This window comes from Rathayibacter sp. AY1A2, assembly GCF_002930935.1.
In the GTDB taxonomy this organism is placed as follows: Bacteria; Actinomycetota; Actinomycetes; order Actinomycetales; family Microbacteriaceae; genus Rathayibacter.
This window is the reverse complement of sequence record NZ_PSTP01000008.1, coordinates 1-55,626: the sequence shown is the minus strand read 5'-3', so window position 1 is coordinate 55,626 and position 55,626 is coordinate 1. Positions and strand designations below refer to the sequence as shown.

Sequence of the window (55,626 nt, the reverse complement as noted above, 5' to 3'; positions counted from 1 at the left end):
GCTCCTGCTGGCTCCCGCGGTGGCCGCCGGTCACTGGACCACGCGCATCCCGACCCGGATGCTGCTCGCGTCGATCCTCGGCGCGGCCTCCGTGCTCGTCGGCCTGCTCGTCTCCTGGCACGCGGCCACGGCGGCGGGCGCCTCGGTCGCCGGCACGGCCATCGCGGTCGCCGCGGTGTCCTGGGCGGTCCGCTCGGCCGCGTCGGCCCTCGCGTCCCGGTCGGGCCCTCAGCCGGTCGCCGCATGAGGCCCTGCCGGCACCGCTCCTCCCCCGCTCACCCTCGAAAGGACTCCGTGCACTCCCGAACCACCGCCTCCACCGTCCTCCTGGGCGCTCTCGCGCTGGGCCTGGCCGCCTGCTCGACCGATGCCTCCGCGCCGGCCGCGGACGACACGGGTTCCGGCCACGGCGCCGTCGCGAATGCCGCCGAGCTCGCCGAGCCGCGCCTGGGGCTGACGTCGATCGACCCGTCGGGCGCCGTGTCGCACCTCGACCTCCTCGACGAGACGGTCACCGGCCTCGGCACCATCGGCGCACCCAGCGCGATGACGACCGACGGCCGCTACCTCTTCGCCCAGACCGATGCGGGCGTCGAGATCGTCGACAGCGGCGTGTGGACCTGGGACCACGTCGACCACTTCCACTACTACCGCGCGGACCCCCGCCTGATCGGCACGGTCGAGGGCTCCGGGACGGCCGTCGTCGCCACGACGAACCTCTCGACCACCGGCGGAACCGGACTCTTCTTCCCCGACACCGGCGAGGCGGTCCTCCTCGACACCGAGGCGCTGTCGAAGGGCGCGATCGTCGAGCGGTTCCGGAAGGACGTCGAGCCCGGACCCGGGATGGTCGTGCCCGTCGGCTCGTCCGCACTGGTGACCGAGGGGTCCGGATCCGGAGCGGCCGTCGCCGGCTACGACTCGGACGGCGAGCCGACGGGCCTCCGCGAGGCCTGCCCCGACCCCGCCGGGACGATCACCACCCGCGTCGGCGCCGTCATCGGCTGCTCCGACGGCGCACTCCTGGCGTCGATCGAGGACGAGGAGCTCATCGTCGAGCGGATCCCCTACCCCGCCGGCACCACCGCGCCACCCGCCGCCTCCTTCGACAACCGTGAGGGCCGCCCCACGGTCGCCGGCCTCGCCGGGGACGCGGGCATCTGGCTCCTCGACACCCGGGAGCGCTCCTGGAGCCTCCTCCCCTCTCCCGCCCCGCTGGCGCAGGTCACCGCGGTGGACGACGCGGACGAGACCGTCCTCGCCCTCGCCGCCGACGGCCGCGTGCTGGTGCTCGACGGCTCCGACGGCGCGGTCCTCGCCGAGACCGCGCCCCTCGTCGCGGACACGACCGCGGACGGCTCGCGGCCCGTCCTGATCGCCGACCAGCAGCGGGCCTACCTCAGCGCGCCCGCCGAGCGGAAGCTGCACGAGATCGACTACGCGGACGGCGCGCGCCTCGCCCGCACCTTCGAGACCGCCACCGAGCCGGCCTTCATGGCGGAGACGGGCCGATGAGGCGCGGCTGGGCCCTCGCCTCCGCCGCGGCGGTCCTGTTCCTGTCGGGCTGCACGTCCGCGGAGGAGGACGAGAGGCCCCTCGTCATCGTCTCCACCAACATCCTCGGCGACGTCGTGGGCGAGCTCGTCGGCGACGAGGCGCAGGTCGTCACGCTGATGAAGCCCGACGCCGACCCGCACTCCTTCGAGATCTCGGCGCAGGAGGCGGCGCGCCTGCGCTCCGCCGACCTCGTCGTCTCGAACGGGCTCGGACTCGAGGAGGGCCTGCAGCAGCACCTCGACGAGGCCTCCGGTGAGGACGTCCCCGCGTTCGTCGCCGGCGACGCCGTCGACGTCCTCGACTACAGCGAGGGCGACGCGGAGGGGAGCCCGGACTCGCACTTCTGGACGGACCCCGGCCGGATGATCGACGTCGTCGACTCCCTCGGGCCCGTGCTCGCCGCGCTCGACGGCGTCGATCCGGCAGCCGTCCGGGACCGGACGGCCGGCTACCGCGCCGAGCTCGAGCGGCTCGACTCCGAGATGGCCGCGGCGTTCGCCGCGATCCCCGCCGAGCGCCGCGCCCTCGTCACCAACCACCACGTCTTCGGGTACCTCGCCGACCGCTTCGACTTCGACGTCGTCGGCGCCGTCATCCCCGGAGGCACGACCCTCGCGGCGCCGTCCGCCTCCGACCTCGCCGATCTCGTCGACGCGGTCGAGCAGACCGGCGTCCCCACGATCTTCGCGGAGTCCTCGTCTCCCGACCGCCTGGTCCAGGCGCTCGCGAGCGAGGCCGACATCCGCGTGGAGGTGGTCGAACTGTTCACGGAGTCCCTGACGGGGCCCGAGGGCGGCGCTCCCGACTACCTCGCCATGATGCGCGTCAACACACAGCGCATCGCCACCGGGCTCTCCCCGTGAGCCCTCCGATCCACCACCAGGAAGAAGAAGCACCCATGCAGAATCCCCACGTCCGGCGGGCGGGCCTCGGCCTGATCGCCGCCTGCTCGATCACGGTCCTCGCGGCCTGCTCGTCGAGCTCGACCCCGGCCGCCGAGTCCTCGGCGTCCACCGCACCGGCCACCGAGGCCGCGGCGGCCGCCGGCGCCCGCGTCGCCGTCGCCTACGAGGGCGGCATCCTCGTCCTCGACGGCGAGACCCTCGAGACCGTCGCGGACATGGACTCCGAGGAGTTCACCCGCCTCAACCCCGCCGGCGACGACCGCCACGTCATGGTCACCATGAGCGAGGGGTTCCAGCTCCTCGACACCGCCGCCGGCACCAGCGGCGAGCCGGAGCTGACGGACATCGTCTTCCCCGCGGACACCCCGGGCCACGTCGTCCGGCACGCCGGGAAGACCGTCCTCTACGCCGACGGCACGAGCGACACGACCGTCCTCGAGACCGCCGACCTGGCGTCCTCGGACGGGATGCCCGAGACCGAGACCATCCCGGGCGTCGAGGCGCACCACGGCGTCTCGATCGTCCTCGAGGACGGCACCTTCCTCACCACGGTCGGTGACGCCGACGGGCGCAAGGGCATCGAGGTGCGCGACGCCTCCGGCGCCGTGACGGCCACGAACGACCAGTGCCCCGGTGTCCACGGAGAGGGCACGGCCGAGAACGAGGTCGTCGTCTTCGGCTGCGAGAACGGCGCCCTGGTCTACGACGGCGGCGAGATCACGAAGCTCGAGGCGCCGGACCAGCCGTACGGCCGCATGGGCAACGCCTGGGTCAGCGAGACCAGCCCGATCATCGTCGGCGACTACAAGGACGACCGCGACGCCGAGGGCTACCTCCTGCACCGCGTGGCGCTGATCGACACCGAGGCGAAGACCCTCGACGTCGTCGACCTGCCCGAGGGCGTCGAGTACACCTTCCGCGGCGTCGCCCGCGGCCCCGACGATCTGGCGTACATGATCGCCTCGGACGGCGCTATCCACGTGCTCGACCCCGAGACCGGGGAGCTGACCGCCTCCTACCCCGTCGTCGACGCCTGGGAGAGCCCGGTCGAGTGGCAGGACCCGCACCCCGCTATCACGGTCGCCGGGGACATCGCCTACGTGACCGACCCTGCCGCCGACAGCATCCACGCCGTCGACCTCACCACGGGAGAGGTCGTCGCCACGGGCGAGCTCGACGTCACGCCGAACGAGATCGCCGTCGCCGCGAGCTGACCATCGGCACGGAGGAGGGGCGCGGGGCCGTGGGCTCCGCGCCCCTCCTGTTCACCTGGAGGGGCCAGGATCACCGCATGACGACCGACTTCGATCTCGACCAGGTGGTGCGCGACGTGACCGCGAACGTGCGCAAGAAGTTCCCCGACCACTCCGAGGAGCAGGTCGCGCCGCTCGTGCGCGAGGAGCTCGCGGACCTGCAGGACCGGCCCGTGCAGGACTACCTGACGGTGCTGACGGAGCGAGCGGTCAAGCGCCGCCTCAAGCGCGAGGCGCGCGGGGAGTAGACCGGGTCAGACGAGCGCCCGCTCGATCGACGCCCGCAGCGCCGGAGCCGGCCGGAGCGCACCCGCCTCCTCCGCTTCGAGGAGCGCCTGCGCGTCCGCCGGGCTGTGCTCGCGGTACCAGCGGTCGACCGGGACGCCGTGCCCGGGCCGGCTCAGCACCTCGACGGCGTCGCCCGCCTCCACCGATCCGCGGTGCAGCACCCGCAGGTACGCGCCGGTGCGCCCCTCGTCGGCGAAGCGCTTCACCCACTGGGGCTCTCCGAGGGCCCGCTGGAACGTCGCGCACGGCGTCCGCGGCATCGTCACCTCGACCTCGACCGCCTCGCCGATCCGCCAGCGCTCGCCGATCACGGCTCCGCTCACGTCGAGGCCCGCGATCCGCAGGTTCTCGCCGAACATCCCCGCGGCCAGCGGCCGCCCCAGGCGCTCCGCCCACCAGAGCGCGTCCTCGTCGGAGTAGGCGTAGAGCGCCTTGTCGAGGCCGCCGTGGTGCGCGCGATCGGCCTGCACGTCGCCGTAGAGGCCCAGGTCGCGCACTCCGACGGGACCCTCGACCGGCCGCTTGTCGATCGCGGTCGCGCCGACCGTGCCGGAGTCGGGCAGGAGGCGGGCGACGCGGCACACGGCGAGCAGGCGGGGCATGCCGCCATGGTGCCAGCATTAGGCTCGCCGCGTGCGCGACGCGACCGCTCCTCCCCGGCTCGACCCCCTCCTCCTCGACGGCCTCGCCGAGGGGTACGCCGGGGACACGGGCGCCCGGGAGCACGCCGAAGGGCTGCGCTTCGCCGGCACCGACCTCACCGGCGCCGATCTCACCGCGGCCTCCTTCAGCGAGTGCGCGCTGGAGGGAGTGGTCCTGGACGGCGCCCAGCTGCGGGCCGCGTCGATCGCGGAGTCGCGGCTCGAGCGGCTGGACGTCCCCGGGCTCTCGGCGCCGCGGAGCCGGCTCCGATCCGTCGAGCTGCTCGCCTCGCGGCTGGGCTCGGCCGAGCTCTACGAGAGCACCTGGGAGCAGGTGCGCGTGGCCGACTGCAAGCTCGGCTACCTGAACCTCCGCGGCGCCGCGGTGCGCGACGTGCTGCTCGAGCGCTGCACGATCGACGAGCTCGACCTGGCGGGTGCGACCGGCACGCGGCTGCGCCTGGTCGACTGCGACGTCCGCTCCCTCGATCTCTCCCGGGCCCGGATCGAGCACCTCGATCTGCGCGGCGCCGAGCTGCACGTGCTCACCGGGCTGGACGGCCTCCGCGGCGCCACCCTCTCCGAGCTGCAGCTCAGCCTGCTGCTGCCGCTGTTCGCGGAGCACTTCGGGGTGCGGGTGGGCTGAGCCGCCGGTCCGCCTAGCGCCGGCGGGCGATCAGCCGCGTCAGAGCGCGGCGGCCGAGGAGGAACACGGCCAGCACGACGGCCGTCACGATCACGAAGCTCCACTGCACGCCCTGCCCGGAGGCGATCCGCAGGAGCATCCCGCCCGCGACGGTCACCGCCCAGACGACGAGCCCGGCGGGCACGATCCGGTCCGGGGAGCGCCACGAGCGCGTGACGACCCAGCCGAGCAGGAGCGCCGCCAGGAACGGCCAGAGCGTGGTGAGCAGGCCGATCAGCGCCGACCCCTCGTCGTGGCTCCCGCGGCCGATCAGCACGAAGACCAGGACGAGCACGGCGTCGAGGGCGAGGCCGAGCCCCGCGCGCCGGGTCATGCGGGCTCCGTCACGAAGTCGATGAGCTGCTCGACCCGGCCCAGCAGCGCCGGCTCCAGGTCCTGGAAGGTCCGCACCCGGCCGAGGATGCGCTGCCAGGCGCGCGCGATGTCGGCCTGCTCCTCGTGCGGCCAGCCGAGCGCCTCGCAGATCCCGTGCTTCCACTCGGTTCCGCGAGGGATCTCGGGCCAGCGCTCCAGGCCGATCCGGCCGGGCTTCACGGCCTGCCAGACGTCGATGTAGGGGTGGCCGACGACGAGGACGTGGGCGCCGTGCGGACCGGCGGCGACCTGCTCGGCGATCCGCGACTCCTTCGAGCCGCGCACCAGGTGGTCGACGAGCACGCCGATGCGGCGGCCCGGACCGGGCCGGAACTCTCGCACCAGCTCGTCGAGGTTGTCGACGCCCTCGATGTACTCGACGACGACGCCCTCGACCCGCAGGTCGTGGCCCCAGACCTTCTCGACCAGCTCGGCGTCGTGCCGGCCCTCGACGTAGATGCGGCTGGGCAGGGCGACCCGCGCCTTCGCGTCGGCGACGTGGAAGGAGCCGGAGGCGGAGCGCGCGCGACCGAGGCCGGCGTCGCGCTTCAGCCCGGGCGCCTTCAGCGACACGGGCTTCCCCTCGAGGAGGAACCCGGGCCCCAGCGGGAACACGCGGACCTTGCCGAACCGGTCCTCCAGCCGCACCATCCGCAGCTCCACGCCGAGCACGGCACCCACGAAGCCGGAGGCGACCTCCTCGACCACCAGATCGCGCTCGGCCTCGACCACCGCCACCTCGACCCTGCCGCGGGCGCGCCAGTCGCCGGCGAGCACGTCCTGCCCGTACCTGTCCTCGTCCATCGCACCGAGGGTAGCCGGAGGCGCGCGGGGCGCCGCGCGGACACGGCGCATGCACCTCTGCTTACATGAGCAGATGACCGAGGACCTCGAACCCGCCGCCGAGCTCTTCAAGGTGCTGTCCTCCTCCTCCCGGCTGCGCCTGCTCCGGGCCCTCGCCGAGGAGACGTCGACGGTCGGGCGGCTGGCCGAGGTGACCGGGCTCTCGCAGCCGCTGGTCTCGCAGCACCTGCGGATGCTCCGCACCGCCGGGCTGGTCGCGGTCGAGCGCGTGGGCCGCGAGGCGCACTACTCCGTCGCCGACACCCACGTCACGCACATCGTCGACGACGCTGTCCGGCACGCCCTGGAGGGGTGACCTCCGTCCCTGTCGGGAACGATGATCGCTCTCGATTAGGCGCATCCATTGCAATGCGTTTATGGATCTGGTCGACTGGAGCCCGTCGCGTCCGCGGCCCCCGCATCCGGAAAGGCAGCACAATGAGCACCACCGATCTCCACGCCGAGCACCCCGTCACCGAGCACGAGCACGGCGAGGGCTGCGGCCACCCGGCCGTGCAGCACGAGGACCACGTCGACTACGTCCACGGCACGCACCACCACGCCCTGCACGGCGACCACTACGACGAGCACGAGTCGGAGGCCGAGCACTCGACCGCCGACCACGAGCACGGCGACGCCTGCGGGCACGAGACCGTGCAGCACGACGACCACGTCGACTTCGTCCACGACGGCCACAAGCACGCCGCTCACTCCGGCCACTACGACGAGCACTGAGGCCGTGCGCGACGGGAGGGCTCGCACCCTCCGGTCGGCGCTCAGCCCTGACGGGCCTTGAAGCGCGGGTTCAGCTTGTTGATCACGAAGACGCGGCCCCGGCGGCGGACGACCTGCGATCCGGGCTGTGCCTTCATCGACCTGAGGGAGTTGCGGACCTTCACGGATGCTCCTGTCGTTAATGAGAACTGTTATCGATAGAGTAGCGGTTCATGGAGCCCCAGCACCCCGCACCCCCCGTCCTCGCCGTCACCCTCGTCAGCGCGACCGACCCCCGGGACGCCGGGCGGACCGCCGCGCTCCTCGCCGGCAGGCCCGAGTCCCGGATCGCCTTCGAGGTCGATCCGCCCGGCGCCGACGGTCCCGCTCTCGCCGAGGAGCTCCACCGGCGCCTCGCGGCCGACGCCGACGACGGCCACCGCGGTCACACGGTCGTCGCCCTCGATGGCCAGGCCGACCCGCTCGAGATCGGACTCGTGCTCGAGCACCTCTGCGCGCAGCGGCATCCCGCCGACACCCGCATCGCGATCCTCGACGTGGTCGCCGTGACGTCGACGGAGGAGATCCTGCGCGTGCTCTGCGGCGGCGCGGGCCCCTCCTTCGACTCGGCGGAGCGCCTCGCCACCCGCCTGGAGTTCTCGAGCCTCATCGCCCTCGCCGAGCCCCTCTCCGAGAGCGACCCCGAGCGGACCGCGCTCGTCCGCGACATCCTGCGAGCGCTCGCCCCCTCCGCCGACCTCGTCCCCGTCGGCGAGCACCCGGCGGAGCCCCGGAGGCTCCATCTCCGGCGCGCGCACGCGATCGCCTCCTCGATGGGCTGGCAGTGCGCCCTCAACGGGACCTCCCGCCGACGGCTCGCGGGAACGACGGTGCAGGAGTTCGTCTTCCGCGATCCGCTGCCCTTCCACCCCGGCCGCCTCAGCGCGGCCGTGCACGGGGAGCTGGTGGCGGAGAAGGTGGGGCGCATCCTCCGCTCCCGCGGCCTGGTGCGTCTGGCGACCCGCGCCGACCGGGTCGGCTCGTGGTCGGTCGCGGGCGACGTGCTGACCCTGGATCCGACGAGCCTGCTCAGCTGGGACGAGGACGCGCCTCTGGGCCAGGAGCTCGCCTTCTTCGGGACCGGCCTGGACACCGGGAGGCTGACCGCCGTCCTGCAGAGCTGCCTGCTCACCCCCGAGGAGCTGCTGGCCGGCCCGGCCGCCTGGGCGGAGTACGCGGACCCGTTCCCGCGCTGGGTGGACGAGCACCGGAACTGAACCGAGCGCCCTCCGTCGCGCGGGACTCGACGAGAGCGACCCGCCGAGGACACCATTAGGCGAATGGTCCTCCGAACGCGCCATCGGACTTCTGGAACCCGCCCGATCATTGATGATCTGCGATAACCCTGCAATTGTGACTGGTGTCAAAGATGACGTTGAGAGAAGGAGATGTTCTTGCCAGGCACCAGAAGATCGGTTCGAGCGCTGCTCATGGGCACCGTACTTGCTTTCACTTCATTGGTCGCGACACCTGCGACGGCCGATCCGGGAGTCGTCACAGCGACCCGAACAGCAGAATCGACAATGCAATCTTTCGGCTTGCTCACGCCTATCGCCGCCTCCAGTGAACGCGCCGCTCGACTAAGCTCCGAATCAGAGCACCTGGAGCCGAGCGGCTCCCTCTCGACGAAGTCCGGCCTCACGGTCGAATACAGGAACCACAGCGTCGGCATCACTCCAGGAACCGCTGTCTGATCGGCGAGCGTCGGGCCTTCAGGCGCGCTCGTCTACAACATGAGCGACTCATACGATTACGCGTTCACAGGGGCAGGCCATGTTCTCAATGCGGGCTTTGCTCTCATCAAGGACCAGGCAGCCCCATCTGATTACAGATTCGACGTGACCGTGGATGGAGAACCCGCCATCCTTGAGTTCATCGACCACTCGGTTGCGGTGAAGGATTCACACGGACGGACCGTCAACTTCATAAATCCGGCCTGGGCCTCAGATTCCACCGGCGCTCCTGTCAGGACCAGTTTCTCGATCGACGGCGGCACGCTGGTGCAGAGAGTGCATCACACGGGCGCATCCTATCCCGTGGTCGCCGACCCCAGCCTCGCCTGTGACATCGCATTCTGTACAATCATGCTCAACAGAACCGAGACGAAAACCGCGTCGCAATCTACCGCAGCAGCGGCAGGATTACTGTGCGGATCAATGACGGCCGCATTCGCCCCCCTCGGAGCGGTGTGCGGCGCTTACGGCGCCGTATTCCACGTCGCCGCAGTTCAAGCGAACAACTCTGGCCAGTGCCTCGGCGCACGCTACCTCACTATAGGTGGCTCTCTGCACCCGGTCATCCAGCGCTGTTAGAGCGCGCGAAGAACAGCGAAGGAGATTCAATGGCCTCTGATCACGATCTCAGTCGGGCGATGCGCCGAGAATTGCGCAATCCCATCCTTGGAGGATTGGCGCTTCTGCTGTTCGGCGGTACAGCGGTTCTATTGCTTCTGTTCTGGTTCACCGATGCACGCGCCGTTCTCACGCCCTTCGTCGGGCCTGGAACGGGACTGGTCCTCACTGCTTTTACCGTGGAGGTAGCTCGACGCGCTAGGAGGCGCATGCGCGCGGAGGAGCGGGAGAGCTGACCTCGGAGCCTCGATCGACGGAGATTCTCGTCGCGCCATTGAGCGGCGAAAATCTCCGTCGCCGGTGGAGGACATTCCGTTTCTGACCAGCCCGGCCGGTATACGCCAACCGGAGTCGAACGATCGGACTATCCAATTTGGGATGCAACCGACATCTACGGCAAACGAAGAGTGATCGACGGAGGGGACGCAGCGCGGCCGTCCACCGTGCGGAGACGACGGGCGACCGCAGCGCCGACGGGCTCCGGGACGCACGGAGCCGACCGTGCGCCGGGAGTGTGACGCGCGGAGGCTCCCTCCGGGCGGCGGGTGAGTAGGCTGACCGGACAGCACGTGCTCCGGGGTCGGTGGGAATTCCGAACCGGCGGTCACAGTCCGCGAGCCGCAGCCCCTCGAGAGGGGCGGCGGTTGACCTGGTGGAACTCCAGGACCGACGGTGAAAGTCCGGAGGAGAGGCAGCACGAGCGTCGCGCATCACCGCGCGATGCTGAGCGACGGTGCCCGCGCACCGTCGATCGAGACCCCGGAGTTCGGCGACGAACGGAAGAACCGGGAATGACGATCGACTACGAGCACGCGATGCGCCGGGCGCTGGCGCTCGCCGAGCGCGGGCCCGCCCGCGGACCCAACCCGCGCGTGGGCTGCGTGATCCTCGCGCCCGACGGCACCGTCCTCGGCGAGGGCTGGCACCACGGAGCCGGCACCGCGCACGCCGAGGTCGACGCCCTGTCGCACGTCGCGGCGGGCGCCGCCGAGGGCGCGACGGCCGTCGTCTCGCTCGAGCCGTGCGACCACACAGGGCGCACGGGTCCCTGCAGCCGCGCCCTGATCGAGGCGGGCGTCTCCCGCGTCGTCTACGCTGTGCCGGACCCGGGCGAGCGCTCGGCCGGCGGCGGTCGCACCCTCCGCGAGGCCGGCGTCGAGGTGATCGAGGGCGTGCTCGCCGAGGAGGGAGAGCAGTTCCTCCACCCGTGGCTCACCGCGACCCGCCTGCACCGCCCCTTCGTCACGCTCAAGTGGGCCTCGACCCTCGACGGCCGCACCGCGGCGGCGGACGGCAGCAGCCGCTGGATCACCGGAGCGGCGGCCCGGCAGCGCGTGCACGAGCAGCGTGCCGCGCACGACGCGATCCTCGTCGGCACCGGGACCGTCCTCGCCGACGATCCCGCGCTCACCGCCCGCGGCGACGGAGGCGAGCTCCTCGCCCACCAGCCGGTGCCCGTCGTCGTCGGCACGCGCCCCGTGCCGCCAGGCGCCCGCCTGCACGAGCACCCCCGCGCCGTCGTGGTCGAGCGCACCCGCGACCTCGCCGCGGTCCTCGCGCACCTCTACTCCGCCGAGATCCGCAGCGTCTACGTCGAGGCCGGACCGACCCTCGCCTCCGCGCTCGTCGCCGCCGGACTGGTCGACGAGTACCTCGTGTTCCTCGCGCCCGCGCTCCTCGGCGGCCCCCGCGTCGCGCTCGGCGATCTCGGCGTGGAGAGCATCGGCGGGGCCCGGCGCCTCTCCCTCCGCTCGGTCGAGATCCTCGGCGACGACCTCCTCGTGACCGCGCGCCCCGACGTCCTCCCCGCGGGCGGTGCCGGCACCCCGGCCCGCCTCCCCCACGCCCTGCAGATGGAGACCCACTGATGTTCACCGGAATCATCGAGGAGAAGGGCGTCGTGACCGCCGTCGAGGCGGGCGCCGACGCGATTCGCCTCAGCATCCGCGGGCCCCTCGCCGTCGAGGGCGTGCGGCACGGCGACTCGATCGCGGTCTCGGGCGTCTGCCTCACCGTGGTCGAGCACACCGACCAGGGCTTCACCGCCGACGTCATGGCGCAGACCCTGCGGATGTCGACCCTCGACACCGTGGGCGTCGGCGACCCCGTGAACCTCGAGCGCGCCGCGCTGGTCGGCGACCGGCTCGGCGGCCACATCGTCCAGGGCCACATCGACGGCACGGCGACGCTGCTCGCGATCGCACCGGGCGAGGCCTGGCGGGTGCTGCGGTTCTCGCTGCCGGCGGAGATCGCTCCGCTCGTCGTCGACAAGGGCTCGATCGCGGTCGACGGCGTCTCGCTGACCGTCTCGGCGATCAGCCCCGCCGCCGAGCCGGAGCAGTGGTTCGAGGTCTCCCTGATCCCCGAGACGCTCGCCGTCACCACGCTAGGCGCGCGCGCGATCGGCGATCAGGTCAACATCGAGACCGACGTCCTGGCCCGCCACGTCGAGCGGATGCTCGCCCTGCGCTCGATCGCGGAGGCCCGCTCATGAGCCTCGCCACCATCCCCGAGGCCGTCGAGGCGCTGCGCGCCGGGCGCCCGATCATCGTCGCGGACGACGAGGGCCGCGAGAACGAGGGCGACGTCATCGTCTCGGCCCAGCTCGCCAGCCAGGAGACGATCGCCTGGATGGTCCGCCACTCCTCCGGGTTCATCTGCGCGCCGATGACCAACGAGATCGCCGACCGCCTCGCCCTGGCGCTGATGGTGGTCGAGAACGAGGACCCGCGCGGCACCGCCTACACGCTGTCCGTCGACGCGGCCGACCGGCTCTCCACCGGCATCAGCGCCTCCGACCGCGCGCACACCCTCCGCGTGCTGGCCGACCCCGAGGCGACCCCCTCCCGCCTGAACCGCCCCGGCCACATCCTGCCGCTGCGCGCCGTCGACGGCGGCGTGCGCGAGCGCGACGGGCACACGGAGGCGGCGGTCGACCTGATGAAGCTCGCCGGCCTGTACCCCGTGGGCGCGATCTCCGAGATCGTCGCCGAGGACGGCGAGATGATGCGGCTGCCCGGCCTGATCGCCTTGGGCGAGCGCGAGGGCGTGCCGGTGACCACGGTCGCGGCCCTCATCGCGTACCTGCAGGAGTTCCACTGCGACGCGGAGGTGCCCGTCACGGTCGCGGTTCCGGAGAGCGCGCGGGTGAGCTTCGAGGTCGAGACCACGGTGCCGACCACCCACGGCCCGTTCCGTATCCGCGCCTACCGCGACCGGCAGACCGGAGCGGATCACGTCGCGATCCTCGCGGGAGAGGTCGCCGCGGGGCGGCCCGCCCTGGTGCGCGTGCACTCCGAGTGCCTGACCGGCGAGGCGTTCGGCTCGCTGAAGTGCGAGTGCGGGCCCCAGCTCGACGCCGCCCTCGACACGATCCAGCGGGACGGCGGCGTCGTCGTCTACCTCCGCGGTCACGAGGGCCGGGGCATCGGCCTGATCAACAAGCTGCGCGCCTACCGCCTGCAGGAGGACGGACTCGACACCCTCGACGCGAACCTCGCCCTCGGGCTCCCCGCCGACGCGCGGGACTACGGAGCGGCGGTCGGGATCCTCGAGGACCTCGGCCTCACCGAGGTGCGCCTGCTCACCAACAACCCCGAGAAGGTCCGCCAGCTCACCGACCGCGGCATCGTCGTCGCCGAGCGCGTGCCGCTCGTCGTCGGGGTCGGCGCCTTCAACGAGGGCTACCTCGAGACCAAGCGCGACCGCATGGGCCACACCCTCGACAGCGTCCTCGACCACGACCCCCTCGACGCCGGGATCTCCGGCCTCGCCCTCGACGCCGGGATCGCCGGCGCCACCACGAAGGAGTAGCAATGGCCGGTAGCGGCGCCCCCACCACCTCCCCTCTCGACGGCGCGGGACTGCGCGTCGTCGTCATCGCGGGCACCTGGCACGAGCAGATCAGCGACGGTCTGATCGCCGGAGCGGGCCGAGCCCTCGACGAGGCCGGAGCGTCCTGGTCGCTCGTGCGCGTGCCCGGCTCGTTCGAGCTGCCCGTCGCCTCGAAGGCGGCCCTGGAGGCGGGGGCCGACGCGGTCGTCGCCCTCGGCGTGATCATCCGCGGCGGCACCCCGCACTTCGAGTACGTCTCGGACGCCGCCACCTCCGGGCTCACCACCGTCTCGATCCTGACCGGCAAGCCGGTCGGCTTCGGCGTGCTCACCCTCGACACCGAGCAGCAGGGCATCGATCGCGCGGGCCTTCCCGGCTCGAAGGAGGACAAGGGGCGCGAGGCGGCCGAGGCGGCGGTCTCGACCGCTCTGCTCCTCCGCTCGCTGCGCGGCTGAACCACTGCGGGCGGCCCCCGTCCTGGGGCCGCCCGCACACGAACCTGGGAGAACACGGAGTAAAGTGGTCGGGTCGTCACGAGCGACCCCTCTCTCCTCCCCCTCGCCCCAGCGATCCGCGACGCCCGATCGACGCCCCGCCCCGCCGGCTCGGGGGGAGCCGCCGTCCACACGGAGCCCCTCCCTCATGTCTTCTCCCGCCGTCTCCGACGCGCCAGCAGCCGCCCCGCAGAACTCCCGCGGCCGCGTCATCCTCGCCAGCCTCATCGGCACCTCGATCGAGTTCTACGACTTCTACGCCTACGCGACCGCCGCCGTCCTGGTCTTCCCGTCGCTCTTCTTCGTCAACGAGGACCCGGCCACGGCCCTCCTCGCCTCCTTCGCCGTCTTCGGCGTCGCGTTCATCGCGCGCCCGATCGGGTCGATCATCTTCGGCCACTTCGGCGACCGCGTCGGCCGCAAGGGCACCCTCGTCGCCTCGCTGCTCACCATGGGCGTCGCGACCTTCCTGATCGGCTGCCTGCCCACCGCGCTCACGCCCGGCTGGGAGTTCCTCGCTCCGTTCCTGCTCGTCGTGATGCGCTTCTGCCAGGGCCTCGGCCTCGGCGGCGAGTGGTCCGGAGCCGCGCTGCTCGCGACCGAGAACGCACCGGCCGGCAAGCGCGCCATCTACGGCACCTTCCCGCAGCTGGGCGCACCGATCGGCTTCATCGTCGCCAACGTCCTGTTCCTGGTGCTCGCGAGCACGATGAGCGACGAGACGTTCGCGGCCTGGGGCTGGCGCGTGCCGTTCCTGGCGAGCGCCGTGCTCGTGATCATCGGGCTCTACGTGCGGTTCAAGCTCGTCGAGACGCCCGCGTTCCAGAAGGTCGTCGAGAAGGGCGAGGTCGCCAAGCTGCCCCTCGCCCGCGTCTTCGTCACCAGCTGGCGCCCGCTCATCCTGGGCACCTTCATCATGCTGGCGACCTACGTGCTCTTCTACCTCATGACCACGTTCACGCTGACCTACGGCACCTCGCCCGTCGACGGCGCGGTTCCGGGCCTCGGCTACACGCGCAACGACTTCCTCGTCATGCTGATCGTCGGCGTCGTGTTCTTCGGGATCTTCACGCTCGTCTCCGGCCCGCTCGCGGAGCGCTTCGGCCGCCGGCGCACGCTGCTCGTGGTGACCGCGGCGATCCTCGTCTTCGGCCTGCTCTTCGTGCCCCTGTTCAGCGCCGGCTTCGCGGGCGTCATGGCGGTCCTGATCCTCGGCTTCACGCTGATGGGCCTGACCTTCGGCCCGATGGGCGCCGTCCTCCCCGAGCTGTTCCCGACCAACGTCCGCTACACCGGCTCGGCGATGGCGTACAACCTCGCGTCGATCCTCGGAGCGGCCCTCGCGCCGATCATCGCGGTCGCGCTCTGGAGGGCGGCGGGCGGCAGCACCGTGCTGGTCGGCCTCTACCTCAGCGCCGCGGCCGTGCTGACGCTGATCGCGCTCCTGCTCTCCAAGGAGACGAAGAACGCGTCGTACCACGACAACGTCTCGTAGGACTCCCTGCGGAGGACGGCCCGTCGGGATCCCCCAGCGGGCCGTCCGCGTCTCCGCTGCCTCCCTGAGCACCGGGCCCGCCCTCTGGCGGCCTGCTCGCAGCGACGACGGGGCAGAATGGACGGCGATGAGCACCACCACCTCCCGGCGCGGCGGACGACGACCCTCCCGCGACGACGGACCCCGCGCCTCCTTCTCGCAGCTCGTGCCCTACCTGCTCGAGCACCGCGGCATCCTCTCGGTCGTCGTGGTCCTCAGCCTGTTCGGAGCGGCGGCGAGCCTCGGCCAGCCCCTGCTCGTCGGCCAGATCATCACCCGGGTCCAGTCCGGTCTCGATCTCGGCCCGCTGGTGTGGGCCCTCGTCGGCCTGGTCGTGGCCTCCGGGCTGATCTCGGGCTTCGCGCACTACCTGCTCCAGCGCACCGGCGAGGGGATCGTGCTTTCGAGCCGCCGCCGCCTCGTCGCGCGGCTGCTGCGCCTCCCCATCCGGGAGTTCGACGCGCGCCGCACCGGCGACCTCGTCTCGCGCGTCGGCTCCGACTCCACGCTCCTGCGCGCGGTGCTGACCCAGGGGCTCGTCGACTCGATCGCGGGCTCCCTCGTCTTCGTCGGCGCGATCATCGCGATGGCCGTCATCGACTGGGTGCTGCTGCTGATCATCGTGGCGGTGGTGGCGGTGGCCCTCGGGCTCGCGCTGACCCTCGGCCGCGGCATCCGCACCGCCAGCCGCAAGGCCCAGGAGAAGGTCGGCGATCTGGCCGCGGCCGTCGAGCGCGCCATCAGCGCCGTCCGGACGATCCGTGCCGCCGGAGCCACCGATCGCGAGATCGCGGTCGTCGACCAGCACGCGACGGAGGCGTACCGCCTCGGGATCCGCGTCGCGCACGTCTCGGCCCTCGTGGTGCCGGTGGCCGGGATCGCCATGCAGGTCGCCTTCCTCGCCGTCCTCGGTGTCGGCGGCTACCGCGTCGCGTCCGGCGCGATCGACATCGCCCAGCTGGTCTCGTTCATCCTCTTCCTCTTCATGATGGTGATGCCGCTCGGCAACTTCATCGGCGCCATCACCTCGGTGAACTCGGCGCTGGGCGCCCTCGGCCGCATCCAGGAGATCATCGATCTGCCGATCGAGGGCGACGGCGACGCCTCCGCGGGCGGCCTCGGCGCCGGCGTGGCGGAGGAGGCCATCTCCTTCGAGGACGTGGTGTTCTCCTACGAGGAGGGCGCCGTGCCCGACGCGGCGGCCGTAGCGGACGAGCGCGACCGCACCGTCCTGCGCGGCGTCTCCTTCACCGTGCCGCGCGGCAAGCGCACCGCCCTGGTAGGGCCGTCGGGAGCGGGCAAGAGCACGATCCTCGCCCTCATCGAGCGGTTCTACGACCCGGAGGCCGGCGTCGTCCGACTCGGCGGTGTCGACATCACGGCCATCGACCGCGACGCGCTCCGCGCGCAGATCGGCTACGTCGAGCAGGACGCCCCGGTCCTGGCCGGCACCATCCGCGAGAACCTCGTCCTCGGCCGCCCCGACGCCGACGACGCCGACTGCCTCCGGGTGCTCGAGGCGGTGAACCTGACCGACGTGCTCGAGCGCAACCCGCTCGGCCTGCACGCGCCGGTGGGCGAGAGCGGAGTGATGCTCTCGGGCGGTGAGCGTCAGCGCCTCGCGATCGGCCGCGCGCTCCTGGCGGCCCCGCCGATCCTGCTGCTGGACGAGTCCACGTCGAGCCTCGACGGCCTCAACGAGCAGCGCCTGCGCCTGGCGATCGACGCGGTCGCCGAGAACCGGACCCTGCTGGTGATCGCGCACCGCCTGTCGACGGTGGTCGACTCCGACCGCATCGTCGTGCTGCAGAAGGGCGAGGTCGTGGGAGTCGGCACCCACTCCGAGCTCGTCGAGTCGACGCCGCTCTACCGGGACCTCGCCAAGCACCAGCTGCTCGTCTGACGGACGCCGCAGCGGCGTCTCGCGACCGCTGCTGCCTCATGCCGGTCGACCAGCCGCGCAGCGGCGTCTCGAGACGCCCGCACGTCTCGACCGGCAGCCTGCGCCCGCTCGTCCCTCAGCGCGGCGGCAGCCGCAGGGCCCCGTCGAGCCGGATGGTCTCGCCGTTGATCATGGGGTTCTCGACGATGTGCCGCACCAGGGCCGCGAACTCCTCGGGGCGTCCGAGGCGGGCCGGATGCGGCGTCGCCGAGCCGAGCGCCTCGCGGGCCCTGTCCGGCAGCCCGGCGAGCAGGGGCGTGTCGAACGTGCCCGGTGCGATCGACACCACGCGCACGAGCCGGGCCGCGAGCTCGCGCGCGAGCGGCAGGGTCATCGCCGCCACGGCTCCCTTCGACGCGGCGTAGGCCGCTTGCCCGATCTGCCCCTCGAAGGCGGCGACGGAGGCGGTCGTCACCAGGACTCCCCGCTCCCCGTCGACCGGCTCCCGCTCGGCGATCGACGCCGCGGCGAGGCGCAGCACGTTGAGCGTCCCGGTCGTGTTGATCCGCAGCACCCGCTCGAACTGCTCGAGCGGCAGCGGCCCGTCGCGTCCGAGCAGCCGCCCGGGTGGGGCCACGCCCGCACAGCTCACGGCGACGCGCAGCTCCCCCGCCGCCTCCACGGCGCGCGAGACGGCGTCCGGATCGAGGACGTCCCCGGCGATCAGCTGCACGGAGGCGGGCAGACGCGCGGCCTCCACCGCGTGCGGCAGGTCGAGCACGACCACGTGCGCTCCTGCGGCGTCGAGCGCCGTCGCCGTCGCGGCTCCCAGTCCGGACGCTCCCCCCGCGATCAGCGCGGACGTCCCCTCGAGTCGCACGGTCAACCCGCCGGAGCGGGGGTGGAGTCGGCGTCGGGATCGTCGGTCGGCTCGCTGCCGGGCTCCCCCGTCGGATCACTGCTCGGCTCTCCGGACGCGAGCGCCTGCGCCGAGCAGTCGGTCAGGGTGGCGTCGTAGGCGTCCCGGGCGCGCTGCGCCGCCAGGCGGACCTCCTCCTCCGCGAGCGGGCTCGCGAGCGACGGCCGGTCGCTCAGGCCGTAGCGGGCGAGGCAGTCGCTGATCAGGCGGGTCATGCGCGCGCCGCTCTCGGGATCGGCTGTGCCGGTGGGCGCCGGGGCGGCGGTCGCGACGGAGCCGGAGTCGCGGACGGTCCCGTCCGGCACCTCCGCGGCGGGACCGGAGCAGGCGGTGAGGCTCAGTGCGAGCGCGACTCCGACGAGCAGCGCGACGGGCGGGCGAAGCGTCGTGCGCAGGAGCATGGACGACCTCGTTCGTGACGGCTGCGGGCAGGAGTGCGGCCACGGTAGCGCAGTCGATGCTTCCGGCGAGCGCTGGGCGCGCTCTCAGGTCTCAGTGGCACCCCCAACGGGGCACAGGCGCACCTCTCAGGAGGGCTCGGCGAGCGCCCACATCGCGACCGCCGACGCCGCAGCGACGTTGAGCGAGTCGATCCCGTGCCGCATCGGGATCTGGACGGCGACATCGGCGGCGGCGAGCGCTTCGGCGGTGAGACCCTGCCCCTCGGTGCCGAGCACGAGGGCGATGCGCTCCGGAGCGCGGGCGGCGAAGTCCCGCAGGGGCACCGCCTCCGGGGTCAGAGCCATCGCCGCGATCGTGAAGCCCGCTCCGTGCAGGAGCCGCTGCGTCGACGGCCAGTCGCCCACGCGCGTCCAGGGCACCTGGAGGACGGTTCCCATGCTGACGCGGATGGCGCGGCGGTAGTACGGATCGGAGCAGCGCGGCGTCACCAGCACCGCATCGGCTCCGATGGCCCCGACGGAGCGGAAGATCGCGCCGACGTTGGTCGGGTCGACCACGTCCTCGAGCACGACGACGCGGCGCGCTCCCGCGAGCAGGCCGGCCGAGTCGGGCAGCACGGGCCGGTCCATCGCCGCGATCAGGCCGCGGTGCAGGGTGTACCCGGTGAGCTCGGCCAGGAGCTCACCCGGGCCCGTGAAGACGGGGACGTCGAAGCGGCCGACCAGGCGCTCGGCCTCGCCTGCCGACCCGCCGAGGGCGAGCACCGAGCGCGGCCGGTGCCCGGCGGCGATCGCGCGCTCGAGCACGAGCGCCGACTCCGCGATGTACAGGCCGTGCGGACCACGAGCGTTCTTCAGCGCGACGTCCGTGGCGTGGGCGTAGTCGCGCAGCCTCGGGTCGTCGAGCGCGGTGACCTCGATCCGCTCCACCGGATCAGGCGAAGGGGTCGGGGGTGAGCGTGTACTTGGTGCTGAGGTACTCGTGGATCCCCTCGAGTCCGCCCTCGCGACCGAGGCCCGACTGCTTCACCCCGCCGAAGGGCGCCGCCGCGTTCGACACCACGCCGACGTTGAGGCCCATCATCCCGGTGGCGAGCCGCTCGATCATCCGCTGACCGCGGGCGAGGTCGCGCGTGAAGACGTAGGACACCAGTCCGTACTCGGTGTCGTTGGCGAGCGCGACGGCGTCGTCCTCGTCGGTGAACGGCACGATCGCGAGGACCGGGCCGAAGATCTCGGTGCGCAGGATCTCGCTCTCCCGGTCGACCCCCGCGAGCACGGTCGGCCGGTAGAAGTGGCCCGCCCCCTCGATCCGATCGCCGCCGGTGAGCAGGCGCGCGCCGCGGGAGACGGCGTCCTCCACCAGCGCGGACGCCTTCTCGACCGCGCGCTCGTCGATCAGCGGGCCGATGGTCACTCCGTCCTCGGTGCCGCGGCCGACGCGCAGAGCGCGCACGCGCTCCACGATCCGCGCGGCGAACTCCTCGGCGATCGACTCGTGCACGAAGAAGCGGTTGGCGGCCGTGCAGGCCTGGCCGATGTTGCGGAACTTCGCGAGCATCGCGCCCTCGACCGCCCGGTCGAGGTCGGCGTCCTCGAACACGACGAAGGGCGCGTTGCCGCCCAGCTCCATCGAGGTCCGCAGCACGTTCTCGGACGCCTGCTGCAGCAGCGTGCGCCCGACGGGAGTGGAGCCGGTGAAGGACACCTTCCGCAGGCGGGGATCCGACAGGATCGGAGCCGACACGGCTCCCGCCGAGGACGTGGTGACCACGTTGAGCACGCCGTCGGGGAGCCCCGCCTCGGCGAGCAGCGCCGCGAAGGCGAGCGTGGTGAGCGGAGTGAGCTCGGCCGGCTTCACGACGACGGTGCAGCCCGCCGCCAGCGCCGGAGCGATCTTCCGCGTCGCCATCGCGAGCGGGAAGTTCCAGGGGGTGATGAGGTAGCAGGGGCCCACCGGGTGCTGCGAGACGATCATCCGGCCGCTGCCCTCGGGCGAGACTCCGTAGCGTCCGCTGATGCGCACCGCCTCCTCGCTGAACCAGCGGAGGAACTCGCCGCCGTAGACGACCTCGCCCCTCGCCTCCGCGACCGGCTTGCCCATCTCGAGCGCCATCAGGAGCGCGAACTCCTCGGTGCGCTCCTGCAGGAGGTCGAACGCCCGCCGGAGGATCTCGCCCCGCTTCCGCGGCGCCGTCGCGGCCCACGACGGACCGGCGGCGACGGCGGCGTCGAGCGCCCGGACCCCGTCCTCCGGAGTCGCGTCGGCGATCGAGACCAGGACCGCTCCGGTGGCCGGGTCCTCGACGTCGATCGAGCCGCCGCCTGAGGCGTCCACCCACTCGCCGCCGATCAGCAGCTGCGTGGGGATGCGGGCGAGCAGAGCGGTCTCGGCGGCGCGGGACGCGACGGAATCAGTCACAGGAGGGAACCACTTCTTCGGATCGGAGCGCGCAGACCGCGCCGGGAGGAGCTTCTCGTCCTCCCAGTGTAGGACGGGCGATCGCTCCGGGGGCGGGGTCGCCGGGAGCCGCGAGGACCTGCGCCTCCCTGAGCCCTGTGGAGGGACGAGCCCTCAGACGGACCGCTCGACGCGGACTCCCGCCTCCGTGAGCTCGCGCAGCGCCGCGGCACTCGCCTCCTCGGAGACGCCCGCGATCAGGTCCTCGAGCACGCGGACCTCGAGCCCCGCCCGTCGCGCGTCGAGTGCCGAGGCGCGCACGCAGTGGTCGGTCGCGAGTCCCACGACGTCGAGCGCGGTGACGCCCCGCTCCGCGAGCACGGCGCCGAGCTCCTCGCCCGCCTCCGTCGTGCCCTCGAAAGCCGAGTAGGAGGGGCGGCCCTGCCCCTTGAGGATCTGCACGTCGATCCGAGCGGTGTCCAGGGCCGGGTGGAACCGCGCGCCGTCCGTGCCGGCGACGCAGTGGACGGGCCAGCTGTCGACGAAGTCCGGCTCCACCGCGAAGTGGCCGCCGTTGTCGGAGTCGCCCTCGTGCCAGTCGCGGGAGGCCAGCACCGCGGAGTACCGGTCGGCGTGCGCCGCCAGATGCGCGGTGATGCCCTGGGCGACGGCCGCGCCGCCTGTGACGGCGAGCGCGCCGCCCTCGGTGAAGTCGTTCTGCACGTCGACGATCAGGAGTGCGGTGGTCATCGTGGGCCTTCCGGGAGGAGGTGGAGAGGAGGAGCGGGAGGTCGACCCGTCCGGGTCAGGAGTCGGAGAGCGAGGATCCGCAGCGGTAGACGCCCGTCACGAGGGTGTCGATCGCGGTCTTCGCCGAGTCGGAGACGTCGCCGAGAGCGTAGACCGCGAAGGTCAGCTCGGTGCCGTCCGCCGCGGTGACCACGCCGGCCAGGGTGTAGCCGGTGTCGATCCAGCCCGTCTTCGCCCGCACCGCGCCGTCGGCCGCGGCGTTGTCGCCGGCGAAGCGGTCGGAGTAGGAGAGCGAGCCCGTCCGGCCCGACACCGGCAGGCCGTCCAGGAGGATCCCCAGCTGCCCTTCGCGGGCCTGCACCTTCCGGAGCAGCTCGGTGAAGTACGCCGGCGCGACCGCGTTGCCGTCGCTCAGACCGGAGCCGTCGACGATCGCGATCCCGGACGTGTCGACACCGTAACCGGCGAGCCCCTGCAGCACACCGGCCTGCTCGGCAGCGAAGTCGCTGCCCGCGCCGGTGCGGATCGCGACGAGCCGCGCGAGCATCTCGGCGATCGCATTGTCGGAGACGAGCAGCATCTGCTGCACGAGCGTGCCGACCGGGGCCGACTCGACCGAGCCGAGAACCGCGGCGCCCGCGGGAGCGGTCCCGGTGGAGACCACGGGCGAGCCGTCCAGCTCGTCGGCGAACGCCTCTCCGGCCCGGCCGACCGGATCCGTGCCGCGCTCGGAGGTCGAGGCCGTGGGGTCCTCGCGATCGCCGTCCACCTGGAGCGCCGTGATCTCGGGCATGTAGCCGTCGACCTGCTCCTTGCGGTTCCAGGTCGGCTGCCAGGTCTCGCCCGAGTAGAGGGAGGAGTCGAGCACCAGCGACGTGATCGGCGTCCCGGCGGTGGAGGGGTCGGCCTCCCAGGCGCTCTCGACCTGCGCCGCGAGATCGTCGAGGTGGGCCGCTCCGGCGTAGGTCGACTCCCGGCCGGTCGGGAGCCGGGTCAGGGTGAGGTCTCCCCCGCCGACGAGGACGACGCTCCCGGGCTCGCTCCCGCGGACCACGGTGGTGGCGATGCGCGTGTCCGGGCCGAGGACCGCGAGCGCCGACGCGGCCGTGAGGATCTTGAGGGCGGAGGCGGTGCGGGACGCGGTCCCGCCCCCGCGGTCGAACAGGACCTCGCCCGTCGCGGCGTCGACCACACGCGCCTGCATCGAGCCCAGGCGCGGGTCGGCGGCGAGCCCCGCCACCGAGCAGGTGCGGAGCGCCTCGGCCGCCGCTTCGGCGGTGGGCCGCGCCGTGGCCGTCGGCGTCGGGGTGGGAGTCGCGGTGGCGGTCGGGGTCGAGACGACGGGCAGCGCCCCGGGCTCCGTGGCGCTGCCGAGGGCCGTCCCCACGCCGAAGGCGCCGCCACCGAGCACGGCGGCCACGAGCACCGCGGCGACCACGAGAGTGCGGCGACGGCGGGGAGGAGGCGTGTCGGTCATCCGCAACAGGGTAGCGACGCGAGTTCGACGCGACCTGGACGTCGCGGATGAGGCCGGGAACTCGCGGATCCGGCCGGGACGTCGCGGATGACGGGAGAGGGAGCCGCCTGTGGGAATCGAACCCACGACCTTCTCATTACGAGTGAGACGCTCTGCCGACTGAGCTAAGGCGGCGTGCACGCGGGGCCTGAGCCCCGGACACGATTACACAGCATAGCCTGCTCGCGCCCCCGGGCGTGAATCAGGACGGCGCGGTCGAGCAGAGGCTCCGCGACGGCGGCGGCGACCACCGCGCTCGGCTCAGGCGAGCGCGCCGCGGAGCTCCTCGAAGGAGCGGGCGATGCGTCCGGGCAGGGCCTCCCGGCCGTCGTGATCGACCCAGGCCGCCCAGGCGTGGCGGACCGCGGCGAGCCCGAGGAGCGTCAGCATCCGCGCCCGGCTGCGCATCCGCTCCGCGTCGTCGTCCTCCTGGCCGAGACGCTCGGCGACGAGCCCCTCGACCGCGAGCTCGAACTCGCGCATGCCCGCGATCTTCAGACCGACCAGATGCGGGTGCTCGCGGAAGAGCGCGCGGCGGAGGACGTGCAGCTCCCGGTCCTCCTCGAGCGGCTCCTCCATCGCGGCGACGAAGACCCGCTGCAGGTCCTCGAGCACGGCGCCACGGCCCGCGACGAACGCCGCCGCCGTCTCGTCGGCGATGACCGGGAGCCCGCCGACCAGCGCGTCCTCCTTCGAGGCGAAGTAGTTGAAGAAGGTGCGCGTGGACACGTCGGCGGCGCGCGAGACGTCGTCGATGGTCACGCGCTCCGGCCCGCGCTCGCTAGCGAGGCGGAGGACCGCGATCTCGATCGCCCGCCGCGTGGCCAGGCGCTTGCGCTCGCGGAGCCCGGGCTGCTGCTCGCGGGACCGCTCCTGCTCGGTCAGCACTTCGGGTCCACCTCCGGGACGGTCCCCTCGAGCAGGTACGCGTCGACCGCGTCGTTCACGCAGGACGTCGACTTGTTGTAGGCCGTGTGGCCCTCGCCGTCGTAGGTGACCAGGTGACCGGCGGAGAGCTCGCCCGCGAGCGCCTGCGCCCACACGTAGGGCGTCGCGGGATCGTTCGTGGTGCCCACGACCAGGATGGGCGCCGAGCCCTCCGCGGTGATCGGCTCGCGGGAGCCCTCGAACGCCGCCGGCCACTCGCTGCAGAGGATGTCGCCGTAGGCCATGTAGCGGCCGATCGTCGGCGCGGCCTGCCCGAGAGCGGCCTCGCCGGCGCGCATCGAGGCGGTGTCGGCGTCGTAGGAGTAGTCGACGCAGTTGATCGCGAGGAACGCCTCGGTGGTGTTGTCCGCGTACCGGCCGTCCGCGTCGCGCCCGTTGTAGGCGTCCGCGTACTGGAACGCGACCGCGGCGTCGCCCCGGCGGACGCCGGCCAGCATCTCGCTCAGCGCTCCCCACGCCGTGGCGTCGTAGAGCGGGTAGACGATCGCGGTGAACAGCGTGCTCGCGCCGAGCTCACGGCCGTCGGCGGCCCGGATCGGCGAGGCGTCCACGTCCTCGAGCATGCGCTTCAGCTGGGCCATCCCCGCGTCGACGGTGCCGGTGAACGGGCAGTCGTCCGAGCGGAGGCAGTCGGCGAGGTAGGCGCGCAGTGCGCTCTCGAACCCCTTCGCCTGCTCGCGCACCACGTCGAACGAGGTGGCCGCCGGATCGATCGCGCCGTCGAGGACGAGGCGGCCGACCCGGTCCGGGAACAGCCCGGCGTAGGTCGCTCCGAGGAACGTGCCGTAGGAGTAGCCGAGGTAGTGCAGCGTCTCGTCGCCGAGCGCCGCGCGCAGCACGTCGAGATCACGGGCGGCGCTCGGGGTGCCGACCTCGGGCAGCAGCGGCCCGCTGCGCTCCTGGCAGGCGGCGGCGAACGCAGCGGCGGACGTGCGTTGCGCCTGGACCCACTCGTCGCTGCCCCGCTCCCCGGGCGTGATGTCGTAGAGGTAGGAGTCGAGGCCCGCGGCGTCGAGGCAGGAGACCGCGGTGGAGGCGCCCACTCCGCGCGGATCGAAGCCGACGACGTCGTACCGGGCGGCGAGCGCGGAGTCGACCGCGTAGTCGGCGCTGTCGCGGATGAAGTCGACGCCCGACGCTCCCGGTCCGCCCGGGTTCACGAGCAGGGAGCCGATCGCCGGTCCCTTCGTCGCCGGTCGGCGCACCAGGGCGATCGACGCCGTCTTTCCCGAGGGGTCGTCCCAGTCGAGCGGGACTGTCGCGTCGGTGCAGAGAGCGCCGTCGCCGCAGTCGTCCCAGACCAGCACCTGCGAGTAGTAGCGCTCCAGGGAGTCGTCGACGGTCTGCGGATAGGGGGTGGAGGTCCGGTCGACGCTCGGGCCGGGCGCGAAGCAGCCGGTCAGGAGGGACGCGGCCGCGGCGAGCGCGACGACGACGGCCGACCGGCGCCCCCGCCTCACGCGGCCACCGGGCGGCGCGCCGCGACGACCAGCAGCGCCTCGAGAGCGAGGACCGGGGAGACGTTCGCGTCGATCCGCTGCCGGGCGGTCGCGATCGCGTCGAGGACGGCGAGCGTGCGGTCGGGCGGAGTCGCGTCGGCGAGCGCGGTCATCTCGGTCCGGACCTCCTCGTTGATGACGCCGCCGGGCGCTCCGAGCTGGAGGCGCACCACGTCGCGGTAGAGGGAGAGCAGGTCGACGAGGATCCGGTCGAGGCCGTCGCGGAGGCTCCGCGTCGCGCGTCGCTTCTGATCCTCCTCGAGCGCCCGCAGCTGCGAGCGGAGCTGCGCGGGCACGGTGCCCCCGGGCTCGACGCCGAGCGAGCGCAGCGCCTGCTGCCGCTCGGCCTCGTCGCGCTCGAGGGTGATCGCCTTGGCGTCCTCGGTCGCGACCTCGATCATCCGCGCAGCGCCGAGGACCGCGTCCGAGACGCCGCGGAGGCGCAGGGCGATGCGGAGCGTCTCCTCGCGGCGCTCGCGCGCGTTCGCGTCGGTCGCCAGGCGGTGCGCCATCCCGATGTGGCTCTGAGCCTGGCGGGCGGCGCGCTCGGCGGTCTCGGGGTCGACCCCGTCGCGGCGCTCGAGGAGACCGGCGACGTCCTCGACGCTCGGCACGCGGAGCCGCACGGAGCGGACGCGGGAGCGGATGGTGGGGAGCAGATCGGCCTCGCTCGGGGCGCACAGGATCCAGACCGTGCGCTCCGGCGGCTCCTCGAGCGCCTTCAGCAGCACGTTGGACGTGCGCTCGCTCATCCGGTCGGCGTCCTCGATGACCATGACGCGGTAGCGCGACACCGAGGGCGAGTACTGCGAGCTGCTGACCAGCCGCCGCACCTCGTCGATCGAGATGATCACGCGCTCGGTCGTCAGCACGGCGAGGTCGGGATGGGAGCGGGCGGCGACCTGGCGGCAGTCGGGGCACTCCCCGCAGCCGCCGTGGCGGCAGAGCAGTGCGGAGGCGAACGCGTAGGCGAGGTTCGAGCGGCCGGACCCGGGAGGGCCGGTGATGAGCCAGGAGTGCGTCATCGACGACGACTCCCGGCCACGGTCGTCCCGGGGCGTCGAGGCGTCCTGCAGGGCGCCGATGGCGTGCTCCTGCCCGACGAGCTGGCTCCAGACGGTCATGCCACCAGGCTAACCGCGAGCACCGACAGCCGACGCGCCGTCGAGGAGGACGGCGACCCGCTCCCGCACCGCGGCCGCGATCTCCTCGACGGGGAGAGCGGCGTCCAGGACGAGGAAGCGCTCGGCGTCCGTCTCGGCGATCGCCAGGAACGCCTCGCGCACGCGCCCGTGGAACTCCGCCTTCTCGGCCTCCAGCCGGTCGAAGCGGGTGCGGGCCGCGTCGAGCCGGCCCCGCGCGACGGCGGGGTCGAGGTCGAGCAGGACGGTGAGGTCTGGCCTCAGGTCGTGGGTGGCCCACTCCGAGAGCCGCCGGACCTCGACGGCGTCGAGGACCCGCCCGGCTCCCTGGTAGGCGACGGAGGAGTCGATGTAGCGGTCCTGCACGACGACCTCGCCGCGCTCGAGCGCCGGTCGCACGAGCGTCCCGATGTGCTGGGCGCGGTCCGCCGCGTAGAGCAGGGCCTCGGCCCGCGGGTCGATCTCGCCGCGGTGGTGCAGAACGATCTCGCGGATCTGCAGGCCCACCTCGGTGCCTCCGGGCTCGCGGGTGCGGACGACGGTCTCGCCCCGCGTGCCCAGCCACTCCTCGAGCAGCCGGGCCTGCGTGGTCTTGCCCGCGCCGTCCCCGCCCTCGAGGGTGACGAACAGCCCGGTCACGACTCCGTCGCGTCCGACGTCTCGGCGGCGGCCGCCGCGGCCGCGCGGCTCGCGGCGGTGGCGCGGGGCGCGGCGGGCTTCTTCGCTGCGGTCGTCTTCTTGGCGGCCGCGGTCGTCTTGGCCGCGGTCGTCTTGGCCGCCGTCGTCTTGGCCGCCGTGGTCTTGGCCGCCGTCGTCTTGGCCGCCGTGGTCTTGGCCGCGGGCTTCCTGGCCGGCGCGCGCTTGGCCGGAGCCTTCTTGGCCGGGCCCTTCGCGCGCTTGTCGGCGAGCATCTGGACCGCCTGCTCGAAGTCGATCTCCTCGATCGTGAGGCCCTTGGAGATCGTGACGTTGGTCTCGCCGTCGGTCACGTAGGCGCCGAAGCGTCCGTCGCGGATCCGGATCGGCTTGCCGCTGACGGGGTCCGCCTCGAACTCCTTCAGCGCGCTCGACGCGCGTCGCGCCCCGTACTTCGGCTGAGCGAAGATCTCGAGCGCCGTCGGCAGGTCGACCTCGAAGATCTGGTCCTCGCTGGTGAGCGACCGGCTGTCGGTGCCCTTCTTGATGTACGGGCCGTACCGGCCGTTCTGAGCCGTGATCGGCTCGCCGCTCTCGGGGTCGTCGCCGACCGTGCGCGGCAGGTCGAGCAGGCGCAGCGCCGTCGCCAGGTCGATCGACGCGACGTCCATCGACTTGAAGAGGGAGGAGGTGCGCGGCTTCACGACAGCGGGCTTCTTCGCGCCGCGCTTCGCGGGCACGGGCTCGACGACCTCCCCGGTGGCGGGATCCGCCGCGGTCTCCGGCTCCGGATCGACCTCGGTCACGTAGGGGCCGAAGCGCCCGTCCTTGACGACGACGGTCTTGCCCGAGTCGGGGTTGCTTCCCAGCACGCGGTCGGTCTGCACCGGGGCGTCGACGAGCTCCTGCGCCTTGGCGGGCGTGAGCTCGTCGGGAGCCAGCTCGAGCGGCAGGTTGACGCGACGCGGCGTCTCCTGCCCCTCCTCCTGGGCCACCTCGAGGTAGGGGCCGTACTTGCCGATGCGCAGGGTGATGTCGTCCGTGATCCGGACGGAGTTGATGCTCTTCGCATCGATCTCGCCGAGGTTGTCCACGACGTGTCGGAGCCCGGGGTGCGTGCCTCCGCCGAAGTAGAAGCGGTTGAGCCAGGCGACGCGGTCCTCCTCGCCGCCGGCGATGCGGTCGAGGTCGCCCTCCATCTCGGCGGTGAAGTCGTACTCCACCAGGTCGGAGAAGAAGTCCTCGAGCAGCCGGACCACCGAGAAGGCGATCCAGTTGGGCACGAGGGCGGTCCCGCGCGGAGTGACGTAGCCGCGGTCGACGATGGTGGAGATGATCGACGCGTAGGTCGAGGGCCGGCCGATGCCGAGCTCCTCGAGCGCCTTGACCAGGCTCGCCTCCGTGTAGCGCGGGGGCGGCGAGGTCTCGTGGCCCTTGGCCTCGACCTCGGCGACGACCAGGCTCTGGCCGACCTCGAGCACCGGCAGCTTGGCGTCCTTCTCGTCGCGGGCGCCGTGACGCTCCTCGTCGCGCCCCTCCTCGTAGGCGAGCAGGAATCCGCGGAAGGTGATGACGGTTCCGGAGGCGGTGAACTCGGCGGTCTTCGCGACGTCGCCGGCCGGCTCGGCGAGCAGCGTCACGGTGGCGGTCGAGCCCTTGGCGTCGGCCATCTGCGAGGCGACGGTGCGCTTCCAGATGAGCTCGTAGAGGCGGAGGTCGTTGCCGCGGAGGGTGCCCGAGAGCTGGTCCGGGGTGCGGAAGGTCTCGCCCGCGGGCCGGATGGCCTCGTGCGCCTCCTGCGCGTTCTTGTTCTTGCCGGAGTACAGGCGGGGCTTGTCCGGGACGGTCTCGGCTCCGTAGAGGGACGCGGCCTGAGTGCGTGCGGCGTTCAGCGCCTGCTGCGAGAGCCCGGGCGAGTCGGTCCTCATGTAGGTGATGAAGCCGTTCTCGTAGAGCGACTGCGCGACGCTCATCGTCTGGCGCGCCGAGAAGCGGAGCTTGCGCGCCGCCTCCTGCTGGAGCGTGGACGTGGTGAACGGGGCGGCGGGGCGGCGCGAGTACGGCTTGGACTCGAGGTTCGAGACCCGGACCGTGGTGGCGGGGTCGCGCAGCGCCTCGGCGAGGGCACCGGCGGTGGACTCGTCGAGGACGGTGACGTCGCCCTTCAGCTGACCGCGGTCGTCGAAGTCGCGGCCGCTTCCGATCCGCTTGCCGTCGAGCCGCGCCAGGCGGGCGTCGAAGCCCGCCGCGGCGTCCGACTCGGGTGCGAGCACGGTGGCGAGGTCCCAGTAGCTCGCCGACACGAACGCCAGGCGCTCCCGCTCGCGGTCGACCACCAGGCGGGTCGCGGCCGACTGCACCCGACCGGCCGAGAGCCCGGGGCCGACCTTGCGCCACAGCACGGGCGAGATCTCGTAGCCGTAGAGGCGGTCGAGGATGCGGCGGGTCTCCTGGGCGTCGACCAGGGAGGTGTCGATGTCCCGGGTGTTGTCGCGCGCCTTCTGGATCGCGTCCTTCGTGATCTCGTGGAAGACCATGCGGTGCACGGGGACCTTGGGCTTGAGCTCCTCGAGGAGGTGCCACGCGATGGCCTCGCCCTCGCGGTCCTCATCAGTGGCGAGGTAGAGCTCGTCGGCGTTCTTCAGCGCGCGCTTGAGGTCGGCGACCGTCTTCTTCTTCTGGTCGGAGACGACGTAGTAGGGCTCGAAGCCGTTGTCGACGTCGACGGAGAACTTGCCCAGCGGGCCCTTCTTCAGCTCCGGGGGGAGGTTCTTCGGCTCGATGAGGTCGCGGATGTGCCCGACGGAGGCGAGCACCTCGTAGCCGTCGCCCAGGTACTGGGCGATGGTCTTGGCTTTCGCCGGCGACTCGACGATCACCAGCTTCTTCGTGCCGGACACAGTTCTCCTCGATTGGTGCTGTCGGGTCGGACGACCAGTGGTCCGACGTCCCCTTGCTGCGGGGAGACGGTGCGCGGCGACGTGGTGCGGGGAACGGCGACGCGTCCCCATCGGCGGGGGCGCCCGACAGGCACACCATACACACTGACCCCGGACGTCCTGCCCCCTCCCGAGGACACGGGGACCTCGGGAGGACGCTGGACACGGCCTCGGAGCCGCCTGCCCGGCCTGCCGACGACGGGGGTGACGCGCGGCGCCGATCGGCGCATGATGAGGCATGGCAACGACGCACACCACCACGACCTCCGCCTACACGGCCAAGCTCCTCGACGGACCGCTGGAGGGCAAGACCCTCCGCCGGGGATACGGCGACGATCAGGCCCCCGCCGCACGCCTCGAGATCCCCGGGGCGAGGGCGGGCTCCCGCTACATCTACCTCCTCGCCGGCGGCCTCGAGCACGACGAGGGCGCGGGCGCCCTGCCGACCGCCGCCGCGTACCGGTACCAGCGACTCTCCTCCGACTGACGCGCTCCCGCGGCGACGTCCGGACCTCGGTCTGGACGACGCCCGCTGCTGCCTCCGCCCTCAGGGCGGCGGGCCGGCCCTCGACCGCGCCGTGAGGGAGAGCGGACCCGCGGCGACGGCCGCCTCCGTTCTCGCGACGCCCCCGTCGACGTCGCAGAGGACGAGCTCGGCGCCGTTCGCGCGGGCCACGGCGGCGGCACGTCCGCACGGATCCCCGGCCAGCAGCCCGGAGGCGACGTCGGCCGCTGCCAGGGACGAGGCGTCCGCGGCGGCGACCGCTCGCTGGTGCCCGACGACTCCTGCGCAGCCGGCGAGCACGGCGGCCGTCACCAGGATCGTGCCCGCGACGACTCCGATCGCCACGACCGCGGCCGATCCCTCCTCCCGGTCGCGGACAGCCCCGGGGAGCCGGCGGATCATCCGCCCCCGCCCAGCGCGCAGGACCGGACCGAGACCGGGAGCGACACCGCCGGGAGCGGGCGCAGCCGGGCCGCGACGTCGACGCAGACCAGTCCGTCCTGCTCCCCCGCCGTGAGCGACGCCCCCGCCACCCGGGCGAGCGGCGCGCGGGGGTCGTCGCCCCGGGCCGCGGACCGGGCCGCGTCGGCGGCCGCGTCGACGAGCCGGACGTACTGCGCCGAGGCCGCCACCGACCCCAGGCACAGCGCCAGCACCGCGACCACCGCCGGGAGCACGAGCGCGAGCTCGGCAGTGGCCGAGCCCTCCTCCTGGACGAGCCGCCCGCGCAGCAGCGGAAGGCCTCTCATCCCGCCGCGGTGAGCGCGCGGGTCACCAGGTCGGTCAGGATGCTCCGCACCTCGTCGCCCTTGAGGATGACCACGAGCAGCCCGGCGAAGCCGACCGCGGCCATCGTCGCGATCGCGTACTCCGCCGTCGCCGACCCCTCCTCGTCGCCCAGAGCGCCGAGACCTCCCCACCCGGGTCGGCACCACTCGACGCGCCCCGCGGAGACGTCGATGCCCGTTCCTCCGCCGGACACCGCACCTCCGCCGCTCCTCGAGCCCCGGCTCGTTCCGGCCACACCACTTCCCGCATCCCTCCTCCTACCGAATCCTCGACTCCGGGAGATTTCCCCGCCGCTGATCGCCGTGTCACTGCTCATGTGTCCTGCTCCGTTCCGCCCCGCTCCGTGCCCCTCCTCCGAGGATCGCGGACTCCCGATCCCACCGATCGACCCTCCGGTGGATCCGTGGAGACGCCTCCCGATCCCGCCCCTGTGGAGGAGCGGTCGACCGAATCACGCCGCCACCGAGAACGTCGAGAGCAGCACCGAGACGACCATCGGAGCCACTCCGAGCAGCAGGAACGCCGGCAGCACGCAGACTCCGAGCGGCAGCATCAGGGTCACGCCGAGCCGAGCGGCTCGCTCCCGCGCCCCGGAGGACGCCCGTGCCCGGACCAGAGCCGCCTCGCTCCGGAGCAGGCGTCCGGCCGGCACGCCCGCCGCCGCGGAGAGGGCGAGCACCGGGTCCGCGTCGGAGAGCACGCGCTCGCCCGAGTCGAGCCCGCACTCGGCGAGCGCCGCCACGACCCGGGCGCGCGACGACTCGATCGAGCCGCCACCGGCCAGCGCCACCGAGAGGAGGTCGAGCGCGAGCCCGGGCGCCGGATCGGCCGGGGCCGCGCTTCGGACGAGGCGCCGCGACCACGCGTGCGCGGCCGCCATCAACCCGGCTCCCCCGACCAGGCAGACCGCACCGGGCACCGTCCCGAGGAGCACGCCGACCACGTCGAAGCCCAGCAGCGCCCCCAGACCCAGCGCCGCCAGCGGCAGCGCGCTCACGACCCTCCCGGTGGCGGAGGGACCGGCCAGAGCCACCTCGATGTCCCGGCGGGCGCGTGCCAGCTCGCGCAGGGACTCCGCCAGCTCGCCGAGAGCGGCGGCGACCGGCGCGCCGGAGTCGGCGGCCACCCGCCACGCGGCGGCCAGCGCCGCCCACGCGGTCGCCTCACCGGTGTCCGGCGCTCGCCGTCCCGCCCGCTTCCGCTCCGGGCCGCTCCGCCGCGAAGCCGGCGTCCCGCGCAGCAGCGCCTCCGTCACGTCGCCCCCGCGGCCGGCCTCCTCCGACACCGCCCGGAGCAGCCGCCGCCGCCCGTCGCGGCGCTCGAGGTGGAGCACCAGGTCGATCGCGCTGACCGTCTGGCGGGCGATCGCCTCGGGCCCGAGTCCCGCGAGGACCCCGAGCGCCTCGAGACGCGCGGGCACGTCCTCGAGGGAGTTCGCGTGGAGGGTCCCCGCACCGCCGTCGTGCCCGGTGTTCAGCGCGGACAGCAGCTCGCGCAGCTCGACGCCGCGGCACTCGCCGAGGACCAGGCGGTCCGGACGCATCCGCAGCGCCTCCCGCACGAGCCGGTCCAGGCCCACGGCACCGGCGCCCTCGAGGTTGGGCTGCCGAGCCTCGAGCGAGACGACGTGCGGGTGCGCCGGCCGGAGCTCGCCGACGTCCTCGATGGCGACGATCCGCTCGGTCGGCGCCGCGCACCCGAGCAGGGCACCGAGCAGGGTGGTCTTGCCTGATCCACCGGCTCCCGTGATCAGCAGGTTCCACCGCTCGCGGACCGCCCGGCGCAGAAGCCGCACTCCGTCGTCGTCCAGCATCCCGGCCGCCTGCAGCTCCCCGAGCGTCCAGGAGTCCGACCGCGGCACCCGCACCGACACGAGCGCTCCCCCGGTCGCCACCGGCGGCAGCACGACGTGCACGCGGACCCCGTGGCGGAGCCTGACGTCCACGCACGGGCTCGCCTCGTCGACGTGCCGTCCACCGGCCGCGACCAGCGCGACGGCCAGCCGCCGTGCTCCGGCGGCGTCGAGCGTCCACTCCGGAACCCGCTCCGCACCACCGCCCCGGTCGATCCAGAGGCCCGCGCCGCCGTTCACGAAGAGGTCGGTCACCGCGGGATCCGCGGCGTGCGGCGCGAGCAGCCCGAGACCGGCGGCGGCGGGCCGCACCGGCAGCGGGTCGCGGCGGTGCTCGGCGGGGACGAGGGGGACGAAGTCGCGGGTCATCCCGGCACGCTAGGAGCCCGTTCCGCGCGCCGGGGCGCTCCCTGCCCGATCGGAGGAGAGACGCCCGCGTCGGCGCCTGTGGAGGAACGACCCGGGCCGGACGCGAGCGCAGGGGCGGCCCGGGGCTCTCGGCAGGGAGCCGCTCCGAGGAGGGGCCCCACGGCGCAGAGAAGCCCAGTCGACGAGGAGACGTCCCGGCGACGCGGAAACGCCCCCGCGAGCAGGGCTCGAGCGGGGGCGTCCGTCCGCCGGATCAGGCGGGAAGAAGGGGGCGGCACCCATTGGGGGGAACAGGTGCCGCCTCGGCGGCGCTGGATTGGGGGGAATCACTTGCGCCGCTGGGCCGAAGTTCATTCGGCCGTATGCAACTGTAGGGGACGGATCGCGATTCGCCAAGCCCGGATCCTGTTCTCTGCGGACTCTTATCCGACACCCGCCCCGCACTCAGCTTGCGGCGCTCGGCGATCCCCGCTGGAGGCGGGCGCTACGGTGGTGCGACGCCGACCGCGCGGGCCGGCGAACGTCTCACTCGCGAAGGAGCGAATCGCAGATGTCCACTCCCCCCGACGCCCCGGCCGCCGACCGGAACGCCATCGACAACCTCCTCCACGAGACCCGCCGGTTCCCGCCGCCGGCCGATCTCGCCGCCGGAGCGGTCGCGACCGCCGCGCTCTACGACGAGGCCGCGGCCGACCGCCTCGCCTTCTGGGCCGACCGGAGCCGCGAGCTCCTGCACTGGCACCGACCGTTCACGCGCACCCTCGACTGGAGCGAGCCCCCGTTCGCGAAGTGGTTCGACGACGGCGAGCTGAACGTGGCCTACAACTGCCTCGACCGCCACGTCCTGGCCGGCCACGGCGACCGCGTCGCCCTGCACTGGGAGGGCGAGCCCGGCGACTCCCGCTCGATCACCTACGCCGAGCTCACCGCCGAGGTGAAGCGCGCCGCGAACCTGCTCACGAGCCTCGGCGTCCGCGTCGGCGACCGCGTCGCGATCTACCTGCCCATGATCCCGGAGGCGGTCATCGCGATGCTGGCCGTCGCCCGGCTGGGGGCGGTCCACTCCGTCGTCTTCGGCGGCTTCAGCGCCGAGAGCCTGCGCGCGCGCATCGACGACGCGGAGGCGACACTCGTCATCACCGCCGACGGCGGCTGGCGCAAGGGCGCCGTCTCGCCCCTGAAGCCGGCGGTCGACGCCGCGCTCGCCCTCGGCGGCGAGTCCAGCGTCCAGCACGTCCTGGTCGTGCGCCGCGGAGGCAACGAGGTCGCCTGGCACGAGGGGCGCGACCTCTGGTGGCACGAGGAGATCGTGGCGGTCGACGCCGACCACGTCGCCAAGCCGTTCCCCGCCGAGCAGCCCCTCTTCATCCTCTACACCAGCGGCACGACCGGGAAGCCCAAGGGCATCCTGCACACCAGCGGCGGGTACCTCACCCAGGTCGCCTTCACGCACCGCGCGGTCTTCGACCTGCACCCCGAGTCGGACGTCTACTGGTCGACCGCGGACGTGGGCTGGATCACCGGGCACAGCTACGTCGTCTACGGCCCGCTCGCCAACGGCGCCACCCAGGTGATGTACGAGGGCACTCCGGACAGCCCGCATCCCGGCCGCTGGTGGGAGATCGTCGAGAAGCACGGCGTGACGATCCTCTACGCGGCGCCCACGGCGATCCGCTCCTTCATGAAGCTCGGCCGGCAGATCCCGCAGCGCTTCGACCTCTCGAGCCTGCGCCTGCTCGGATCGGTCGGCGAGCCGATCAACCCGGAGGCGTGGGTCTGGTACCGCGACGTCATCGGCGGCGGCCGCACCCCCATCGTCGACACGTGGTGGCAGACCGAGACCGGCGCGATGATGGTGTCCCCCCTGCCCGGGGTGACGACTCTCAAGCCCGGGTCCGCGCAGGTAGCTCTGCCGGGGATCTCGATCGACGTGGTCGACGACTCCGGGACGCCGGTCGGCGCCGACGAGGGCGGACTGCTCGTGATCACCGAGCCCTGGCCGGCGATGCTGCGCGGCATCTGGGGCGACCCGGAGCGCTACGTCGAGACCTACTGGTCGAAGTTCGGCGACCGCTACTTCGCGGGTGACGGAGCGCGTCGCGACCAGGACGGCGACCTCTGGCTCCTGGGGAGAGTGGACGACGTGATGAACGTCTCCGGCCATCGCCTCTCGACGGCCGAGATCGAGTCGGCCCTCGTCTCGCACCCGGTCGTCGCCGAGGCGGCCGTCGTGGGAGCCGCGGACGAGACCACCGGCCAGGCCGTGGTCGCGTTCGTGATCGCGAAGGCGAGCCAGGCCGAGGCGCTGGCCCACGGACACGACGAGCTCGAGGCCACCCTGAAGGCGCACGTCGCCGAGCACATCGGCGCGATCGCCCGCCCGAAGCGGATCTTCGTGGTGCAGGAGCTGCCCAAGACCCGCTCGGGGAAGATCATGCGCCGGCTGCTGCGCGACGTGGCGGAGGGACGTGCCGTGGGCGACACGACGACGCTCGCGGACACGCAGGTGATGGCGGTGATCTCCTCCGCGATCGCCGCGGACTGACCGGGCGCCGCCCCCTCCCGCCGCGTGGGCCGGAGGGGGCGGTGCGTCAGTCGAAGGCGACGATCAGCTCGACCTCGACGGGAGCGCCGAGGGGCAGCTCCGCCACCCCGACGGCCGAGCGCGCGTGACGGCCGGGCTCGCCGAACACGTCGCCGAGCAGCTCCGAGGCGCCGTTGATCACGCCGGGCTGCCCGGTGAAGCCGGAGGCGGACGCGACGAAGCCGGTGAGCTTCACGATCCGCGTCACCCGGTCGAGCGATCCGATCGCGTCGGCGACGGCCGCGAGCGCGTTGAGGGCGCAGGTGCGGGCCAGCTCCTTCGCCTGCTCGGGCGACACCTCGTCGCCGACCTTGCCGACCAGCGGCAGAGCGCCGTCGACGAAGGGGATCTGCCCCGCCGTGTAGACGAGGCCGCCGTGCACGACGGCGGGGACGTAGGCGCCGGCGGGGACCGCGACCGCCGGCAGCTCGACGCCGAGCTCCGCGAGGCGCTCGGCGATCACGCGCCGGCCTCGGCGACGGGGCGCTTGAGGTACGCGACGAGGCCGCCCTCGGGACCGGTCACGATCTGGACCAGCTCCCAGCCCTCGGATCCCCAGGTGTTCAGGATCGCCGTGGTGTTGTGGATCATCAGCGGGGTGGTGATGTACTCCCAGCGCGGGACGGACATGGCTCTCCTCGGGTGCGGCCGGTGCGGGACGACTGCTGAGCGCCGCGCGTCGGCGGGATGAGCGCCGCGGCTCGTCCGAGCGCGGCGACTACGCTGATTCTATGTCGGGGCAGGGCGGGACCAGAGTCGTGAAGACCATCGGGGGCGCCGTCGGCGGTCTGATCGGCATCGTCGCCATGAGCGTCGTCGCGGGAGTCCTGGTGGCCGCCTCGGTGACGCCGGCGATCGCGCTGAGCGGCATGGCCGCCGGCAACACGGTGGAGATGTTCGACAACCTCCCCGAGTACCTCGAGATCGGCACGCTCGCCGAGAAGAGCGACGTGTACGCGAAGGACTCCTCCGGCGGCGACGTGCTGCTCGCCTCCTTCTACGCCCAGAACCGCGTCGAGGTGGGCTGGGACGAGATCTCGCCGTTCGTGAAGGACGCCGTGGTCGCCTCCGAGGACCCCCGCTTCTACGAGCACGGCGGCATCGATCTGCTCGGCACCGTCCGCGCGGCCGCGACGACGGCCATGGGCGGGGACGTCCAGGGCGGCTCCTCCATCACGCAGCAGTACGTCAAGAACGTGCTCGTGCAGAAGGCGGAGGCGCTCAGCGATCCGATCGAGCGCGACGCGGCCTACCGCGAGGCCACGGAGACCACTCCGGAGCGCAAGGTCGCCGAGATGCGGCTCGCCATCGGGCTCGAGAAGGAGTACCCGAAGAACGACATCCTGCTGGGCTACCTCAACATCGCCCTGTTCGGCGGCACCGTCTACGGCGTCGAGGCGGCCGCCCGCTACTACTTCGGAGTGAGCGCGAAGGACCTCTCGCTCGCGCAGTCCGCCGCGCTCGTCGCGATCGTGAACAACCCCGAGAAGTTCCGCTTCGACCGGCCCGGCGACCCGGCGAACCCCGCCGCGGAGGGCTACCCGCAGACCCGGGACCGGCGCGACTACATCGTCACCCGCATGGACCTCGAGTCGAAGGTGACGTCCGAGCAGGCGCAGGCGGCCGTCGCCGAGCCCGTGACGCCGAACATCACCGAGCCGAGCACCGGCTGCCAGACGGCCGGAGTCGCGGCCTTCTTCTGCGACTACGTCACCTGGGTCATCAAGAACGACGACGCGTTCGGTGCGAGCCAGGACGAGCGCGACGCCACCTTCAAGCGCGGCGGCTACCGGATCTACACGACCCTCGACTCCGACCTGCAGCAGGCCGCCGTCTCGGCCACCGACGACTGGGTGCCCAAGTCGATGGCGAACGTGAACATCGGCAGCGCGAGCGTCTCGGTCGAGGTCGGCACCGGCCGCATCCTCGCGATGACCCAGAACAAGGACTACTCCAACGATCCGGACCTGACGGGCCCCAACTACACGAGCGTCAACTACAACACCGACTTCGGGTACGGCGGCTCCTCGGGATTCCAGGTCGGCTCGACCTACAAGGTGTTCACCCTCGCGGAGTGGCTGCAGGAGGGGCACTCGCTCGGCGAGAGCGTCGACGGCACCCGCCGCGCCTACACGACCTTCCGTGACAGCTGCGAGCCCGACGGCGTCTACTACGGCGAGTCCTGGAACCCCGGGAACGACGAGGGCGGCAACGGAGGAGTGACCACGGCCCTGCAGGCGACGACCGGCTCGATCAACACCTCGTTCGCCGCCATGGCCCAGCAGCTGGACCTCTGCGGCATTCGCAACACGGCGCTGGCGATGGGCGTGCACCGTGCCGACGGGACCGAGCTGCAGAAGCTCGCGCCGACCATCCTCGGCACCAACGAGATCGCTCCGCTCACGATGGCCACGGCCTTCGCCGGCTTCGCGAACAAGGGCACCGTCTGCACGCCCATCGCGATCGACCGGATCGTCGACCGCACGGGCGCGGACGTCGCGCCGCCCGCCTCCGAGTGCAGCCAGGGGATGTCCGAGGAGGTGGCCGCGACCGCCGGCTACGCCCTGCAGCAGGTGGTGACGGGCGGCACCGGCGCCCCCTCCAACCCCCGCACCGGGGTGCCGCACATCGGCAAGACCGGCACCACGGACGACGCGCTGCACACGTGGATGGTCGGCGCGAGCACCGAGGTCGCCACCGCCACCTGGGTCGGCAACGTGACCGGCTTCACCTCCATGCGCGGATTCAGTCTCAACCGGGTGAACGCCGGTCAGGTGCGCCACCAGATCTGGCCGCGCATCATGCGCGTCGCCGACGCCAAGTACGGCGGGACGGCGTTCCCGGCTCCGGTCCGCTCGCTCGTCGACGCTCCGCAGGAGGCCGTGCCCCAGGTCACCGGCCAGAGCCCCTCTGCGGCGGCCTCACGCCTGCGCTCCGTCGGCTTCACGGTCCGCGTCGACACTTCTCCGGTCCCCTCCGACCGCCCGGCAGGGACGGTCGCGCAGACGAACCCGCCCGCCGGGTCGCGCGTCTCCCGGGGCGCGGAGATCACCCTGCAGATCAGCGCCGGACCGGGCGCCCCGCCCCGCGCGGGCTGAGCCCCGCACCCCCGGCTGCTCCCGAGGGAGCGTCCGGCAGAATGAACGCGGCCGCGCTCGCGGCCGACGTGCGAGAGAAGGACCCATGACCGGACGCACCCGTCGCCCCCTCACCACCGCCCTCGCGACCGTCGCCGCGGCCGGAGCCGTCGCCGCGGCCTGGGGCATCGGCGTCGAGCGGACGTTGTTCACCGTCCGGCGCACGTCGTTCCCGGTGCTGCCCGCCGGTTCCGAGCCGATCCGCGTCCTGCACGTGTCGGACCTGCACATGGCCCCGTGGCAGACGAAGAAGCAGGAGTGGATCCGCTCGCTCCTCGCCCTGGCGCCCGACGTCGTGGTCGACACCGGCGACAACCTCGGCCACCGCGACGGCGTGCTCGGCATCCGCCGGGCCCTGGAGCCCTTCGCCGGGATCCCCGGCGCCTTCGTCAACGGATCCAACGACTACTTCGGCCCTCGGATCAAGAACCCGCTCCGCTACTTCGTCGGCCCCTCCAAGAACCCCAAGCAGCACGAGGCAGATCTCGACACCGACGGGCTGACCGGCTTCTTCTCGGACGGGCTCGGCTGGGTGGACCTCAACAACCGCGCCGAGAGCATCACGGTGAAGGGGACGCGCATCGAGTTCTTCGGCGTCGACGACCCGCACATCGGCCTCGACCGCATCGACCTCGTCGCCGGAGCCGTGGACGAGCTGCGCGGCGCGGAGGACGGACCGGCCGGGGTCAGCATCGGCGTGGCGCACGCGCCCTACCAGCGCATCCTCGACGACTTCGTCGCCCGCGGCGCCGAGGTGATCCTCGCCGGGCACACGCACGGCGGGCAGGTCTGCGTCCCGGGCTTCGGCGCCCTCGTCACCAACTGCGACATCCCGCGCGACAAGGTCGCCGGCTCGACGACGTGGGACAACGGACTGCGCAGCTCGTACCTCAACGTGTCCGCCGGAGTCGGCACCTCGATCTACGCACCGGTGCGCTTCGCCTGCCGGCCCGAGGTGACCCTCGTCACGCTCACTCCGGCGGCCTGACGAGGGGTGTCCGACGGCGGTCCGGAAATCGGCTACTATTGTCGAGGCTCGTGAGCGGTTCTCCGTGATGAGCACACCGGGGTGTGGCGCAGCTTGGTAGCGCGCCTCGTTCGGGACGAGGAGGTCGTGGGTTCGAATCCCGCTACCCCGACCGGTGAGAAGCCCGGCCAGGATCGATGATCCGGCCGGGCTTCGTCGTTGCCGGGGCGTTCTCGGAATTCTGCTGTGGCGGGGCTCGCCCGCAGGCGGATGCTCGCCCGGGCCGGAGCCCGGTAGACGACGGAGCCGGCGCGATCACCGCCCCGCGCTCTCCGGCTCGAGCACCCCTGTCGGCGTCCCGAGCGTCCTGCGCACGGGCGTGACTCCAGCCCACTCCCCCGCGCCTCCCGGCCCGATCCCAGCAGCCGGGAGCGAGACTGTTCTTCCGCCGTCGTCGCCGCCCCCGCCCGACGACCGACGAGAGGAGCACCGTGACCCGGTCGCTCACCCGCCTCACCCTCGCCATCAGCGTGCCTTACGTGGTCGCGCTCGCAGCGATCGCCTTCTGGCCGACGCCCGTCGATGCGGGAGTGCGGGGGGATCTCGGCCGGGTGACCTCCTGGTTCGCCCGGCACGGCCTCCCGATGGTCGACGACGCGTTCATCGAGTCGACCGCCAACATCGCCCTGTTCGTGCCCCTGGGGCTGCTCCTGGCCCTCAACCTGCGGCTCCGGAGGGCGTGGGTCGCCGTCGCCGTCGGCGCCGTCGTGAGCTCGCTCATCGAGGCGGGCCAGCTGCTCTTCCTCTCGGCGCGCTTCGCCACCGTCGACGACGTCGTGATGAACACCTCCGGCGCCCTCCTCGGCGCGGTCGCCGGCGTCCTACTCCGGATGGTCGTCCGCGCACGACGACGCCGGAGGGCGGCGGAGTGGGACGACGCCTTCGCGCACATCCCCCTCCGCGGCACCTCCGGCGTCGTGGCGGATCAGCCGAGCCGCGTCCGCTGAGACGACGGCTCCGCCGCGTCAGCGGCCGAGGCCGCGGTACTTCCAGCCGGCGGCACGCCAGGCGGCGGGGTCGAGGCAGTTGCGACCGTCGACGAGGAAGGTGTTGGCCACCTTCGCCGCCGTGGCCGCGGGGTCGAGGGCGCGGAACTGCTTCCACTCCGTCACGACGACCACGGCGTCGGCACCGGCCAGCGCCTCGTCGACGTCGGTCGTGTAGGTGATCTCGGGGTAGCGGCGGCGCGAGTTCTCGATCGCCTCGGGGTCGGTCGCGACCACGGTCGCACCGAGGTCGTGCAGGCGCGCGGCGACGTCGAGCGACGGCGAGTCGCGGATGTCGTCCGACTCCGGCTTGAACGCCAGACCGAGCACCGCGATGCGGCGGCCCTCGACGGAACCGCCGAGGCCCTCGGTGACGAGGTCGACGACGCGCTGACGGCGACGCAGGTTGATCGCGTCGACCTCTTTGAGGAAGGCGACGGACTCGCCGACGCCGAGCTCGTCGGCGCGGGCCGAGAAGGCGCGGATGTCCTTCGGGAGGCAGCCGCCTCCGAAGCCGATGCCCGCGTTCAGGAAGCGGCGGCCGATCCGCACGTCGTAGCCGATCGCGTCGGCGAGCTGCGTGACGTCCGCGCCGGTGACCTCCGCGATCTCGGCGATCGCGTTGATGAACGAGATCTTGGTCGCGAGGAAGGCGTTGGCCGAGACCTTCACCAGCTCGGCGGTGGCGTAGTCGGTGACCACGAGCGGGGTCTCGGCCGCGAGCGCCGTCGCGTAGACCTCGTCGAGGGTCGCCTTCGCCGCTGCTCCGGCCTCGCCTGCGGGAACGCCGTAGACGAGGCGGTCGGGGCTGATCGTGTCCTTCACGGCGAAGCCCTCGCGGAGGAACTCGGGGTTCCAGGCGAGGGTCGCACCGGAGGAGGCGATGCGGTCGGCCAGGCGGGCAGCGGTGCCGACGGGGACGGTCGACTTGCCGACGACGAGGGAGTCCGCCTCGAGGTAGGGCAGGAGACCGTCGATCGCCGAGTCGACGTAGGTCATGTCCGCGGCGTTCTCGCCCGGCTTCTGCGGGGTGCCGACGGCGACGAAGTGCACGGCCGCACCGGCGGCGTCGGCCATGTCGGTCGAAAAGCGCAGGCGCCCGGAGGCGACGCCGGAGGACAGCAGCTCCGGGAGGCCGGGCTCGAAGAACGGCGCGGTGCCGGCGGCCAGGGCGTCGATCTTCTTCTGGTCGACGTCGATGCCGATGACGTCGTGGCCGAGCTCGGCCATGGCGGCAGCGTGGACGGCACCGAGGTAGCCGCAGCCGATGACAGAAAGCTTCACAGGGGTTCTCCGAATCGTGGCGGGTTCGTGTCGCGGTCGCGACGGTGAGGAGGAGCGATGCGATGCGGCGACGCGTCAGCGCGCCCGCGGACGCGCGACTACCGCCGCGCCAATGCTCTCAGATCACGGGAGACGTCGGCGACAGCCGCCGCGATCTGCGCCGCCACGCGCTCGTGCACGGCCTCGCTGCGGCCGATCGGGTCCTCGATGTCGTCGCCGCCCTCGCCCCGCGGGGCGCGCCCGCGGTGGGCGGCGGCGAGCCGCACGACGGCGCGGAGCCGCGCCGCGGGGTCCTCGACCGTCGGCAGCGGCACCTCCCGCAGCACGAACGGCAGCACGCGGGCGAACTCGAGCAGCGTGAAGCCGCGGAGGAGGAGCGACGGAAAGCGCCGGGAGGCGTCGACCAGGTGGTCGCGCGTCATCGTGAGCAGGAGGTCGGCGTCGCCGACGATCGCGTCGCCGAGCACCGCGCTCGTGTGCGCGGCCGGGTCTCCCCCGTGCTGAGCCGAGAAGCGGGCCGAGACCGGGTCCATCGGCAGTCCGTCGCGCGTCCTCACTCCGGCGCTCGTGAACGCGAAGAGCGGACCTCCCGCGGGTGAGGTCGCGTCGGCGAGTGCGGCGCGCAGCAGCTGCTCCGCCATCGGCGACCGGCAGATGTTGCCGGTGCAGACCGAGAGCACGGTGAAGACGGGGGCGGCGGAGGCGGCGACCGGTTCGTCCGGTCGCCAGCTCCGGCGGGCGGGGCGGGCGGAGTCGTCTCCCGGGAAGATCATCGCGGGGCGCTCAGGCCGAGGTCGACGCGGGCTCGGGCTCGGGCTCGACGGCCGTATCCGGGCGGGCGCCCGATCGCTCGGAGCCGTAGTAGCTCGTGTAGTAGTAGCCGTAGCCCCGGCCGACCTGGCCGCGCGCGGGCACGCGGTTGAGGATGACGCCGAGGGTGTGGCCGCTGACCCGCTCGAGGTTCTGGATCGCCTTGCCCAGCTCGTCGGTCGTCGTCCTGCCCGCCGAGATGACCACGAGCGCTCCGTCGGTGCGGGCGGTGAGGATGGCGCCGTCCGTGACGGGCAGGAGCGGCGGCGCATCGACGATCACGATCGCCTCACGGGCGATCTCGTGCAGGAGGATGTCCATGCCGTTGGAGCCGAGCAGCTCGGACGGGTTCGGCGGGATCGACCCGGCCCCGAGCACCCAGAGGTTGCCGGACGGGCCCCACGGCTGCAGGACGTCCTGCAGCTCCGCCTTGCCGATCAGCAGGTCGGTCAGGCCGACGCCGGGAACGAGGCCGAACGACTTGGCGACCGTCGGCTTGCGGAGGTCGCCGTCGACGACGACGGTGCGCTGGCCGGAGGCGGCGAGCGTCACCGCGAGGTTCGCGGTCACCGTCGACTTGCCGTCCGAGGGCAGCGGGCTCGTCACGACGATGATGCGCGGCGGGCTGTCGATGTTCATGAACTGCAGGTTCGTGCGGAGCTCGCGCAGCGCCTCGGCGAGTGCGTGTTTGCCGTCGGCCTTGATGTAGTCGGTCGTGTCGGCCTCGGGGACGATGCGGTTGGTCTCGCTGAGGCGCTTGTCGACGGGGAGGGTGCCGACCACGGGGAGGTCGAACAGGCGCTCGACCATCTCGGCGGTGCGGATGCGCCGGTCCAGCGTGTTGCGGACGAACGCGTAGACGAGACCGAGGACGAGGCCCGCGAGCGCGCCGACCGCGAGGACGAGGCGCAGGTTCGGGAACGCCGGCGAGGACGGGAGCGCCGCGGTCTGCAGGACGGTGAGGGAGACCGTGTCGCCGACGCCCGTCTCCTGGTTGACCTGCTGCACCTTGGTGGCGATGGCCGCGACCCAGGCATCGGCGAGCTTCTGCGCGCCCTCGGGGGTGGAGGCGGTGGCGCTGACCTTCATCACCGGGGCGACCGTGTCGGCCTGCACCGCGATCGCCGAGATCAGCGTGGCGGGCGAGACGTCGAGGCCGAGGCTGTCGATCGCGATCTGCGCCACGTCGCGCGAGGTGGCGATCGGGACGTACGTGGCGAGGCTCGACTTGGCGACGGACTGCGCGATCTGCTGCGTGTAGATCGCCTGGCTGTCGTCGGCACCGGTGGTGGCGACGGAGACGAGGCCCTGCGAGTCGGCGACGTACCGCGGCTTCTGCGTCAGCGACCAGCCGAAGGCGACGAGAGTGCCGAGGAGGATCGCCGCGACGATCGGGATCCAGTGGTCGCGCAGGAGCCGGAGGACGTCTCGAAGTTCCACAGAGTCAGATTTCCTTCGCTGGTACGGATCACGCGGCGGGCGCCGGAGACGGGTTCTTCCGAATTCTGACACAGCGCTTCCGCGCCCTCGGCGCCAGGCGCGTCAACCGTGCCACCCGTCGGGGGTGGGCTCCGGCGGAGTCCCTCTCGTGATCACTCCGAGGCCCTCGAGCTCGACGACCGCCGACTCGACGACCGCCTCCGCATCGACGCCGGCGGGCGGCGGGCCCGCCTCCTCGAGCACCGCGGCGACGAGACCGGGCAGATCGGAGCCCCGGCCGGCGTGGCGCCAGATCGTCGGGCCGATGCCGGACAGGCGCACGAGGGTGCCGCCGCAGAACACGAGCAGCTGGCCGTCGGCGAGCTCCACAGCGTCGTCCGCAGGGGTGCGCAGGACGGTGCCGGGCAGGGCCTCGCCCACAGGGTCGAGCTGCACGGAGACCACCTCGGACCAGGCGGACGGGGCCTCGGCGCCGAGGGACGCGAAGACCTCCTCGACCAGGTGCACCACGCTCGCGGCCTCGGAGTAGACCAGTCGCCGGACGCCGCCCAGCGCCGAGAGGGTGCGGACGAGATCGGCGATCGGCCGCGGGCGGGCCGAGAGGTAGGAGGTCTGCGGCACCAGGTCCTCGATCGCGTCGACCGGGTCGACGTGCTCGAGGAAGGGCGTCCCGACGCCGTCGCGGCGCTCGAGCAGGAGGACTCCCGCCAGCCGCAGGGGCGCCTCCGGGACCGGTCGGAGGGCGAGCGACCCGGGGGCCAGCTGCGCCTTCGGCGCCGATCCGGTCAGCGGCTTCACCGACAGCGGCTTGGGATAGGGCAGGACGCGCCCCTCCGGGGTCACGCCGACCGTCTCGTCGGTGACGTAGCCGAAGCGGGACCCGAGCGTCCGCGCGATGGTGGTCTTGCCGGTCCCGGAGGCGGCGACGAAGGCCAGCACGCGGCCGGACTCGTCGGAGATCCCGCAGGCGTGGAGCATCAGCAGGTCGGCGCGCCGGGCGCCGATCGCCTCGAGGGTCAGGGTCGAGGTCAGGGACTCCTCGAGCTGCGCGAGCGTGGCGCTCGAGACCCGGGGCGAGCCGTCGACCGGGACGGAGGGATCGTGCCCCACCTCGGCGAGGACGTCGCGTGCTCCCGCGTCGGGCTCGGACGCGCAGGCGGCCCAGCTGTCGGCGATCCGCGCCGCGTCCTCGTCGCCGACGCCGCGTCCGAAGACCACGCGGAACGGGGTCTCGAGGACCGAGACGGACAGGGTGCGGGGCTCGGCGCCCCTCCCCCCGGCGATCAGTAAGCCCCGTCGCGGGCGAGGACGGCGCGCGCGGTCTTGAAGAGGATGACGATGTCGCCGGTCATCGACCAGTTCTCGACGTAGTACAGGTCGAGGCGGACGGTGTCCTCCCACGAGAGGTTCGAGCGTCCGCTGACCTGCCAGAGCCCGGTGATGCCCGGCTTCATCAGGAAGCGGCGGTGCACGTGCTCCTCGTACTGCTCGACCTCGCGGGCCAGCGGCGGGCGGGGGCCGATCAGGGACATGTCGCCGCGGAAGACGTTCAGGAACTGGGGCAGCTCGTCGAGGCTGAAGCGCCGGAGGATCGCACCCACCCGGGTGACGCGCGGGTCCTTCGCCATCTTGAAGAGGATCGAGTTCCCCTCCGCACGCTGCTGCGACGCGAGTGCCGCCAGTCGCGCCTCCGCGTCGACGACCATCGAGCGGAACTTCAGCATCTCGAAGGTCGCGCCGTTCAGGCCGATGCGCTCCTGCCGGAAGAGCACGGGCCCAGGGCTGGTGACCTTGACCAGCACGGCGACGACGACGAGCACCGGCGCGCTGAGGATGATCAGCATGGTCGACGCCAGGATGTCGAAGAGGCGCTTGGCGAACCGCTGGCGGCCGTCGAAGCGCGGGGTCTCGACGTGGATCAGCGGAAGGCCCGCGACGGGGCGGGTGTGGATGCGCGGACCGCCGATGTCGGTGAGGCTCGGCGCCACGACGAGGTGCTCGCGCCCGGGCTCGAGCGTCCAGCTCAGCTCGCGGATCCGCTGCGGCGCCAGCTCGTCGGAGCTCGTGACGACCACCGTGTCGGCACCGGTGGCGTCCATCACGGCGCGGACGCCGTCGATCCCGGTGAACCCGTGGACCGCGAGGCCCGAGAGCTCCTGCTCGCTCCGCAGCGCGTCCGCACCGCCGACCGAGGTCGAGACGGCGCCGACGAGCTTGTAGCCGGCCTCGGTGCCGCGGCGCAGCTCGCGCGCGGTGTGCAGGACGCTCGCGCGGGAGCCGAGGAGCACGACCTGACTCGAGAAGCGGCCCGCCCGGCGCTGCCGGGTGAGCCAGGAGCGCCAGACCAGGCGGCCGACGCAGATCAGCACGATCCCGGCGGGGAACGCCGTGATGATGTAGCCGCGCGCGAGCAGGATCTGGAGCAGGTAGGCGATGATCGCGACGATGCCGAAGAGCCAGATGGAGGCGTCGACGACGCGGCGGTACTCGACGTAGCCGGTGCCGACGATCCGGCGGTCGCGCGTGTCGAAGACCTGGAGGGCGAGGAGCCAGCCGACCGACAGGGCGACGGACACCCAGGTGTAGCTGACCGCGATGTCGGCGGGGTTCTTGAACCCCAGATCCGAGTTCAGGTTCAGGTCGAACCAGAAGAGCTGCGTGCCGAAGACGGAGAGGACGATCGCGACGACGTCCGTGATGAGCAGCCGTCGCCGGTAGTCCTGCTCCCACGACGGCCGACGCCTCAGCGGTGCCCCTTGCGCCGTCATCGTTTCCCCCGACCTTTCCTGCTGCTTCGAAAGGCGTAATTCCGTTTCCGGTGTTGTCACGTCGTCAGGCTACCCACTTCCTCGTTTCGGAGGGGTGTCGCACCGGTGAGGAACGCTCGACCGGTCAGCCGCGGAGCCGGCCGCGGCTCTCCTGGAGGTAGCACGCGCCGCACAGCGACTCGTAGGTGACCGCCGTTCCGTCGATCGCGACCTGATCGCCGTCGAAGACGAAGCGGCCGTCCACGACGCGCCCGTTGAAGATCGCTTTGCGCCCGCACCGGCAGATCGTCTTCAGCTCCTCGAGGCTGTGGGCGATCTCCAGGAGTCGCCTGCTGCCCGGGAACGCGGCGGTGCGGAAGTCCGTGCGGATGCCGTACGCCAGGACGGGCACGTTCTCGAGGATGGCGATCCGGAGCAGATCATCGACGTGCGACTCCGGCAGGAACTGCGCCTCGTCGACGAGCAGAGCACTCACGTCGCGCTTCGACTCGGCCAGCACGCGGGCCCGGGCGGCGGTGAAGACGGCCACCGGGTCCCCGTCGGGCTCGAACAGGATGTCCACCGGACGGGTCACGCCGAGCCGCGACACGATCAGCTCCTCGCCCTTCGTGTCGACGGCCGGCTTGGCCAGCAGCACCCGGTGCCCGCGCTCCTCGTAGTTGTGCGCGGCCTGCAGGAGCGACGTGCTCTTCCCGCTGTTCATCGCTCCGTAGCGGAAGTACAGCTTGGCCATCAGGTCTCCTCGGGGCGGGTCCGGGGGCGGGGCCCCCGGGGTGAGCAGGGGCCGGTCACGGGAGGAACCCGTCCTCGCCGGCGCGGCGGATCAGATCGGCCCGGCGGCCCGCGGGCCTGCCGACGGCGACGTACTTGCGGCGCACGCGCTGCAGGTAGGTCTTCGCGGTCTCGAACTGCACGTTCATCTTGGCGGCGACCTCGGGGGTGCTCGATCCGGACGCGTAGAGACGCAGCGCCTCCAGCTCGCCGGCGCTGAGCCGTGGGCGCTGCTGCGCCGCGACTCCGGACGGCAGGGGCCGCCACTGCGCGGACGAGACGTCGGCCGAGCGCATCTCGAGAGCGGCGCGGGTCTGCTCCATCACCTCGGCGAGCGGGCGCGACTTCGCCAGGTGCCGCACGGCTCCGGCCTTCAGGGCGCGCTCGCGGACCTCGTCGTCCTCGCTCGCGGAGAGCGCCACGACCGCGGCTCCCGCCGCCCGGCAGGTCCGGATCCGCGCCTCGATCGAGATCGGCTCGCGCAGCTCGGCGTCCATCACGACCACCTGGGTGGGGAAGACATCGCTCGTCACCAGGTCGTGCCAGGTGGAGGCGGCCACGACGACCTCGAAGTCCAGGGCGTGGGTGCGGATCCACGCGCTCGTCGCCGCGAGCAGGTCCTCGCGCGGGTCGAGCAGGCCGAGCCGGACCGCACGGGGTGCCGCGTCGCGGGCGCTCCGGGCGGAGGAGCCCGAGGGCTCACCGGAGCGGGTGACCATGCGGACGATCCTAGCCGCGGCCGGGCCCGCCCCCGGCTCAGAACAGCGTCGGCTGCCCGACGCCGGGCAGGATCGCGGCGCGCTCCGGCCCGAGCTCCCCGACCAGCAGCCCGTCGTGCTGGAGGGAGCGCCGCTCGCCGCCGAGGGTCCGCAGCGTCCCCAGCGAATTCAGGGCGGAGGACTTGACGGAGCCGGTGGCCGGGTCCTCCTCGCCGCGCTCGAGCCCGTGCGCGCGCATCAGCGGGCGGATGCGCGCGGAGAGCCAGCGCCGGTACTCGAGAGGCGCGTAGGCGTCGCGGCCCGGGTAGAGCGCTCGGTACTTGTCGACCAGCTCGGGGTGCTCCTGCCCGAGCCACTGCAGGAACCACTCCTTCACCCCGGGCTTGAGGTAGAGGGTCGAGTACATGATCGTGCTGGCACCCGCCTCGCGGCAGGCCCGGAGCGACTCGTCGAGGTGCGCCCGCGTGTCGGTGAGGAACGGCAGGATCGGCATGAGGAACACCGAGCAGTCGAAGCCGGCCTCCCGTGCCGCGGTCACCGTCGCCAGCCTGGCCGCCGCGGTCGGCGCACCCGGCTCGACGGAGCGCTGGAGGCCCTCGTCGTAGACGGCGATCGAGACTCCGAGGTCGACCGGGACGTGCTCGGCGGCCTCGCGGAGCAGCGGCAGGTCTCGCCGCAGCAGCGAGCCCTTCGTGAGGATCGAGATCGGGGTGCCCGAGGCGGCGAGCGCGGCGATGATGCCCGGCATCAGCCGGTAGCGGCCCTCGGCGCGCTGGTACGGATCGGTGTTGGTGCCGAGTGCCACGGGGTGCCGCTCCCAGCTCGGCTTCGCGAGCTCCCGGGTGAGGACCTCGGCGACGTTCACCTTCACGACGATCTGCGAGTCGAAGTCGCGGCCGCCGTCGAACTCGAGGTACTCGTGCGTGGGCCGGGCGAAGCAGTAGGTGCAGGCGTGGGTGCAGCCGCGCATCGGGTTGATGCTCCAGCCGAACGGCATCTTCGAGGAGGTGTGCACGCGGTTGAGCGCCGACTTCGCGAGCACCTCGTAGAAGGTGATGCCCTCGAACTCCGGTGTGCGCACAGTCCGCACCAGGTCGGTGAGCTTGACGAGCCCGGGCAGCGCGGCCTCGTCGGCCGTGCCGATCGACTGCCCGCTCCACCTCATGAAGCCATTAGAACATACGTTCGAACGGGTCGCACCCGATCAGACCGAGGCGGACAGCTCCAGCGTCTCGGCGGTCGCGGTGACCGTCTGCTCGGCCTTCTCGGGCGCGTCGTTGAGCGTCGAGCCGTAGCTCGGCACCAGTGCGCGGATCCGCGGCTCCCAGGCCTTCATCCGGTCGGGGAAGCACTTCTGCACGATGTCGAGCATGATCGGCACGGCGGTCGAGGCTCCGGGCGAGGCGCCGAGCAGGCCGGCGATCGTGCCGTCCCCTCCGGTGATGACCTCGGTGCCGAACTGCAGCACGCCGCCCTTCTTCTCGTCCTTCTTCATCACCTGGACGCGCTGGCCGGCGGTGATCAGGTACCAGTCCTCGTCGCGGGCGGTGGGCAGGAACTCGCGCAGGGCCTTCATCTTCTTGCCACGGCCGGCGAGCACCTCGCCGATCAGGTATTTCATCAGGTCGAGGTTGTCGCGGGCGACCGCGAGCATCGGGCCGATGTTGTGCGGCCGGATCGACAGGGGCAGGTCGAGCCACGAGCCCCGCTTCAGGAACTTGGGCGTGAAGCCCGCGTAGGGGCCGAAGAGGAGGGACGACTCGCCGTCGACGACGCGCGCATCGAGGTGCGGCACCGACATCGGGGGCGCGCCGACCGCGGCCTTGCCGTAGACCTTCGCCTTGTGCCGGGCGACCAGCTCGGGGTTGTCGGTGCGGAGGAACTGGCCCGAGATCGGGAAGCCTCCGAAGCCCTTGATCTCGGGGATGCCCGACTTCTGCAGGAGGTGCAGCGCACCGCCGCCGGCGCCGACGAAGACGAAGCGGGCGGTCACCGACTGGGGCGTGCCTCCGACGACCTGCTTGAGGTCGAGGCGCCAGGTGCCGTCCTTCTGCCGGGTGATGTCGGTGACCTCGCGGCCGGTGTCGAGCGTGCCGCCGTGGGCGACGACGTGGTCGAACAGCTGGTGGGTCAGCGAGCCGAAGTCGACGTCGGTGCCGGCCGGCATGCGCGTCGCCGCGTAGGGGCCGCCGCCGGCGGGACGCTGCTCCATCAGCAGGGGCGCCCACTCGTGGATGGTCTTGACGCTCTCGGTGAACTCGATGCCGGCGAACAGCGGCTGGTCCTTGAGGGCCTCGTAGCGCTTCCGGAGGTACTCGACGTTGGCCTCGCCGTGCACGAAGGTCATGTGCGGCGCCGGGTTGATGAAGCTGGAGGGCTCGCGGATGTCGCCGGACTCCACCAGGCCCGACCAGAACTGGCGCGAGATCTGGAACTGCTCGTTGATCTGGATCGCCTTGGCCGGGTCGACGGAGCCGTCGGCCGCCTCGGGCATGTAGTTCAGCTCGCAGAGGGCCGCGTGACCGGTGCCCGCGTTGTTCCACGGGTTCGACGACTCCTGCGCCACGTCGCCGAGGCGCTCGTAGGCGGCGATCGTCCAGTCGGGCTGCAGCTGGGTGATGAGGGCGCCGAGCGTGGCGCTCATGATGCCCCCACCGATGAGGGCGACGTCGACCGGTTCCGAGGAGTTCACGAGAGTCGAGTTTACGCTCGCCCGAGCACGCCGCGGCGGGGAGGGGACCCGCTCCCCCATCAAATTCGCGGCTTTTCCACCCGGAAGGGGCCGGAGCGCTCGGCGCCGGCCCCGTCCACGGAGGTCAGGAGACGGGCTGCTTCGCCGCGATGAGCTCGGCGATCTGCACGGCGTTCAGGGCCGCGCCCTTGCGGAGGTTGTCGTTGCTGATGAAGAGCGCGAGGCCGCGTCCCTCCGGAGCGCCCTCGTCGGCGCGGATGCGGCCGACGAAGCTCGGGTCCTTGCCCGCGGCCTCCAGCGGAGTCGGCACCTCGCGCAGCACGACGCCGGGCGCGTCGGCCAGCAGCTCGCGAGCACGCTCGGGGCTGAGGGCGGAGGCGAATTCTGCGTTGACGGAGAGCGAGTGGCCGGTGAACACGGGGACGCGCACGCAGGTGCCCGAGACCAGCAGCTCCGGGAGCTCGAGGATGCGGCGGCTCTCGTTGCGGAGCTTCTTCTCCTCGTCTGTCTCGTTCGAGCCGTCCTCGACCAGGCTACCCGCGAAGGGGATGACGTCGAAGGCGATCGGGGCGACGTACTTGTCCGGCGCGGGGAAGTCGACCGCCGAGCCGTCGTGCACCAGGTCGAGCAGGTGCTCGTCGGCGACGGCGGCGCGGACCTGGCCGGCCAGCTCGTTCGCTCCGGCCAGTCCGCTGCCGGACACGGCCTGGTAGGTGCTGACGATCAGGCGCGTGAGCCCCGCCTCGCGGTCGAGGACCTTGAGGATCGGCATCGCGGCCATCGTGGTGCAGTTGGGGTTGGCGATGATGCCCTTGACCGCCTGGTCGATGGCGTGGGGGTTCACCTCGCTGACGACCAGCGGGACCTCGGGGTCCATCCGCCAGGCGCTGGAGTTGTCGATCACGGTGACGCCGGCCGCGGCGAAGCGGGGCGCCTGCGCGCGCGATCCCGTGGCTCCGGCCGAGAACAGGGCGATGTCGAGCCCCGACGGATCGGCGGTCTCCACGTCCTCGACCACGACGTCCCCGCCACGGAACGGCAGCGTCGTGCCCGCCGAGCGGGCGGTGGCGAAGAAGCGGATGGACGCGATCGGGAAGTCGCGCTCCTCGAGGAGGCGGCGCATCACCTTCCCGACCTGGCCGGTCGCGCCGACGACGCCCACGTGGAGGGGGGTGCTGCTCATGCTGTGCTCTTTCGTCCGTGCGGCGCGCGGGCCGCTCGTGGCGGGGGGATCGAGGGAGAGGGTACCGGTCGCTCCGGCCGCTCGGGAGGAACGGCCGGATCGCGAGGGTGTCCGGCCGTCAGCGGCCGGTGCCGGCGTAGACGACGGCCTCGTCCTCGGCGTCGAGCCCGAAGGCGGTGTGCACGACGCGCAGAGCCTCGTTCACGGTGTCGGCGCGGGTGACGACCGAGATGCGGATCTCGCTCGTGGAGATCATCTCGATGTTGATCCCGGCCTCGTAGAGGGAGCGGAACAGCTTCGCGGAGACGCCGGCGTTGGTGCGCATCCCGGCGCCCACGAGCGCGAGCTTGGCGATCTGGTCGTCGTACTGCAGGGACTCGAAGCCGACCTCGTCCTTCTCGGCGTTGAGAGCCATGAGGACCGTCTGGCCGTCGGCCTTGGGCAGGGTGAACGAGATGTCGGTGCGGGCGGTGGCCGCAGCCGACACGTTCTGCACGATCATGTCGATGTTGGAGCCGGTCTTGGCCACGATCGTGAAGATCTGCGCGGCCTTGCCCGGGATGTCGGGGACTCCGACGACGGTGATCTTCGCCTCGTTCAGGTCGGCGGCGACTCCGGCGATGATGGGCTCTTCCACGGCTTGTCCGTTCTGCTCGGCGCCGGCGGTCTCGGCGTTGTAGACGATGGTGCCCTCATTGGGGCTGAAGGAGGAGCGCACGTGGAGCGTGACTCCGTGGCGGCGGGCGAACTCGACGGCGCGGATGTGCAGCACCTTCGCTCCCGCGGCGGCCAGCTCGAGCATCTCCTCGCTGGTGATGCGATCGAGCTTGCGGGCCTTCTTGACGACCCGCGGGTCGGCGGTGAAGACGCCGTCGACGTCGGTGTAGATCTCGCAGGTGTCGGCGCCGAGTCCCGCGGCGAGCGCGACGGCGGTGGTGTCCGAGCCGCCGCGGCCGAGGGTGGTGATGTCCTTCGTGTCGCGGTTGAAGCCCTGGAAGCCCGCGACGATGACGACGGCGTTCTCGTCGAGCGCCTCGCGGAGGCGGACCGGGGTGATGTCGACGATGCGGGCGGCGCCGTGCTGCGCGTCCGTGATCATGCCGGCCTGGCTGCCGGTGAAGGAGCGGGCCTCGAAGCCCATGCTCTTGATCGCCATCGCCAGCAGCGCCATCGAGATGCGCTCGCCCGAGGAGAGCAGCATGTCGAGCTCGCGGGGGGCGGGGATGGGCGTGACCTGGTGGGCGAGCTCGAGCAGGTCGTCGGTGGTGTCGCCCATGGCCGAGACGGCGACGACCACGTCGTTGCCCGCCTGCTTGGTGGCGACGATCCGCTTCGCGACCCGCTTGATGCTCTCCGCGTCGGCGACGGAGGACCCGCCGAACTTCTGGACGATCAGGCTCACGTGCTGCTCCCGTGTCGGTGGCTGGACCGCCGTCGCGACCCGACGGGCGAGTCTACCGGTCGACCGCATGCCGGAGCGGTCATGCGACTCCGGCGGCCGCGTCAGTTCTCGACGAGCCGGCGGCCCTCGAAGGCGCGGCCGAGGGTGATCTCGTCGGCGTACTCGAGGTCTCCGCCGACGGGCAGCCCGGAGGCCAGACGGGTGATGCGGATGCCGAGGGTGCTGAGCATGCGCGAGAGATAGGTCGCCGTCGCCTCGCCCTCGAGGTTCGGGTCGGTCGCGATGATGACCTCCTGCACCTCGCCGTCCGCGAGCCGCTGCAGCAGCTGGCGGATGCGGAGCTGATCCGGGCCGATGCCGTCGATCGGGCTGATCGCGCCGCCGAGCACGTGGTAGAGCCCGCGGAACTCGCGGGTGCGCTCGATCGCCGGGACGTCCTTCGCCTCCTCCACGACGCAGATGACGGCGCGGCTGCGGCGCGGATCGCGGCAGATCCCGCAGGTCGCCTCCTCCGCCACGTTCCCGCAGATGTCGCAGAAGTGCACACGGCCGCGCAGCTCGAGCAGGATCTCGGCGAGCCGGGTGACGTCGAACGTCTCGGTCTGCAGGATGTGGAACGCGATGCGCTGGGCGGACTTCGGGCCGATGCCGGGGAGCCGGCCGAGCTCGTCGATCAGCTCCTGGACGATGCCTTCGTACATGCGGTCGCCTCCTCTCGGGTGGGGCGGACGGGGGTGGCGG

At 72.5% G+C, this 55,626-nt stretch carries 55 protein-coding genes, 2 tRNA genes and 1 riboswitch (1 of these 58 only partly in view); of the genes, 23 read left to right on the top strand and 34 right to left on the bottom strand.

Features of this window, described 5'->3' with window-relative positions:
* The 5 genes from aztB to C5B93_RS09080 form a co-directional block, all read left to right on the top strand.
* Positions 1–247, top strand: the 3' portion of a protein-coding gene (gene aztB / locus C5B93_RS09100) for a zinc ABC transporter permease AztB (RefSeq protein WP_104283876.1). The gene continues 617 nt to the left of window position 1, outside the view; only the last 247 of its 864 coding nucleotides appear in the window; the start codon falls outside the window, past its left edge; the stop codon is at positions 245–247.
* Between the two features lie 47 nt (positions 248–294).
* On the top strand, positions 295–1,515 hold the full coding sequence (locus tag C5B93_RS09095) for an ABC transporter (RefSeq protein ID WP_104292291.1): 1,221 nt from the start codon (positions 295–297) through the stop codon (positions 1,513–1,515).
* On the top strand, positions 1,512–2,420 hold the full coding sequence (gene aztC, locus C5B93_RS09090; RefSeq protein WP_104292290.1) for a zinc ABC transporter substrate-binding protein AztC: 909 nt from the start codon (positions 1,512–1,514) through the stop codon (positions 2,418–2,420). The genes C5B93_RS09095 and aztC overlap by 4 nt, the downstream gene beginning before the upstream one ends.
* A gap of 35 nt (positions 2,421–2,455) precedes the next feature.
* Complete coding sequence (gene aztD, locus C5B93_RS09085) at positions 2,456–3,676, top strand: zinc metallochaperone AztD (protein WP_104292289.1); 1,221 nt, start codon at positions 2,456–2,458, stop codon at positions 3,674–3,676.
* A 77-nt stretch (positions 3,677–3,753) separates the two neighbouring features.
* Positions 3,754–3,963 (top strand): three-helix bundle dimerization domain-containing protein, encoded by a 210-nt coding sequence (locus C5B93_RS09080; RefSeq protein ID WP_104262881.1) that lies wholly within the window; start codon positions 3,754–3,756, stop codon positions 3,961–3,963.
* A 6-nt stretch (positions 3,964–3,969) separates the two neighbouring features.
* Here the strand turns inward: C5B93_RS09080 and C5B93_RS09075 are convergent, their stop codons facing one another.
* The gene (locus tag C5B93_RS09075) at positions 3,970–4,605 is read right to left on the bottom strand and encodes an MOSC domain-containing protein (protein WP_104292287.1); all 636 of its coding nucleotides are present in this window, start codon (positions 4,603–4,605) and stop codon (positions 3,970–3,972) included.
* A 31-nt stretch (positions 4,606–4,636) separates the two neighbouring features.
* Between C5B93_RS09075 and C5B93_RS09070 the strand changes: the two genes are divergently transcribed.
* Positions 4,637–5,290 carry a pentapeptide repeat-containing protein gene (locus C5B93_RS09070; protein WP_104237705.1) on the top strand — a complete coding sequence of 218 codons (654 nt, stop codon included), beginning with the start codon at positions 4,637–4,639 and terminating at the stop codon, positions 5,288–5,290.
* Positions 5,291–5,303: 13 nt separating this feature from the next.
* Here C5B93_RS09070 and C5B93_RS09065 read toward each other — a convergent pair whose 3' ends face one another.
* Both C5B93_RS09065 and C5B93_RS09060 read right to left on the bottom strand, forming a co-directional pair.
* Entirely contained in the window at positions 5,304–5,663 is a 360-nt protein-coding gene (locus C5B93_RS09065) for a DUF3054 domain-containing protein (protein ID WP_104292286.1), read from the bottom strand.
* Positions 5,660–6,508: a DUF3097 domain-containing protein gene (locus tag C5B93_RS09060; RefSeq protein WP_104226898.1), complete on the bottom strand. Its 849-nt coding sequence runs from the start codon at positions 6,506–6,508 to the stop codon at positions 5,660–5,662. Before C5B93_RS09060 ends, C5B93_RS09065 begins: the two co-directional genes overlap by 4 nt.
* A 73-nt stretch (positions 6,509–6,581) precedes the next feature.
* Between C5B93_RS09060 and C5B93_RS09055 the strand changes: the two genes are divergently transcribed.
* Positions 6,582–6,863: a helix-turn-helix transcriptional regulator gene (locus C5B93_RS09055; protein WP_104222235.1), complete on the top strand. Its 282-nt coding sequence runs from the start codon at positions 6,582–6,584 to the stop codon at positions 6,861–6,863.
* Between the two features lie 122 nt (positions 6,864–6,985).
* Positions 6,986–7,282 carry a hypothetical protein gene (locus tag C5B93_RS17645; RefSeq protein WP_104257641.1) on the top strand — a complete coding sequence of 99 codons (297 nt, stop codon included), beginning with the start codon at positions 6,986–6,988 and terminating at the stop codon, positions 7,280–7,282.
* Between the two features lie 41 nt (positions 7,283–7,323).
* Here C5B93_RS17645 and ykgO read toward each other — a convergent pair whose 3' ends face one another.
* Complete coding sequence (ykgO, locus tag C5B93_RS09045) at positions 7,324–7,446, bottom strand: type B 50S ribosomal protein L36 (protein ID WP_104226896.1); 123 nt, start codon at positions 7,444–7,446, stop codon at positions 7,324–7,326.
* Positions 7,447–7,494: 48 nt separating this feature from the next.
* On the opposite strand from ykgO, the gene C5B93_RS09040 reads away from it, so the two are divergent.
* The 9 genes from C5B93_RS09040 (at position 7,495) to C5B93_RS09010 (ending at position 17,437) form a co-directional block, all read left to right on the top strand.
* A complete protein-coding gene (locus tag C5B93_RS09040; protein ID WP_104292285.1) occupies positions 7,495–8,538 on the top strand; it encodes a GTP-binding protein in 1,044 nt (347 codons plus the stop codon).
* A gap of 516 nt (positions 8,539–9,054) precedes the next feature.
* Positions 9,055–9,633: a hypothetical protein gene (locus C5B93_RS16960; protein ID WP_146078469.1), complete on the top strand. Its 579-nt coding sequence runs from the start codon at positions 9,055–9,057 to the stop codon at positions 9,631–9,633.
* Between the two features lie 29 nt (positions 9,634–9,662).
* On the top strand, positions 9,663–9,908 hold the full coding sequence (locus C5B93_RS16955) for a hypothetical protein (RefSeq protein WP_146078468.1): 246 nt from the start codon (positions 9,663–9,665) through the stop codon (positions 9,906–9,908).
* Between the two features lie 331 nt (positions 9,909–10,239).
* A riboswitch (FMN riboswitch) is annotated at positions 10,240–10,372 on the top strand.
* Positions 10,373–10,463: 91 nt separating this feature from the next.
* Positions 10,464–11,540: a bifunctional diaminohydroxyphosphoribosylaminopyrimidine deaminase/5-amino-6-(5-phosphoribosylamino)uracil reductase RibD gene (gene ribD, locus C5B93_RS09035; RefSeq protein ID WP_258068185.1), complete on the top strand. Its 1,077-nt coding sequence runs from the start codon at positions 10,464–10,466 to the stop codon at positions 11,538–11,540.
* A complete protein-coding gene (locus tag C5B93_RS09030; RefSeq protein ID WP_104268884.1) occupies positions 11,540–12,166 on the top strand; it encodes a riboflavin synthase in 627 nt (208 codons plus the stop codon). Before ribD ends, C5B93_RS09030 begins: the two co-directional genes overlap by 1 nt.
* A complete protein-coding gene (gene ribA / locus C5B93_RS09025; protein WP_104292284.1) occupies positions 12,163–13,485 on the top strand; it encodes a GTP cyclohydrolase II in 1,323 nt (440 codons plus the stop codon). The genes C5B93_RS09030 and ribA overlap by 4 nt, the downstream gene beginning before the upstream one ends.
* Before the next feature lie 2 nt (positions 13,486–13,487).
* Positions 13,488–13,961, top strand: coding sequence for a 6,7-dimethyl-8-ribityllumazine synthase (gene ribH, locus C5B93_RS09020; RefSeq protein ID WP_104292283.1), 474 nt, complete (start codon positions 13,488–13,490; stop codon positions 13,959–13,961).
* Between the two features lie 187 nt (positions 13,962–14,148).
* Entirely contained in the window at positions 14,149–15,495 is a 1,347-nt protein-coding gene (locus tag C5B93_RS09015; RefSeq protein WP_104222221.1) for an MFS transporter, read from the top strand.
* Positions 15,496–15,622: 127 nt separating this feature from the next.
* On the top strand, positions 15,623–17,437 hold the full coding sequence (locus C5B93_RS09010) for an ABC transporter ATP-binding protein (protein WP_104292282.1): 1,815 nt from the start codon (positions 15,623–15,625) through the stop codon (positions 17,435–17,437).
* Positions 17,438–17,552: 115 nt separating this feature from the next.
* On the opposite strand, the gene C5B93_RS09005 is transcribed toward C5B93_RS09010, so the two are convergent.
* The 12 genes from C5B93_RS09005 to topA form a co-directional block, all read right to left on the bottom strand.
* Complete coding sequence (locus tag C5B93_RS09005) at positions 17,553–18,296, bottom strand: SDR family oxidoreductase (RefSeq protein WP_104292314.1); 744 nt, start codon at positions 18,294–18,296, stop codon at positions 17,553–17,555.
* A gap of 2 nt (positions 18,297–18,298) precedes the next feature.
* Entirely contained in the window at positions 18,299–18,736 is a 438-nt protein-coding gene (locus C5B93_RS09000) for a hypothetical protein (RefSeq protein ID WP_104292281.1), read from the bottom strand.
* Positions 18,737–18,862: 126 nt separating this feature from the next.
* The gene (locus C5B93_RS08995) at positions 18,863–19,666 is read right to left on the bottom strand and encodes an RNA methyltransferase (RefSeq protein ID WP_104292280.1); all 804 of its coding nucleotides are present in this window, start codon (positions 19,664–19,666) and stop codon (positions 18,863–18,865) included.
* 4 nt (positions 19,667–19,670) lie between these two features.
* Positions 19,671–21,158, bottom strand: coding sequence for an NAD-dependent succinate-semialdehyde dehydrogenase (locus C5B93_RS08990; RefSeq protein ID WP_104292279.1), 1,488 nt, complete (start codon positions 21,156–21,158; stop codon positions 19,671–19,673).
* Positions 21,159–21,311: 153 nt separating this feature from the next.
* Positions 21,312–21,887: a nicotinamidase gene (locus tag C5B93_RS08985; RefSeq protein ID WP_104292278.1), complete on the bottom strand. Its 576-nt coding sequence runs from the start codon at positions 21,885–21,887 to the stop codon at positions 21,312–21,314.
* A 55-nt stretch (positions 21,888–21,942) separates the two neighbouring features.
* Positions 21,943–23,364, bottom strand: coding sequence for a D-alanyl-D-alanine carboxypeptidase/D-alanyl-D-alanine-endopeptidase (dacB, locus tag C5B93_RS08980; protein WP_104292277.1), 1,422 nt, complete (start codon positions 23,362–23,364; stop codon positions 21,943–21,945).
* 101 nt (positions 23,365–23,465) lie between these two features.
* Positions 23,466–23,538: transfer RNA gene (locus C5B93_RS08975), tRNA-Thr, on the bottom strand.
* 126 nt (positions 23,539–23,664) lie between these two features.
* The gene (locus C5B93_RS17250) at positions 23,665–24,291 is read right to left on the bottom strand and encodes a TetR/AcrR family transcriptional regulator (protein WP_181068368.1); all 627 of its coding nucleotides are present in this window, start codon (positions 24,289–24,291) and stop codon (positions 23,665–23,667) included.
* Positions 24,285–25,811: an alpha/beta hydrolase gene (locus tag C5B93_RS08965; RefSeq protein ID WP_104292276.1), complete on the bottom strand. Its 1,527-nt coding sequence runs from the start codon at positions 25,809–25,811 to the stop codon at positions 24,285–24,287. Before C5B93_RS08965 ends, C5B93_RS17250 begins: the two co-directional genes overlap by 7 nt.
* Positions 25,808–26,974, bottom strand: coding sequence for a DNA polymerase III subunit delta' (locus C5B93_RS08960; RefSeq protein WP_104222203.1), 1,167 nt, complete (start codon positions 26,972–26,974; stop codon positions 25,808–25,810). Before C5B93_RS08960 ends, C5B93_RS08965 begins: the two co-directional genes overlap by 4 nt.
* 9 nt (positions 26,975–26,983) lie before the next feature.
* Entirely contained in the window at positions 26,984–27,631 is a 648-nt protein-coding gene (gene tmk, locus C5B93_RS08955; RefSeq protein ID WP_104237717.1) for a dTMP kinase, read from the bottom strand.
* Complete coding sequence (gene topA, locus C5B93_RS08950) at positions 27,628–30,528, bottom strand: type I DNA topoisomerase (RefSeq protein WP_104292275.1); 2,901 nt, start codon at positions 30,526–30,528, stop codon at positions 27,628–27,630. Before topA ends, tmk begins: the two co-directional genes overlap by 4 nt.
* Before the next feature lie 277 nt (positions 30,529–30,805).
* Between topA and C5B93_RS08945 the strand changes: the two genes are divergently transcribed.
* Positions 30,806–31,054 carry a hypothetical protein gene (locus C5B93_RS08945; protein ID WP_104222197.1) on the top strand — a complete coding sequence of 83 codons (249 nt, stop codon included), beginning with the start codon at positions 30,806–30,808 and terminating at the stop codon, positions 31,052–31,054.
* Between the two features lie 60 nt (positions 31,055–31,114).
* Here C5B93_RS08945 and C5B93_RS08940 read toward each other — a convergent pair whose 3' ends face one another.
* The 4 genes from C5B93_RS08940 to C5B93_RS17875 all read right to left on the bottom strand — a co-directional run bounded on the left by C5B93_RS08940 (position 31,115) and on the right by C5B93_RS17875 (position 34,082).
* Positions 31,115–31,474, bottom strand: coding sequence for an Rv3654c family TadE-like protein (locus C5B93_RS08940; RefSeq protein WP_104222195.1), 360 nt, complete (start codon positions 31,472–31,474; stop codon positions 31,115–31,117).
* Entirely contained in the window at positions 31,471–31,821 is a 351-nt protein-coding gene (locus C5B93_RS08935; protein ID WP_104292274.1) for a TadE family type IV pilus minor pilin, read from the bottom strand. The genes C5B93_RS08940 and C5B93_RS08935 overlap by 4 nt, the downstream gene beginning before the upstream one ends.
* Complete coding sequence (locus C5B93_RS08930; protein ID WP_258059887.1) at positions 31,818–32,054, bottom strand: DUF4244 domain-containing protein; 237 nt, start codon at positions 32,052–32,054, stop codon at positions 31,818–31,820. Before C5B93_RS08930 ends, C5B93_RS08935 begins: the two co-directional genes overlap by 4 nt.
* Before the next feature lie 258 nt (positions 32,055–32,312).
* A complete protein-coding gene (locus tag C5B93_RS17875) occupies positions 32,313–34,082 on the bottom strand; it encodes a TadA family conjugal transfer-associated ATPase (protein ID WP_104292272.1) in 1,770 nt (589 codons plus the stop codon).
* A 550-nt stretch (positions 34,083–34,632) separates the two neighbouring features.
* Between C5B93_RS17875 and acs the strand changes: the two genes are divergently transcribed.
* The gene (gene acs / locus C5B93_RS08920) at positions 34,633–36,627 is read left to right on the top strand and encodes an acetate--CoA ligase (protein WP_104292271.1); all 1,995 of its coding nucleotides are present in this window, start codon (positions 34,633–34,635) and stop codon (positions 36,625–36,627) included.
* Between the two features lie 46 nt (positions 36,628–36,673).
* Here the strand turns inward: acs and C5B93_RS08915 are convergent, their stop codons facing one another.
* Both C5B93_RS08915 and C5B93_RS17240 read right to left on the bottom strand, forming a co-directional pair.
* Positions 36,674–37,129 carry a RidA family protein gene (locus tag C5B93_RS08915; RefSeq protein WP_219812178.1) on the bottom strand — a complete coding sequence of 152 codons (456 nt, stop codon included), beginning with the start codon at positions 37,127–37,129 and terminating at the stop codon, positions 36,674–36,676.
* Positions 37,126–37,296, bottom strand: a complete 171-nt coding sequence (locus C5B93_RS17240) for a hypothetical protein (RefSeq protein WP_164861113.1) — start codon at positions 37,294–37,296, stop codon at positions 37,126–37,128. Before C5B93_RS17240 ends, C5B93_RS08915 begins: the two co-directional genes overlap by 4 nt.
* 101 nt (positions 37,297–37,397) lie before the next feature.
* On the opposite strand from C5B93_RS17240, the gene C5B93_RS08910 reads away from it, so the two are divergent.
* The 4 genes from C5B93_RS08910 (at position 37,398) to C5B93_RS08895 (ending at position 41,777) form a co-directional block, all read left to right on the top strand.
* A complete protein-coding gene (locus tag C5B93_RS08910) occupies positions 37,398–39,764 on the top strand; it encodes a transglycosylase domain-containing protein (RefSeq protein ID WP_104250595.1) in 2,367 nt (788 codons plus the stop codon).
* 85 nt (positions 39,765–39,849) lie between these two features.
* The gene (locus tag C5B93_RS08905; RefSeq protein WP_104222183.1) at positions 39,850–40,791 is read left to right on the top strand and encodes a metallophosphoesterase; all 942 of its coding nucleotides are present in this window, start codon (positions 39,850–39,852) and stop codon (positions 40,789–40,791) included.
* Positions 40,792–40,868: 77 nt separating this feature from the next.
* Positions 40,869–40,942, top strand: a tRNA-Pro gene (locus C5B93_RS08900).
* A 319-nt stretch (positions 40,943–41,261) separates the two neighbouring features.
* Positions 41,262–41,777, top strand: a complete 516-nt coding sequence (locus C5B93_RS08895; protein ID WP_258068184.1) for a VanZ family protein — start codon at positions 41,262–41,264, stop codon at positions 41,775–41,777.
* Positions 41,778–41,795: 18 nt separating this feature from the next.
* On the opposite strand, the gene C5B93_RS08890 is transcribed toward C5B93_RS08895, so the two are convergent.
* The 12 genes from C5B93_RS08890 to recR all read right to left on the bottom strand — a co-directional run bounded on the left by C5B93_RS08890 (position 41,796) and on the right by recR (position 55,586).
* Positions 41,796–43,100, bottom strand: a complete 1,305-nt coding sequence (locus C5B93_RS08890; protein ID WP_104292269.1) for a UDP-glucose/GDP-mannose dehydrogenase family protein — start codon at positions 43,098–43,100, stop codon at positions 41,796–41,798.
* A 98-nt stretch (positions 43,101–43,198) separates the two neighbouring features.
* A complete protein-coding gene (locus C5B93_RS08885) occupies positions 43,199–43,873 on the bottom strand; it encodes a low molecular weight phosphatase family protein (RefSeq protein WP_104227254.1) in 675 nt (224 codons plus the stop codon).
* A gap of 10 nt (positions 43,874–43,883) precedes the next feature.
* Positions 43,884–45,350 carry a polysaccharide biosynthesis tyrosine autokinase gene (locus C5B93_RS08880; protein ID WP_104292268.1) on the bottom strand — a complete coding sequence of 489 codons (1,467 nt, stop codon included), beginning with the start codon at positions 45,348–45,350 and terminating at the stop codon, positions 43,884–43,886.
* Positions 45,351–45,452: 102 nt separating this feature from the next.
* A complete protein-coding gene (locus tag C5B93_RS08875; RefSeq protein ID WP_104292267.1) occupies positions 45,453–46,568 on the bottom strand; it encodes a hypothetical protein in 1,116 nt (371 codons plus the stop codon).
* Positions 46,569–46,633: 65 nt separating this feature from the next.
* Complete coding sequence (locus tag C5B93_RS08870) at positions 46,634–48,118, bottom strand: sugar transferase (RefSeq protein ID WP_104222171.1); 1,485 nt, start codon at positions 48,116–48,118, stop codon at positions 46,634–46,636.
* Positions 48,119–48,242: 124 nt separating this feature from the next.
* On the bottom strand, positions 48,243–48,851 hold the full coding sequence (locus C5B93_RS08865) for a thymidine kinase (RefSeq protein ID WP_104227256.1): 609 nt from the start codon (positions 48,849–48,851) through the stop codon (positions 48,243–48,245).
* Between the two features lie 55 nt (positions 48,852–48,906).
* On the bottom strand, positions 48,907–49,608 hold the full coding sequence (locus C5B93_RS08860) for a LuxR C-terminal-related transcriptional regulator (RefSeq protein WP_104292266.1): 702 nt from the start codon (positions 49,606–49,608) through the stop codon (positions 48,907–48,909).
* 37 nt (positions 49,609–49,645) lie between these two features.
* Positions 49,646–50,773, bottom strand: coding sequence for an Rv2578c family radical SAM protein (locus C5B93_RS08855; protein ID WP_104222165.1), 1,128 nt, complete (start codon positions 50,771–50,773; stop codon positions 49,646–49,648).
* Between the two features lie 39 nt (positions 50,774–50,812).
* A complete protein-coding gene (locus C5B93_RS08850; protein WP_104292265.1) occupies positions 50,813–52,360 on the bottom strand; it encodes a malate:quinone oxidoreductase in 1,548 nt (515 codons plus the stop codon).
* A 64-nt stretch (positions 52,361–52,424) separates the two neighbouring features.
* Positions 52,425–53,483 (bottom strand): aspartate-semialdehyde dehydrogenase, encoded by a 1,059-nt coding sequence (locus tag C5B93_RS08845; protein WP_104292264.1) that lies wholly within the window; start codon positions 53,481–53,483, stop codon positions 52,425–52,427.
* A 118-nt stretch (positions 53,484–53,601) separates the two neighbouring features.
* On the bottom strand, positions 53,602–54,885 hold the full coding sequence (locus tag C5B93_RS08840) for an aspartate kinase (protein ID WP_104222160.1): 1,284 nt from the start codon (positions 54,883–54,885) through the stop codon (positions 53,602–53,604).
* 101 nt (positions 54,886–54,986) lie between these two features.
* Positions 54,987–55,586 carry a recombination mediator RecR gene (recR, locus tag C5B93_RS08835; RefSeq protein WP_104222157.1) on the bottom strand — a complete coding sequence of 200 codons (600 nt, stop codon included), beginning with the start codon at positions 55,584–55,586 and terminating at the stop codon, positions 54,987–54,989.
* Positions 55,587–55,626: the final 40 nt, after the last annotated feature.

Excerpts from the sequence above, each read along its gene's own strand:
- C5B93_RS08910 (WP_104250595.1), top strand. The coding sequence starts at position 37,398 with ATGTCGGGGCAGGGCGGGACCAGAGTCGTGAAGACCATCGGGGGCGCC.
- C5B93_RS08940 (WP_104222195.1), bottom strand. The coding sequence starts at position 31,474 with ATGATCCGCCGGCTCCCCGGGGCTGTCCGCGACCGGGAGGAGGGATCG.
- C5B93_RS08945 (WP_104222197.1), top strand. The coding sequence starts at position 30,806 with ATGGCAACGACGCACACCACCACGACCTCCGCCTACACGGCCAAGCTC.
- C5B93_RS08905 (WP_104222183.1), top strand. The coding sequence starts at position 39,850 with ATGACCGGACGCACCCGTCGCCCCCTCACCACCGCCCTCGCGACCGTC.
- C5B93_RS09075 (WP_104292287.1), bottom strand. The coding sequence starts at position 4,605 with ATGCCCCGCCTGCTCGCCGTGTGCCGCGTCGCCCGCCTCCTGCCCGAC.
- C5B93_RS09060 (WP_104226898.1), bottom strand. The coding sequence starts at position 6,508 with ATGGACGAGGACAGGTACGGGCAGGACGTGCTCGCCGGCGACTGGCGC.
- C5B93_RS08855 (WP_104222165.1), bottom strand. The coding sequence starts at position 50,773 with ATGAGGTGGAGCGGGCAGTCGATCGGCACGGCCGACGAGGCCGCGCTG.
- C5B93_RS17645 (WP_104257641.1), top strand. The coding sequence starts at position 6,986 with ATGAGCACCACCGATCTCCACGCCGAGCACCCCGTCACCGAGCACGAG.
- C5B93_RS08885 (WP_104227254.1), bottom strand. The coding sequence starts at position 43,873 with ATGATCTTCCCGGGAGACGACTCCGCCCGCCCCGCCCGCCGGAGCTGG.
- aztD (WP_104292289.1), top strand. The coding sequence starts at position 2,456 with ATGCAGAATCCCCACGTCCGGCGGGCGGGCCTCGGCCTGATCGCCGCC.
- aztC (WP_104292290.1), top strand. The coding sequence starts at position 1,512 with ATGAGGCGCGGCTGGGCCCTCGCCTCCGCCGCGGCGGTCCTGTTCCTG.
- C5B93_RS17240 (WP_164861113.1), bottom strand. The coding sequence starts at position 37,296 with ATGTCCGTCCCGCGCTGGGAGTACATCACCACCCCGCTGATGATCCAC.
- C5B93_RS08865 (WP_104227256.1), bottom strand. The coding sequence starts at position 48,851 with ATGGCCAAGCTGTACTTCCGCTACGGAGCGATGAACAGCGGGAAGAGC.
- C5B93_RS09015 (WP_104222221.1), top strand. The coding sequence starts at position 14,149 with ATGTCTTCTCCCGCCGTCTCCGACGCGCCAGCAGCCGCCCCGCAGAAC.
- C5B93_RS09040 (WP_104292285.1), top strand. The coding sequence starts at position 7,495 with ATGGAGCCCCAGCACCCCGCACCCCCCGTCCTCGCCGTCACCCTCGTC.
- C5B93_RS09000 (WP_104292281.1), bottom strand. The coding sequence starts at position 18,736 with ATGCTCCTGCGCACGACGCTTCGCCCGCCCGTCGCGCTGCTCGTCGGA.
- C5B93_RS16960 (WP_146078469.1), top strand. The coding sequence starts at position 9,055 with ATGAGCGACTCATACGATTACGCGTTCACAGGGGCAGGCCATGTTCTC.
- acs (WP_104292271.1), top strand. The coding sequence starts at position 34,633 with ATGTCCACTCCCCCCGACGCCCCGGCCGCCGACCGGAACGCCATCGAC.
- C5B93_RS08850 (WP_104292265.1), bottom strand. The coding sequence starts at position 52,360 with ATGGGGGAGCGGGTCCCCTCCCCGCCGCGGCGTGCTCGGGCGAGCGTA.
- C5B93_RS09065 (WP_104292286.1), bottom strand. The coding sequence starts at position 5,663 with ATGACCCGGCGCGCGGGGCTCGGCCTCGCCCTCGACGCCGTGCTCGTC.
- C5B93_RS09010 (WP_104292282.1), top strand. The coding sequence starts at position 15,623 with ATGAGCACCACCACCTCCCGGCGCGGCGGACGACGACCCTCCCGCGAC.
- C5B93_RS08985 (WP_104292278.1), bottom strand. The coding sequence starts at position 21,887 with ATGACCACCGCACTCCTGATCGTCGACGTGCAGAACGACTTCACCGAG.
- ribH (WP_104292283.1), top strand. The coding sequence starts at position 13,488 with ATGGCCGGTAGCGGCGCCCCCACCACCTCCCCTCTCGACGGCGCGGGA.
- ribA (WP_104292284.1), top strand. The coding sequence starts at position 12,163 with ATGAGCCTCGCCACCATCCCCGAGGCCGTCGAGGCGCTGCGCGCCGGG.
- ribD (WP_258068185.1), top strand. The coding sequence starts at position 10,464 with ATGACGATCGACTACGAGCACGCGATGCGCCGGGCGCTGGCGCTCGCC.
- C5B93_RS08960 (WP_104222203.1), bottom strand. The coding sequence starts at position 26,974 with ATGACCGTCTGGAGCCAGCTCGTCGGGCAGGAGCACGCCATCGGCGCC.
- dacB (WP_104292277.1), bottom strand. The coding sequence starts at position 23,364 with ATGACCGACACGCCTCCTCCCCGCCGTCGCCGCACTCTCGTGGTCGCC.
- C5B93_RS09030 (WP_104268884.1), top strand. The coding sequence starts at position 11,540 with ATGTTCACCGGAATCATCGAGGAGAAGGGCGTCGTGACCGCCGTCGAG.
- C5B93_RS08845 (WP_104292264.1), bottom strand. The coding sequence starts at position 53,483 with ATGAGCAGCACCCCCCTCCACGTGGGCGTCGTCGGCGCGACCGGCCAG.
- C5B93_RS17875 (WP_104292272.1), bottom strand. The coding sequence starts at position 34,082 with ATGACCCGCGACTTCGTCCCCCTCGTCCCCGCCGAGCACCGCCGCGAC.
- C5B93_RS16955 (WP_146078468.1), top strand. The coding sequence starts at position 9,663 with ATGGCCTCTGATCACGATCTCAGTCGGGCGATGCGCCGAGAATTGCGC.
- C5B93_RS08935 (WP_104292274.1), bottom strand. The coding sequence starts at position 31,821 with ATGAGAGGCCTTCCGCTGCTGCGCGGGCGGCTCGTCCAGGAGGAGGGC.
- C5B93_RS09055 (WP_104222235.1), top strand. The coding sequence starts at position 6,582 with ATGACCGAGGACCTCGAACCCGCCGCCGAGCTCTTCAAGGTGCTGTCC.
- C5B93_RS08860 (WP_104292266.1), bottom strand. The coding sequence starts at position 49,608 with ATGGTCACCCGCTCCGGTGAGCCCTCGGGCTCCTCCGCCCGGAGCGCC.
- recR (WP_104222157.1), bottom strand. The coding sequence starts at position 55,586 with ATGTACGAAGGCATCGTCCAGGAGCTGATCGACGAGCTCGGCCGGCTC.
- C5B93_RS08870 (WP_104222171.1), bottom strand. The coding sequence starts at position 48,118 with ATGACGGCGCAAGGGGCACCGCTGAGGCGTCGGCCGTCGTGGGAGCAG.
- C5B93_RS09080 (WP_104262881.1), top strand. The coding sequence starts at position 3,754 with ATGACGACCGACTTCGATCTCGACCAGGTGGTGCGCGACGTGACCGCG.